We start from the raw sequence: 56,784 nt of genomic DNA on the forward strand, positions 1-56,784 counted from the left end.
CGGCCCGTTCGTCGCCATTCCGGTGTTTCCGTCGCGGTCGTTTCGGCACAGCGGCATCTATGTGCCCGTCGATTCTGAGGTTTCCGATCCGTCTTCGCTGGCCGGCGGCACGGTCGGACTGGCGGAATATCAGCTGACCGCCAACATCTGGATCCGCGGGATTCTGGCCGACCGGCACGGTTTGCCGGTCGACGCGGTGCGCTATCGGACGGGCGGGCTGCACGCGGCCGGGCGCCCGGAAAAGCTGGCGGTGTCGTTGCCGCCGTCGATCGACATCGCGCCGATCGGCGCGGGCGAAACCCTTTCCGACCTGCTCGCGGCCGGTGCGATCGATGCGCTTTACACTCCGCGTACGCCCCGGGCCTACGTCGAGGGCCGCGCCCGCCGCCTGTTCCCCGACTTCCCGGCGGTCGAGGAGCAGTACTGGCGCGACACCGGCATCTTCCCGGTCATGCACGTGGTGGTGATCCGCCGGGAAATCTACGAGCGGGACCGGTGGATCGCCCGCTCGCTGATGGACGCCTTCGTGCGGGCGCGGCAGATCGCGCTCGACGGGATGGCCGAGACGGCGGCGCTGCGCTACATGCTGCCGTGGCTGGCGGCCAATGTGGAGCATGCGCAGCGGGTGTTCGGCGACAGCTACTGGACCTACGGGCTGCCGGGCAATGCGGTCACGCTGTCGACGCTGGCGGGATATGCCCACGCCCAGGGCCTCATCGACAAGCCTCTCGCGGCCGCGGACCTCTTCGCCCCCGAGACCCTCGCCGACACCGTCATCTGACCCGCGACGTGCGCGCGCCCAGGAACAGTCTTTGGATGACCAGGGAGACGCCGAAGCACAGCAGTCCGGCGGCCGTACCGAAGTCGCCGAACGTCACGCTGCGGTCGATGCCCCGGGGCCGCCACCGCGTCGTAGAGCAGGTGGGCGCCGAGCGAAGCCGCCCACAACACGAGCGTGACGGCGTTCCCCTGACGCCAGAATCGGTCGTCCGGCCGTCGGCGACGGCATGGAACGGCTGCTGCCCTTGACGAACCGCTTGAGCGGCTCGGTGCCGCCGAGCAGAGACGCCCCTAACTCCGCGGCGCCGAGCACGATCAGAACCAGCGGCAGAGTGAAGCCCGCCAACCGCCGGGGCCGGATCTGGGCGCGGACCAGCAGGGCCAGCACGACCAGGTCGATCGCGATGCTCATGGGTCCCGACGCTAGGGGCGGCCCCCGTCCACGACATCCACCCGCGGGTGGAACGGCGGGTGGAAACCCGGTTCCGGCGCCGCCCGCACCGCGATCCGCGCGGCGCCGGAGTGTTTGATCGCATTGGTGACCGCCGCCTCGACCGCCCGGTCCAGCTCCGCCAAGTCGAGGGCATGCCCGGCGCGGCCGCCAGATTCAGCCGAGCAGGACGTCGACGTAGTCCAGGTCGACCGTGCCGGGCTGGTCCGCCTTGGTGAAGGTCAGTGTGGACGTCCCGGCCGGCAGGTTCACCGTGACGGTGGTCTGCCGGATGAGTTCGCGGAATTGGGTCGGGTCGAAGGAGATCTGTTGCCATGGGCCGTCGCCTACCCGTACCAGTTGACCGGCCTTGGTCTGCGCCCGCCGTTCCTCCTCCGTCCCGGCGGTCGAGTAGCCGACCTTCAGCCGGTATCGGCCGGCGGCCGGCACCGTGATCGGAAGGCGCAGCGTGCTGGTCGGTTTCGCGAAGTCGGCGACGTACGCGTTGCCCGACACGTACGGGGCGAAGAAGTTGCTCTCGTCCATGTTGATGCGGACGAGGTTGGCGTCCGTCCATTGGCCGCTCTCCGCCTGCACCCGCTCACGGAACGGTGTCACCTGGAGATAGTCGAGCCCGAGCGTACCTCCGTGGATCTTGACTTTGATGGTGTTGATGCCGCGCCGCAGCACCGCCGTGGTCGGTACGGTCGCGAAGCCGCCGGTGGCGGGGAAAGCGACGGCCTTGCCCGCGATGGTGCCCTCGACGCCGCCGCCGGTGTAGCGGATGGCAAGGTCGTAGGCGCCCGCCTGGGGCGCACGGACGGTGAAGGTGAATTCGTCGCCGGTGACGTACGCGTTCTCCGACGCGAGCGGGCTGGTGTGGCTTCGACCACCGGTGGCCTCGTGGCGCGGGCCGGGGAGGACCGGACCGGTCGCCGGCCGGATGACCGCGAGGTACGCGGTCGTCTCGTCTATGTCCTGCACCGGCACCGAGATGGCGCCGTCGTGGACCCGGTACGTGCCACCGAAGACCGGTACCGGGCCGGCGGAGACACCGTCCGTGCCGGTCCACTCGGTGGCGTAGACCTGAACGCTCGCACGACCGCCGAAGCCCAGGCCGCCGACCTTCAACTGCAGGTCGCCCGAGCCGCCGCCGAAGACCACCCGGGCGGTCCGGTCGTGCCGGTCGACGCTGGCGAAGCCGTCCGGCGCGGGCAGCTGATCGACGCCCGTGACGCCGGTGGTGACCGTGCCGTCCCGGCCGTTGCCGGACGCGTCCGGCACCGTGGTCCCGGGCGCCTCGTCGAAGTGGTACGACAGAACGTTGCCGACGCCCGGGGTGGTCATCAGGTCCCGCAGTTGCGCGCTGGAGAGCGCGTGGTCGTAGATGTTGAAGTCGTCGACGGTCGCGTCCAGAAGCGGGTCGGCGTACTGCGACTTGCCGATCCAGTTGTTGGTGGTGTCGCCGCCGTTCAGGTCGGACGGGCCGAGCGTCATGTTCGGGTTCGTGCCGGCCGGCTCGCCGTTCACGTAGAGCGTGCCGGTGGTGCCCGATTTGGTCACCGCGACGTGGGTCCAGCCGGTCGGCAGCGGCGCGGTCCCGTTGATCTGCTGCTCGACGCCGCCGGCGTTGATCGAGAAGCGCAGTCCGGCGCCGCCCGCCCGCGGGGTGAGGAACATGTTCACGGCGGTGCCGGTGCCGAAGTCGAAGATGCGGGCCCAGTCCGCGACGGACCGCAGGTTGACCCAGGCGGAGACGGTGAAGTCACCGACGCCTTTCAGGACTCCGGCCGGCATCGAGACGTACTGGTTGGGTGCGTCGCCGTTGAGCGGGATGGCGGTGCCCTCGCGGCCCGCGATGCGGGTCGCCTCCGCCGGGACCGGCGTGCCGACCTCGATGTAGCGCGCGGTGGGCGCGGGCGGGGTGACCGTGACCATGTCGCCGGTCATGTCGCCGTACCACTTGTAGAGCCAGTAGTTGCCGGTCGGGTCGGCCTCGTACGCCGGGCCGGAGCCGCCGCCCTCGGGCACCAGCAGGTCGCCGAGGCGGCCGGGCTTGTGCCAGAACGCGAGGTCGGCCGTGTCCACCTTGGCCCGTTCCAGCTTGGCGACGAAGCGGGTGAGCCAGCCCGGCACGCCGGCGTCGCGCGGTGAGCCGTACTCGTTGATGCTGATCGGCAGGGGGCCGACGCCGAGTTCCTTCTCCAGCGCCCGGTACTGCTGGACGTGGGTCTCCACCTGCAGGCCGGTCATCGGGCCCAGTTCGTGCCAGGAGACGATGTCCGGCACGGTGCCGGAGGCGATCGCGGCGGTCAGGAACGGGCGCAGGCCGACCTCGTAGTCCCGGTCGTAGCTGGGGCCGATGATCGGCGTGCCGGGGTCGAGCGACCGGATCAACCGGTACGTCCGGGCCCACATCTCGTTGAAGTCACCCCAGGCGGGGTTCCAGGTCCACTGCGGCTCGTTCCAGATCTCGTACCCGTAGATGTTGTCGGCGCCGGAGGCGACGCGCGCCCGGACCATCCGCTCGACCTGGCTGTACCAGTAGTCGTCGCCCTGCCAGACGTAGGGGAAGCTGGGGAAGATGTCGGGCAGGCGAATGGTGACGGTGGCGCCGTTGCGCTTGGCGACCGGCCACACCTTCAGCGTGTCGCCGACCGGGGCGGGCTCTCCGTTGGGCTGGTGTGTGGCACCGGGCGGCGGCTGGGTGAACATCTTCGGCTTGATTCCGGCGATCCAGTGGTCGGCCGGCCAACCCTCATCGGCGATGCCGTAGAGGGACCCGGAGGCGGCTTGATCGACCGGCTTGATCGGTTTCGACAGGTCGACCGCCAGCACCATCGGGGGCCGCTTGTCCGCCGCGACAGCCTGTACCGGTCCGGTGCGGGCAATCGCGGCCGCCATCGCCATGATCAGTAAGCCGGCCACGCTGGTGGCCCGTCGGATATCGCGTCGCACGCCCGTACCCCCGTCCGCAACCGGCAGCAAGGAAAACGTTTTCCTTGCACGGTAGGACGCGTATTGAGTCATGTCAATCGGGGCGGCGCGCGGATCAGCGGATTGCTGCGGTACCTGTTCGGTCCCGGCAAGCGTGAAGAACACGCGGACCCGCGAGTGGTGGCCGCTTGGGACGGCGCCGGGCGGGCGGTACGACGTGCACGGGCCGGGTTCCGGCCGCCGGCGCAGCCGGTGTGGCGCTGCTCGATCCGCGCCCATCCCACCCACCGCAGTCACACGGACGGCGCAGTGGGGACACATCGCGGGCGAGGTCGTCGCCGCCGTCGGACTGGCTTTGCCGGAATCACGGAACTACCGGAGCTGCCGCGTCCGGTATTGTGCCCACCGTTTTGCCGCCTCAAGCAGCGGCTTGGTGAACGAGTCGGGCTCGGTACCGCCGATCTCCGTCCAAACGCGTGCGTTGGCTGCGGCGAACGCGTCAATGCCGTCGGCGGTTGCCTGCTGCCAGGAAGGGACGGTCGCCGCGAGGTCCTCGGCAGCGGCGGGGTCGTCTCCGGCGGCGATGAGCCAGATGACCCAGTACGCCGCGTCCAGCCAGGGCGCACCGCGTGTCGCCCAGCCCCAGTCAACCAGCCGGGCCTGATCGTTCTCGACAATGACGTTCGCGTTGTTCAGGTCGGTGTGCAACAGCGCCTGGCCCGTGAAGTAGTGAAGTTCGCTGTCCTCGGCGTACGCCTGAAGGCGAAGTGGCGCCTCGCGCAACTCGATCGCCGGGCAGGGAGTGTCGCCGAGCTTCGTCAGCAGTTCGCCCACGAGGCCCAGATGGGTCGAGCCAGGCCGGTAGCTTGCCGGCGTGCCGCCCAGTGCTTCGAAGATCAGAACGTCCCAGCCGCTGTGTACCACGCGGCTGACGAGGGCTGGTGCGAACTCGGTGACGTAGGGGGCGATCTCGGCCTCGCGGCGCTGGGTCCACACCCAGCGGTGATCGGCCGGAAGGGCCTTGATGAAGTAGCGGCCCTGCTGCGTCCGAATGATGGCCGCGACCGAACTGTTGAGCCCGGTTCCGAGTGACGATGCTGAGGTGACCGCGCCGACCTCGCGCTCGATGGCGTCGCGGGCGCTCAGCGGGAGCGACCAGTAAGGCATCCGGGTATGCGGCACAGGCATTCCTCGAGAGAGCGAAGCTCCGGGCCGCCTCGCCATGGCACGGCGGCAGCCCGGAGGAGCGGTTGGTGTCAGTTATACGGGTTGTCGTTGCCGCAGCCGCGCTGGTTGGTGTCGGTCAGCGAGTCGACATCGGGGCGCCCTGCGACCACGACCACAACGCCCGGACGGCGATGACGACGCCGTAGCCCCACCAGCAGCAGGAGAACCCCACCGAGTAGCCCGACGAGCCTCGGTCGCGCGCCCAGCGCACCAGGCCGAGCCGGATCCGCGCGCCGCGGACGATCAGGCCGGACCACGATCAGGCCGACGACCAGCGACTCGGCCACCGACCCCACCGTGGGTCCACACGATCACCGCGATCAGGTCGGGCTCACCCGGCTTGCCGCGAACCCGGCAATCGGCAGGACCACCTCACTCGGCAGCACCCGGAACGATGCTGTCCACGGCGGTGGCCTGCGCGGCGCCGGGGCTGGCCAGCACGTTCATGACATTGGTCGCCCAGCCGGCAACAATCTCCGTCCGGGAGCAGCCGGCAGTGCCCGCGGCTGACCCTCGCCAACAAACTGGAGGGCCCACATCAGCTGTTCAGGCGGCCGATCAGGGCGGGCTGTCTCCTCCCGGTAGGGCGTGTCGGAGAGTATGAAGTGGTCGATGCCGAGGTCGGCGTACTTGCGCAGTGCCGCCGCGACCTCGTCGGGCGAGCCGACCAGCCAGGTCGTGCCCGCTCCGCCGCCGCCGTGGCGGCCGGGCGCGGTGTAGAGGCAGCTGTCGAGCACGTCGCCGCGTTCGCCCAGGTCGAGCAGGCGCTGCTGGCCGACCGCGCAGGCCGAACTCCAGGGTCGGATGAGGCTTTCGTTGGCGTGTGGCGACTATGACCGCACCCGGCCGCTGATAGACGGCACGGTGCGGCCGAACGGCCTCGAACTGACCTGCCTGCCGATGCCGGTCGAGGAGATCTTCTTCCGGATGGCCCGCTTCCGCGAATTCGACGCGGCCGAGTTGTCGCTGGGCAGTTACCTGGTTTCGGGCGCGCTGTCCGGCCCGTTCGTCGCCATTCCGGTGTTTCCGTCGCGGTCGTTTCGGCACAGCGGCATCTATGTGCCCGTCGATTCTGAGGTTTCCGATCCGTCTTCCCTGGCCGGCGGCACGGTCGGACGGGCGCGGCAGATCGCGCTCGACGGCATGGCCGAGACGGCGGCGCTGCGCTACATGCTGCCGTGGCTGGCGGCCAATGTGGAACATGCGCAGCGGGTGTTCGGCGACCGCTATTGGACGTACGGGCTGCCGGGCAACTCCGACACCTTGGAAACGGTCATTCGGTATGCCCACTCCCAGGGCCTTATCGACCGCCCTCTCGCCGCGGCCGACCTGTTCGCCCCGGAGACCCTCGCCGACACCGTCATCTGACCGTTTTGCGCGCGCTTCCCGAAACAACCTCTGGATCGCACGCGGCTTCGCACTGATGTGATCCTCGCGAGTCACCGCGGAACGGGGAGGTTCCCCGCAACGTCGATCGACGGCGGTGCGGACCGCATCTACTCAGACGATTCAGCTAGCAGCGCTGCCAGCGAAGCGCGGGGCGGCGAAGACGAGCAAGGGTCCCGTCGAACCTTCTACCCGGGTGAAGGCTCCGTCGCCGCTGACCCACCAGCATTCGCCCAGCGCACCGGTCATTTTGGGCAGCCACGTTAGTAGCACCCACCTGAGGTTGCCCTTCGGCGGCCGCCTCTCCGATTCGTCTACATAGTGGCAATTGCGGCGTTATTCTCCAGCCAGGCTTTCACCCCTTTTTCGACAGCAAGGGACCTCGCATGTCCTCACTTCGAGCAACAAAACGGGCCCGGCTGAACGGCGCCGGGCTTATCTGCGGCGCGATCGTCGCGGCCGGAATTGTCGGACCACAAGCCGCCGCATATGCCGCCGCAATGGTCGGACCGTCCGTCGTCCAGGCCGGCGGTAACGCCGTGATCAATGACCCGCAGGGCAGCTACAACGCCGCTTCCGCCGCCGTGCAGCTGTCACTCACGCAGTGCGCCGCGAAGTTCACCGCCCCGGGCGGTGCTACCGGCCCGTGGACCGCGACGGTCACCAGCCGCACCGCCACCTCGGTCGCGTTCACGGTGCCCGCCGGGCCGGTGGGCGGTACCAACGGCACGGTCAAGCCCTATTACGCCTGCGTCTACGAGGGCAGTGTCGCGGGCACGAGCAACCTGCAGGGCGCCGCGACCGTCTACGTCGGAACCGTACCTATGCTCAGCAGTAATGCCGGGCTCAGCGGAGGCGGCGCCCAGATCACCGTCACCGCGAATCAGAACCAGCCGCTGTTCGCCGGGCTCACTTCGGTGGCCGCGGTCTTCAGCACCTCGTCCTGCAACGCCACGCTCGGCGTCAACAATGCGGCCGGCCTCACGGTCACCGCCGTGAAGCAGCTGTCGAGCACGCAGGTGAGCATCACCGTCCCGCCCGGCGTCGTATCAGCCAACGGTCCCGCGCAGACCATGTACAACCTCTGCCTCTATGACGGCTCGTCCGCCAACGGCGCGTTGCTGTCGTTCAACTCGTACATGGTCAACAACGTCGGTCTCACCCCAGCGGCCGGGTCCTACCTCACCAGCAACGGCGTCACCGCCAGCGCGCCCACCGCATTCCTGTCCGGTGTGACCACACCGGCCGTGTTGCTGGTGGGCATGGGCGGCGGCTGTCCGGGGATGTACTCCACCGCGCCGATCGGTTCGGTGTCGCCGATGCCGCTGCCGCCGGCGGCCGTACGGCGGCTGACCACGAGCCGGGCGGCGGTGACCCTCCCGCCGCTCCCGATCAACCAGGGACAGCCCACGCCGTACTCGGTCTGCTTCTACGCCGGCACCTCGACGACCAGCCAACTGCTGGGCACCGCGTCCTACCTGGCCGGGATCGTCGCGAACCCGACCGGGATCCAGCCCGCGGCTGGACCGGCCGCCGGCGGCAACACGATCACCGTGACCGGTACGGACTTCCCGACCGATCCGAGCCGGATCACCGCCACGCTGGGCGGCGCTGCCCTCACCAACATCCAGCCGATCAGCGACAAGGCGTTCACGGCCACCGCCCCGCAGCACGCGGCCGGGGCCGGCCAGACGCTCGTGGTCAGTACCTCAGCCGGTACGAAGGCGCTACCAGGGGCGTACGCGTTCCTTAACCCGATAACCATCAGCCCCAACACCGCACCCAGCACCGCGCCCACGGTCGACGTGGACGTACAGGGCACCGGCTTCATGGGCATCAACTTCGGGACCAGCGGCACCGCCGGCCGGGTGTTCCTGGTCAACGGCGTCTACAACGGATCCGACGCGGGCGGCGGCAGCCGGGCGAACGGGCCGGTAGCCGAGTGCGGCAACGTGCTGCCGATCAGCGACCAGGAACTGGTCTGCACGCTGCAGCTCAACCGACGGCTCAACACGACCGGCACCGGCTACTTCGACTCCACCACCTACACGAACACGCTGACCACCGACGTCTCCTCGGTGGCCGGCAGCCGAACAATCACCTCAGCCGCTGGCAAGTTCAGCATGAACGACGTCGGACAGCCCATCGTGCAGACCTCGAACACCGACATCCCGGCCGGCAGCATCCTTACCGCGGTCCGGAGCCCCTACAAGGCGGACATCTCCGCGCCCGCGATCGCCACCTCGACCTCGGCCTTCACCGCGACCATCGGCAACAACGTCGCGGTGCACCAGTTCACCGGCTCGCTGACCACCACGACCGGCAGCACCACGGTGACCACCTCATCCGGCGCCTTCACCCGCGCCGACATCGGCCGCGTCTTCAGCAGCACCACCGCCACCGGCATCCCCAATGGCACTACGGTCCTAGCGGTCGCACCCGGCGGCGCCTCGGCCACCCTGTCCACGCCAGCCACCGCCAGCACGATCACCAACCTGACCAACGTCGTGGCCACCGACGGCTCGACCACCATCAGCACCTCCAACGTGGCATCCACCGACGTGGCCGGGATCATCGGCGCTAACAGCATCGGCATCCCGGCCGGCACCACCATCACGTCCGTGAATGCGGGCACCAGCGCCGTGCTTTCCGCGCCGTCCGCAGGTGGCGGCGTCACGGGCACACTGCCGGTGAACCACCCGGTCAGCGGATCGCTCTATGCCGCTTCGCCGGTGCCGGATGGCTCGTACAACCTGGTCGTCGTCAGCAACGGCGCCCCGGACGCGGCCGACAACGACCCGACGTACACCCAGACCGATGTCACCAGCAGCTCCGCCTTCACGGTCGCCGCCTTCTGACGATCCGCCGCAGGCAACCCGCCGGCGACACCCACGCGGCGATACAACCAAGGCCCTGCCGCCCGGTGCGGCAGGGCCTTCGGCTCGGGACCGAAGGAAGGAACGCCCGGGAACAGCGCGAACAACCACTGGAGCGCCCGCATCAGCTGATCAGGCGGCCGATCAGGGCGTCGCCGACCCGGGCTGTCTCCGTCCGGTAGGGCGTGTCGGAGAGGATGAAGTGGTCGATGCCGAGGTCGGCGTACTTGCGCAGTGCCGCCGCGACCTCGTCGGGCGAGCCGACCAGCCAGGTCGTGCCCGCGCCGCCGCCGCCGTGGCGGCCGGGCGCGGTGTAGAGGCAGCTGTCGAGCACGTCGCCGCGGTGGCCCAGGTCGAGCAGGCGCTGCTGGCCGACTGCGGGCCTTCGCCGGCGGAAAGCGTCGGGAGGGGAGGTCATCGCCGCTACCTTGGCCTCGGCGTCGCGCCAGGCTTCCTCGGAGGTGTCGCGGACCAGCGTGGTGATGCGCAGGCCGAACTCCAGGGGTGGCAGGTCGCGGTCCAGGTCAGAACTGAGGCGGCGCAGGCGGTCGATGCGGTCGGCCACCCCGTCGAGCGATTCACCCCAGAACAGCTGGACGTCGGCCTCGGTGGCCGCGACCTTCTCCGCGGCCGCCGAGGCGCCCCCGAAATAGAGTCGCGGGCCGGTGCCGTGCGGGCGGGGGACCACAGTGGAGTCGGCGACGCGGAAGTGCGAGCCCTCGAAGGTGACGTGCTCCGATGTCCACAAGCGACGGACCAGGCGCATGAACTCCTTGGTACGGGCGTACCGCTCGGTCTGATCGCCCTCGACGTCGCCGTACGCGGCCAGATCGTCCTGCCCGCTGACGATGTTGACGAGCAGCCGGCCGCCGCTGAGGTGGTCGAGGGTGGCCGCCGAGCTGGCGAAGTGGGCCGGCTGCCAGTAGCCCGGCCGGACCGCCACGAGCGGCTTGAACGTGGTCGTGCGGGCGGCCAGCGCGGTGGCGACCGTGAACGTGTCCGGCCGCCCCCAGCCGGTGCCGATCAGGGCGCCCTCCCACCCGTGCTCCTCGGCGAGCCGGGCCAGTTCCACGCTGTGGTCGAGGGTGCCGTACCCGGGGACGGCGTCGTCGCCGCGGTGGCCGGGCTCGACCGTGTTCGGGATGTACCAGAGGAACCTCATCGGCTGGCACCTTCCAGAGCCGAAGCCGGAGCCGGGGCCGGGGCCGGACGGGGCAGGCCGTAGTGCTCGCGCAGCGTGGTGCCCGTGTATTCGGTCCGGAACAGGCCGCGCTCCTGCAGGATCGGCACCACCTTGCCCGCGAACGCCTCGATGCCCGACGGGAGGACGGCGGGCATGATGTTGAACCCGTCGGCCGCCCCGTTCTCGAAGTAGTGCTGGATCGTGTCGGCGACCTGCACCGGCGTACCGGTGAAGGTGCGGTGGCCGCGGCCACCGCCGAGTTTTCCGATCAGCTCGCGGACCGTCAGGTTCTCCCTTCGGGCCCAGTCGACGATGAGCGTGCGGCGGCTCTTCGCGCCCTCGATCTGGTCCTCGTCCGGCAGGTCCGCCGGCAGGGGTTTGTCCAGATGCAGATAGGAGGGGTCGACACCCAGGGTGCTGGCGATGGTGGCCAGGGCGTATTGCGGCGCGATCAGCCGGTCGAGCTCGGCCTCGAGTTCCCGCGCCTCGGCCGGGGTGTCACCGAGGACCGGCACGATGCCGGGAAGAATCACGACGTGGTCGGGGTCGCGCCCGGCCGCCGCGGCCCGGCGTTTGAGGTCGGCGTAGAAGGCCTGGCTCTCGGAAAGGGTCGGCTGCGCGGTGAAGACGGCCTCGGCCCACTTCGCCGCGAAACCGCGGCCGTCCTCCGACGAGCCCGCCTGCACCAGCAGGGGATGGGCCTGCGGTGAGCGGGGCAGGTTGAGCGCGCCGTCGACCCGGAAGAACGGGCCGCGGTGCTGGATGCCGCGCACCCGGTCGGCGCGGGCGTGGATGCCCGACTCCTTGTCGGCGACGACCGCGTCGTCGGCCCAGCTGTCCCAGAGTTTCGTCGAGACCTCCAGAAACTCGTCGGCCCGTTCGTAGCGGGCCCGGTGCAGCGGCTGGTCGTCGAGGCCGAAGTTGCGGGCGGCGCCGGGCCCGGCGGTGGTGACGATGTTCCAGCCGGCCCGGCCGCCGCTCAGGTGGTCGAGGGAGGCGAACCGGCGGGCCAGGTTGTAGGGCTCGTTGTAGGACGTCGAGGCGGTCGCGATCAGGCCGATCCGGCTCGTGGTCGCCACCAGGGCGGCCAGCAGCAGCGTCGGTTCGAGCTTGCCCGCCGGCCGCCGCCCGGGGTCGCTCCACAGCACCGGGCTGTCGGCCAGGAAGACCGAGTCGAACTTGGCGTCCTCGGCCACCCGGGCGAGGTGCTGGTGGGCGGCGAGGGAGAGGTTGGCGTGCGGGTCCGACTCGGGCAGCCGCCACGACGCCTCGTGGTGGCCGGTGTCGTGCAGGAACAGGTTGAAGTGCAGTTGCCTCATCGGCGGTTCTCCTCGTTGACGCCCAGCTGATCCAGCAGGAAGGCCCGCAGTTCGGCGGGCGAGCGGTCCACCTGGACGTCGGCGCGCACCACGCCGCCGTCCAGCAGAATCACGCGGTCGGCGAGCTCGATCGCCTCGTCGACGTCGTGGGTCACCAGCAGTACGGCCGGCTTGTGCGCCTCGCAGAGCTTGCGCAGCAGCGCGTGCATGCGGATGCGGGTCAGGGCGTCCAGCGCGCCGAACGGCTCGTCGGCCAGCAGCAGCTGGGGTTCGCGGACGAGGGAGCGCGCGAGCGATGCGCGTTGCTGCTCGCCGCCGGACAGTTGGTAGGGCCACGCCCGCTCGCGGCCGGCCAGGCCGACCTCGTCGAGGGCCAGCCGGCCGCGTTCGACCGCGTCCTTGGCCCGCAGGCCGAAGACCACGTTGTCGAGCACCCGCTTCCACGGCAGCAGCCGGGAGTCCTGGAAGACGACCGAGACCGCCTCCGGCACGACGATCCGGCCGCTGCCGGCGACGTCGCGGTCGAGGCCGGCCAGGGCGCGCAGCAGCGTGCTCTTCCCGGTGCCCGAGCGCCCGATCAGCGCCACGAATTCGCCCGCCGCGATGTCCAGGTCGAGTCCGTTGAGGACGCCGCCGTTGCGGTTGAAGCTGCGGTGCAGATCGCGGACGCGAACCGCCGGCTCGGTGATCAGCCCTCCAGGGTGCGGCGCCATCCGAGGACCCTCCTCTCGGTGAGACGTACGGCGGTGTCGGCGAGGAACCCGAAGAGGCCGTAGATGACCAGGCCCACCACGAGGACGTCGGTCTGGCCGTACTCCTCGGCGAGCGTCATCATGTGGCCGACGCCGCTGGTCGCGTTGTACTGCTCGACGACGACCAGGCCGAGCAGTGCCGAGGTGACCGCGAACCGCATGCCGAGCAGGAACCCGGGAAGCGCGCCGGGCAGCACGACGTGGCGGATGAACTCGGGCCGCCCGATGCCGATCGTCTCGGCCAGTTCGGCGTACTTGCCGTCGATGCTGCGCAGCCCGTTGTGGGTGTTCACGTAGATCGGGATCATGCTGATCAGTGCGATCGTCACGAGCTTCATCTCCTGGCCGATGCCGAACCAGGCGATGAACAGCGGGATCAGCGCCAGCGTGGGCACCGACCGTTTGATCTGGATCGGCCCGTCGATCAGCGCCTCGCCGAGCCGGGAGAGACCGGAGACGACGGCCAGCACCGTGCCGCCGAGCACCCCGAACGCCAGGCCGACGCCGGCCCGTCCGAGCGAGGCGAGGATGTCGCCGAGCAGGTCGTGGTCGGTCCACTGGGTCTTGAACGCGATCGCCACGTCCCAGGGCGCGGTCAGGACGGTCGGGCTGATGAACCCGGCCTTCGAGCCGATGGACCAGATCGCGAGCAGGAGGGCCGGTCCGATCCAGAAGGTGAACCGGTGCCGGCGGCCGGGGCCGAGGCGCCGGCGCAGGACGCGCTCGGTCGTGCGGGGACGCGCGGTTTCCAGAGTGAGCGTCATGACGCGTCACCGGTCACCAGTTGGGAGCCCGCCGCGGCCGCCTCGACCGACTCGAAGCGGCGGTCGGCGAGCGTGCTGACGTCGAGCTTCTTGTGGTCCTGCTCGGCCGAGAGCAGATCGGCCGTCGCCTGCAGCCGCGCCTGGGCGGCGTCCCAGCTCGCCGGGATGCCGACCTTGCCCTGCACCTTGAGATAGGCCTGCGCGGCGGTCGCGCTGAGGCCCTGGTTGCCCTCGAGGTACGCCACGGCGTACTCCTGCGGGTGCTCGTTCTGCCACAAGAGCGCCTTGGTGCGGACACCGACGTACGTCTTGAGAGCCGCCGCCTTGGCGGCATCCTGGACCGATTTCGTCAGGCAGTAGAGCGTCGACGCGTCGTCGCGGATCCCGGTCGGGACGGTGCTGCTCCCGGCGTATTTCGTCTTGTAGACGCCGACCTGCTGGATGCCGAGCGGCGCCACGTCGACCGCCTTGCCGCCGAGCGCCGTCATGTACGTGTCACCCGTGCTCGTCATGTCGACCAGCTGCACGTCCTTCTGGGTCAGCCCGGCCTTCTGCAGTACGCGCAGGACCAGCGCGCCCTGGGCCTGTCCCGCGCTGTACGCGATCTTCTTGCCCCGCAGGTCGGCCAGCGACGCGACGTGCTGGCCCGGGGCGACGCCGAGCTCGTACGTCGGGTACTTGAGCGGATCGACCGTGACCGCCTGGAAAACGATCTTCGTCGGGGTGCCGGTCCAGGCCGCGAACAGCGACGGGATGTCGGCGACCGCGCTGCAGTCGAGTTTGTTGCCCCGGAACGCCTGGATGCTCTGCGGGCCGCCGCTGATGTTGGCCCACTCGACCCGGACGCCGGCGTCGGTGAGTTCCTTGTCGAGGCCGGAGGCCTGGAGGTCGGCCTGGACGGCCGGGTCGCCGATCCGGATCACGGTGCCGGTCGGGACCTGTTCCGGCAGGGCGGCGCTCAGGTCGAGGGTGGTCTTCGGGTCGGTGCTCGCACACCCGGCCAGCAGGCCTATCAGGACGGCGGCTCCGGCGGTGGATCGGCGAAATCTCATGAGCTTCCTTCGTTACAGGGTGTGGTAGATGCCGTCGTGGTAGAGCAGAGCGCCGCCGCTGTCGTTGAGCCCGGCCTCCTCGATGCGCCCGATGACCAGGTGCGAGGTGCCGGCCGGGTGACGGTGCTCGATCGCGATGCGCAGCCAGGCGGCGGCGTCGGTGAGGACGGGCTCGCCGCTCGGGAGGCGGTCCCAGTGGGTCGGGGCGGCGAAGCGGTCGATGCCGCTGGTGGCGAAGGTCCGCGCCAGTTCGGCGTGGCCGGCGCCGAGCAGGTGCACGACGGCGCTGCCGGCGTCGCGCAGGTGCGGCCAGGTGGACGCGGTCGCGGCGATGCTGAACGAGAGCAGGGGAGGCTCGGCCGAGAGCGAGGCGAGTGAGGTGACGGTGACCCCGGCGGGGCCGTGTCCGGCGTCGACGGTGACGACGGCTACTCCGGCGGCGTGCCGGCGGAAGACCTGCCGGAACAGGGCGGCATCGACTTGCCAGGCGACTGCGGTCATGGGCGGTTGCCTCCATCCGATCGGCTCGCTTCGATGTCCGGCCGACCTGAATCCATACTATGGCTATAGGATTTAGAGGCAACTATGCACCGGAGTGAATTAAGTGCGGGAGCGGTGAGGCGGGTCACCCGGCGCGGAGGTGCTCCACCGGGGTGAGGGGTGCGGCATAGACGCGGTCGAGGGCGACCGCGCCCCCCGCCGACGCGAGCACGTGGCCCGGAAAACTGGTCCGCCGGACGACGGCGGCCGCGTCCGGGCCGGCCTCGGCGCACAGGGTGGCGAGAAGCTGGGGCATCCGGTTGATGCCGGCCTCCGCGACCACCAGAACCTCGGGATCGAACAGGTCGAGCAGCAGGCCGGCCGCGCGACCGACGAGGCGGGCGCGTTCCAGCAACAGATTCATGGCCCCGGCGTCGCCCCGCGAGGCCGCGTCGACCAGGGCGTGGATGTCGGCCTGGCCGGAGCGGCGCAGCAACGCCCGGTCGGAGACGGCGGTCTGGAGGCAGCCGGTGCGGCCGCAGGCGCAGACCGCGTCGCAACCCTCGATCGGCAGGTGGGCGACGGCGCCCGCGGCCGAGCGGGGACCCCGGTGGACGACCCCGTTCGCGGCGAAGGCGACGTCGACGACGTTGCCCACGAACAGGTGCACGGCGCTGCGGCGCGCCTGGAGTGCGGCGTCGCCGAAGAGCTGCTCGGCCTTGAGCAGGGCCCGCGAGTTGCTGTCGACGCCGACCGGCAGGCCGGTGGCGTCGGCCAGCACCGCCGCGAGCGGAACCTTGTGCCAGCCCAGCAGGTGGTGTTCGACCAGGACGCCGTTGCCCGCGTCGACCCAGCCGCCGGTGGCCACGCCGAGGCCGAGGATGCGGTGGCCGCTCGCCAGCCGGGCGATCCGGTTGCTCAGCGCCGCGAGGACGCCGGCCGGGTCTCGCCGCCCGTGCGGTTCCTGTCGCTGCTCGATGACCCGGCCGCGCAGGTCGAGCCGGGCGACCGTGGTGTGCGGGACCGCGATGTGCACCCCGATGACCCCGGCCGCGTCCGGCTCGATGTCGACCGGCACGTGCGGCCGCCCGGCCCCCGGCGGTCCGGCCGCCTCCGGCACCTCCCGGACCAGCCCCTCGTGCACCAGTGACGTCACGAGCCCGCTGACCGAGGCCGCCGACAGGCGGGTGGCCCGCGCGACCGAGCTGCGCGCCACCGGTCCGTGGTCGAGGATCGCCCGCAGCACCGCCCCGGCCGAGTCCCGGGACTTCCCGGCCGTCGCCGGCGTCAGGTCGCGGCGCCGGGTCATTCCGCGACCCTAACGCCGTCCGGGCCGTGGGCCGGCGATCGGTAACGAGTCGTTTCACGGTCGGTAAAGGTCGGAGTGACCGGGATCATTGGCCGCCGGAGCATGATCGGTCATATAAATTTGAAGTATGAGGTCCGAGGCACGGCTCGCCAATGAAGCCTGGGAGGCCATGCTCCGCGCGCAGGCGACGCTGGCGCGGGAGTTCGAGTTCGCCGGCGACTGGGGCGACCTGCCGCCCCGTGAGTACGGCGTGCTCTACGCGCTGTCGACCGCGCCCGAGGGTCTGCGGATCACCGCGCTCATCGACGACGTCCTGCTCACCCAGGCCGGGGTCTCCCGCCTCGTCGCCCGGCTCGAGAAGCGGGGCCTGGTCGCGCGGCGCGACGACCCGGACGACGCCCGCGCCTGCCGGATCGTGCTGACCGATCAGGGCCGGGAGACCCAGAGGCGGCTCGGCCGCTCGCACGCCCGGCACGTCACCGAGGCGATGACCCGGGCGCTGAGCCGCGAACAGCTGGAGACGCTGCGGGAGCTCTCGACGGCCCTGCTGCGGGAGGCCGGCCCGGCATGATCGTCGTCATCGGCGGCGGCCAGGCCGGACTCTCGGCCGGCTATCACCTGAAGCGGCGCGGGCTCGACTTCGTCATCCTCGACGCCGGCGCGACGCCGGGCGGTGCCTGGAGCCACCGGTGGGAGTCGCTGCGGATGGCGACCGTCAACGGCATCTTCGACCTGCCCGGCCTCCCCAAGCCGCCCCTCGACCCGGCGGAACCGAGCCGCACCGCCATTCCCCGCTACTTCGCCGATTTCGAGGCCGCCAACCGGCTGCCGATCCGGCGGCCGGTCACGGTCTCGGCGGTCCGAAACGCCGGGCGCCGGCTGGTCGTCGAATCCAGCGCCGGGGAATGGATCGCCGACGCGATCATCAATGCCACCGGTACGTGGACCAACCCGGTACGACCGCACTACCCGGGCCAGGAGACCTTCCGCGGCCTCCAGCTGCACACCCGCGACTACGTCTCCCTCGACCAGTTCGCGGGCCGGCGGGTCGCGGTCGTCGGCGGCGGCATCTCGGCCGTCCAGCAGCTGGAGGAGATCTCCCGGGTCGCCCGCACCTACTGGTACACCCGGCGGGAACCGCACTTCCGCGCCGGCGACTTCGAGCCCGAGGTGGCCGGCCGCGAGATCATCGCGAAGGTGGTCGCCGACGTCGAGGCCGGCAACCCGACCGGAAGCGTCGTCTCGTACACCGATCTGGCCTGGACGCCGTACGCCGTCGCGGCCCGCGAGCGCGGCGCCCTGCACCGGCGGCCCATGTTCACGGCCATCGAGCCCCTCGGCGTACGCGAGAGAAGCGGGGAACTCACCGAGGTCGACGCCATCCTCTGGGCGACCGGATTCAAGGCCGCCCTCTCGCACCTGGACCCGCTGGGGTTGCGCAACGAACGCGGCGGCATCCAGCTGACCGGCACCCAGGTCATCAGCGACCCGCGCGTGCACCTGATCGGCTTCGGGCCGTCGCAGTCGACGGTCGGCGCCAACCGGGCCGGCCGCGAGGCGGTCGGCGCCCTGGTCAGATATCTCGGCCGGCGGACGGTGACGGCATGACGGTCCCGAAGGCCGGGTAGGGCACGCCGAGCATCTCGGCCACCTCGATGGTTCGCCGGGGCGCCGGGCACTGGCGGCCCATCGTCTCCTCGGTGAGGCGGCCGTCGCGGGTCTGGAAGAGGAAGCGGGCGGCCGGGTGCCCGGCCCACCGGCCGGCGTCGAGCTCGGCGGCCAGTCGATAAGCCGCCGGGACCAGCGGCAGGGCCCGCAGCTCGGCCGCCCACCGCTCGACCGCCCTCAACCACGCCTCCGAGGCCGGGTCGCGGGAGAACCGGGCCACCGCGGCGGCCAGCTCGGACCACGGGTAGTCGAGCCACGGCTTGCTCTTGAGCACCGGCAGCTGCCACTCGCGCTTGGCCGCCGCCCAGTAGTCGGCGTGGGCGGCCACCGAGTGCAGGGTGAAGTCGGGCACCGACAGGGCGCTCAGGGCGCCGCCGTGGCAGGCACCGGTGTCGAGGCTGAAGACCCGGCCGTCGAGGACCACCGGCGGCGGCCCGACCACGTGATGGCCGACCGCGACCGGCTTGGCGTCGGTGTAATGCTCTTGCCAGTGCGCTTGCGGGAAGAGCGCGGCCAGCTCCTTCTCGCCACTGGTCGAGCCGCACAGGATCTCTTCCTTCTGGGCGGCCAGCGGGATTCCGGAGAGCATGGCCGCGTGCACGACCCGGACGTGTTCGTTCTCGAAGTGGTAGGGGAGGGTGCGCATCCAGTCGACGACCTCGCCGTAGCGCGGGCCGAGCTGGAGACGGGTGATCTCCTGCGCGTACGAGAAGATGCCCCGGACGTGCTTGCGCTCGTGATTGCCCATGAGCACCACGGTGTTCGGTCTTTCCCGCAGGAACCGGACCACCTCGCCGGGGGCCGGCCCTCGATCGACGACGTCGCCGGCCGCGACGAGCAGGTCGGACGGGCGCAGGTCGAGCGAGGCGAGCAGTTCCGTCAGCTCGTCGAAACACCCGTGTATGTCGCCGACGACGACGGTCCGACCCATGCCGCCGAGACTAGGAACGCTCGGGGCCGCCCGCCATCGCTTTTTCCGCCAGCTCGGCCAGGAACCGGGGGATGCGGCCGCCGCCGTAGTCGAAGAACCGGGCCCACGCCGGCTCGATCGTGATGCGGACCATCTGCGGGTACATCTGCCGGACCAGGCCCTCGAACTCGGCCGCCGCCGCGGCGTCCATCACCTTGGTCGTCCCCTGGAGGTATTCCTCCGGGATGCCGTCGACGGTCTCCAGCGTGGCCCGGCCGCGGATCAGGACCGACTGGGCCTCGGCCGGTGTCGCGCCGCCGTCGACCGTGATCGCGACGTCGGGCCGGGCGGCGAGCGCCCGCACCTTGGGCGCGGTGGTGGCGGTGCACACGACGATCGCGGAGCCGTTCCAGAGGAAGCCGATCGGGATCACCCGGGGCAGGCCGTCGGCGCCGTTGTAGGCCAGCCGGCACAGGGTGGCCGTCTCCAGCAGGTGCCGGGCCTTGGGCTGGGCCAGCTCGGCGGTGACATCGTGGTCGGTCATGTCTGCTCCTTCGTCGGTTGCCCCGGGGACGGCGCCGGGCCGCGTCCCCTCGACAACCTCTCGGCGTGACCTGGGTCACAGAGGTGGAGCGACGAAGCCGCCGAACTCGCGTTCCAGCAGCTCGGCGAAGCGGATCGGCGTGTAGTCCTCGAACAGCGGGCCGATCAGCTGGACCCCGACCGGCAGCCCGGCCGCGGTTCGGGTGACCGGCACGGCGGTCGCCGGCAGGCCCGCCGCGGTCGCGTTGCCGGCCCACGCGAGCTGGTCGTTGTAGTCGTGCGGCTCGCCGTCGATCGAGAGCTCGCGGGCCCATTGGTGCGCGCTCTGGTCGTGCGGGAACGCCGGGGTCGAGAAGACCGGGGCCAGGACGACGTCGAACTCGGCGAACAACTCGCGCCATGCGGCGCGATGGCGGGCCCGTACGCCGTCGGCCGTGAGCCAGTCGCGATAGCTCAGCACCACACCGCGGGCACGCTCGGCGACCAGTGACCGGTCGTCGTCGTCGAACCGGGCCGCGGCCGCGACGGCCGACCGGTAGACCTCGGGCGGATAGCCCGCCGCGACCGAGGCCTGCAGCAGGCGCATGTAGGTGCGGGCGACCTCGGCCTGGTCGGGCAACAGAGGGCTGTCCCGCCGCACGGTCACCCCGGCCGTCTCCAGGCGGCCCGCGAGCTCGTCGATCGCGGCGCGCACCTCCGACGAGACCGGCACCAGCGGGTGGGAGTCGAGCACCAGCACCCGGAAGTCGGCCAGCCGGTCGTGGCGGGGCGGCCGCAGCGCGGCCCGGTAGGCGATGCCCAGGGTGGTCTCGTCCGGGTCGCACAGCAGGCCGACCAGCAGCGCGAGGTCGGCCGCCGAACGGGCCATCGGGCCGATGACGCCCAGGTCGCGCTCGTAGGCCAGGGGCGGCATCCCCGGGAACGTGTGGCCACGGATCGGAAGGAGGCCGGCTGAGGCCTTGTGCGCGTAGATCCCGGTGAAATGGGCCGGGACGCGCAGCGAGCCGCCGATGTCCGAGCCGATCGACAGGGCCCCGAACCCGGCCGCGAGGGCGGCCGCCGAACCACCGGACGACCCGCCGGGGGTGCGCGCGGGGTCCCACGGGTTGTTCGTGGTGCCGTAGAGCGGGTTGTAGCTCTGGAAGTCACCGAGGCCGACCGGCACGTTCGTCTTGCCCAGGATCACCGCCCCGGCCTCCCGGAGCCGGGCGACCGCGACGGCGTCGCCGGCCGCGACGAAGTCCTTGAACGCCCGCACGCCCCAGGTCGTGGGCAGCCCGGCGACGTCGAACGACTCCTTCACCGTCATCGGTACGCCGAGCAGCGGCCGCCTCTCGCCGCGGGCCCGGGCCGCGTCGGCGGCCCGGGCGGCGTCCTCGGCCCGCTGGAAGTCACGCACGCAGAGAGCGTTGAGGTCGCCGTCGAGGTCTTCGATGCGGGCGATCGCGGCCGAGGTGAGCTCGGCGGCGGACACCTCGCCCGCGTCCATCGCCTCGGTCAGGCGGGCGGCGGTCGCGTACGTGAAGTCGGTCATGCTCTATACCTGCCAGTAATGGTTCGCCGCCGCAACCGTCTGGAAGTTGGTCGCCACCACCTGCGAACTCGCGATCAGGGCGGCCGGGTCCTCGGAATACACCGGGCGGAGCCGGGCCCGCACCTCGTCGGACGGCTGGGTCATCTTGACCGCCACCCGGGACAGCTTCACGGCGAGCTCGAAGCCCTCCTCCGGGGTCGCGGTGATCAGGGACGGCAGCCAGGTCGCAGCCATGGTCGGCTCCTTATGTCGTAAACGATTAGATCGTGTACGACCTTATCGCGCGAGCTAAGGTTGGCGCGATGGAAACGACGAGTGACCAGGACCACGCCCTGCTCGGCGACCAGCTGTGCTTCGCCCTCTACGCGGCGTCCAAGGCGGCCGGCAACGCCTACCGCGTGCTGCTCGCCCCGCTCGGTCTCACCTACCCGCAATACCTGGTGATGCTCGCGATCTGGGCCGCCGACGGGAGCACGGTGGCCGAGGTCGGCGCCGAGGTCGGTCTCGAGACCTCGACGCTGTCGCCGCTGCTCAAACGACTCGAGCAGGCGGGCTTCCTGACCCGGAGCCGGGACGCCCGCGACGAGCGGGTCGTGCGCCTGCACCTCACGGCGACCGGCGCCGGCCTGGAGGACGCCGTGCGCGACGTCCGGGCCCGGGTCGAAGCCGCCACCGGGCTCAGCGGCGCCGAGATGACCGATCTCCGCCGGCGGCTGCTGCGGCTCCAGGCCGGTCTGGCGGCTTTCGCGACCGCGCAGAGCGCCTGATCACGCCAGGCTGCCCCAGGTGGCCGACTCGCCGGCGGCCGAACGGGTCTGCGGGACGTGCCACGGGTTGTCGTCGCGCAAGGGCGGCGGGAGCAGCGCGGCCGGGCAGTCCTGGTAGGTGACCGGGCGCAGGAAACGGCCGATCGCGGCGGTGCCGACCGAGGTCGTGGTCGGGTTCGTCGTCGCGGGCCAGGGACCGCCGTGCTGCATCGCCGGGGTGACCGCGACGCCGGTCGGCCAGCCGTTGAAGAGCAGGCGGCCGGCCCGGTCACCCAGCACGCCGAGGACCTCCCGCAGCCACGGCGAGTCCTCGCCCGAACCGATGTGGACACCGGCGGTCAGGGAGCCCTCGACCAGCTCGGCGATGGCCGGCGCCAGCGGCATCGCGGGGTCGTAGCGCACGATGACCGACAGCGGCCCGAAGGCCTCGTCGGCCAGGGTGTCGCGGTGGCCCAGCAACGTCGCGAGGTCGGTCTCGACCAGGGTCGGCTCGGCCGCGTCGCCCGATATCGAGCCCTCGCAGAGGACGGCCACCCCCGCGGTGCCGAGCACCTGTTCGCGCCGCCGCGTGAATCCCTCGGTGATGCCGGGGTGCAGCAGGCGTTGCGGGCCCACGCCGCCGAACCCGTCGGTGGCGAAATCGGCGCCGGCCGGTACGAACAACAGGCCGGGCTTGGTGCAGAGCTGGCCGGCCGACCCGGTGACACTGGCCGCGAAGCCGGCGGCGATCTGCGGGGACCGCTCGGCGAGGGCGGCCGCGGTCACGACGACCGGATTGGTGCTGCCCAGCTCGCCGTAGAACGGAATCGGCTTCGGCCGGGCCGCCGCGATGTCGAACAGCGCCCGCCCGGCCCGCAGCGAGCCGGTGAAGCTGGCCGCGGCGATCCGCTCGTCCTTCAGCGCGGCGACCCCCTCGTCCTGGCCGTGGATCAGGCCGAGCGCGTCGGCCGGCATCCCCGCTTCGGCAAGGGCCCCACGCACGATCGACGCGGTGAGGTCGGACAGGCGCGGGTGGCCGGGGTGCGCCTTGACCAGAACCGGGCAGCCCGCGGCCAGTGCCGACGCGGTGTCGCCGCCCGCCACCGAGAACGCGAACGGGAAGTTGCTCGCCGCGAAGTTCAGCACCGGGCCGAGCGGCACCAGGTAGCGGCGCAGGTCCGGCCTCGGCCCGAGGACGAAGTCCGGATCGGCGGCGTCCAGGCGTACGTCAAGGAAGGCGCCCGCCGCCGCGACATCGGCGAAAAGCTTGAGTTGCACCGTGGTCCGCTTCAATTCGCCGCGCAGGCGGCCCTCGGGCAGCCCGGTCTCGGCCATGGCCGGCGGAATCAGGTCATCGGCCGCCGCGGTCAGCGCGTCGGCGACGGCGACCAGTGCCCGCGCACGCCGGCGTGGCTCGGTGGAACCGAATTCGGGTGCCGCGGCGGCTACCGCGGCAATGCTGTCGGTCATCGGGATCCTCAGAATTCGAAACCGGTCGGATAGGGGTCGGTCGGGTCGAGCAGGTACTGGCCGATGCCGGTCACCCAGGCCCGGCCGGTGATCGTCGGTAGCACCGCGGGGATGCCCGCGACGGTGGTCTCCCCGATCAGGCGGCCGGTGAAACGGCTGCCGATGAACGAGTCGTTGACGAACTCGTCGCCGATCGCCAGCTCGCCGCGGGCCCACAGCTCGGCCATGCGGGCCGAGGTGCCGGTGCCGCAGGGCGATCGGTCGAACCAGCCCGGATAGATGGCCATCGCGTGCCGGGAGTGCCGGGCCGTCGAGCCGGGCGCGATGAACTCGACGTGGTGGCAGTGGTCGACGCCGTCGATCTCGGGGTGCTTCGGCGGATCCTGCTGGTTGATGACGTCCATGATGGACAGTCCCGCGTCGAGGATGTCGCGCTGGCGGGCCCGGTCGAACGGCAGCCCGACCGCGTCGAGGTCGACCATCGCGTAAAAGTTGCCCCCGAACGCGAGGCTGTACGGCACCGAGCCGTACTTCTCGACCTCGATCCGGCCGTCGAGCCGGTCGCAGTAGGCGGGCACGTTCTCCAGCGTCACCGAATCGGCGTGCCCGTCGCTGACCTCGACCTTGGCCACCACCAGCCCGGCCGGGGTGTCGAGCCGGATCGTCGTCACCGGCTCGGTCACCGCGACCATGCCGGTCTCGACCAGCACGGTCGCCACGCCGATCGTGCCGTGCCCGCACATCGGCAGACAGCCCGACACCTCGATGTAGACGACGCCGAAATCGGCGTCCGGCCGGGTCGGCGGCTGCAGGATGGCGCCGCTCATCGCGGCGTGGCCGCGCGGCTCGTTCATCAGAAGCCGGCGTACGGAATCCAGGTGCTCGATGAAATGGAGGCGCTTCTCGTTCATCGTGGCCCCGGGAATCGTCCCCATGCCGCCGGTCACCACGCGGGTGGGCATCCCCTCGGTGTGCGAGTCGACGGCCGTGAACATCCTCTTCGCGCGCATCTCAGCTCCCCGCGTTCTCAACGCCCGCTCGGTTTCCCGCCGGACCTGACGCTCCTGCTCGGCGGTCAACGGCCCCCGGGGCGGCCGGCACCGGCCGCCGAAGCGCCCGACCATGTCCATGCTCAGCTTGATCGCCTGCACGAACTCGGTGCGCGAATCCCACCGGAAGACCGGCACGAACCTCCGATAGAGCTCGCGAGCCTTGTCGAACTCGCCCGCCACCATCAGGTCGTAGAGGCGGACCGACTCGGCCGGGAAGGCGTTGGGAAAACCGGCGAACCAGCCGACGGCGCCGTCGGCCATCAGCTCGAAGAGTACGTCGTCGGCGCCGGCCACCACGTCGATGTCGGCGCGCTCGCGGATCTCGAACAGCCGCCGGACGTCCCCGCTGAACTCCTTGATCGCCTTGACCTGGTCGATCTTCGCGATCTCCGCGACCAGCTCCGGCACGAGGTCGACCTTCGTGTCGTACGGGTTGTTGTAGATCATCATCGGCAGGCCGGCCTCGGCGATCCTCGTGTAGTGCTCGACGACCTGGCCGTGGCTGGCCCGGTACATTGTCGGCGGCAGGGCGAGCACCCCGTCGGCGCCGTCCTCGGCCGCCAGCTCGGCCCAGTGCTTCGCCTGGTGCCAGCCCGGGCCGTGCACACCCGCGATGACCACGCCGCGCCCGGCGACCGCCTCGACGGCGACCTGCACGACGCGGCGGCGCTCCTCGTCGGTCAGCGACGAGTATTCGCCGAGCGAACCGTTCGGGCCGACACCACGGCAGCCGTTGCGGATCAGCCAGTCGCAGTGCTCGGCGTACTTGTCGTAGTCGACGGCCAGGCCGGCCGGGGCCGTCGGGTCCTCGCGGTAGGGGAGAGCGGCGGCGACGATCACGCCGCGCAGATCGTTGGTCATTTCTCGTCCTTCACGTCGGTGGCGGCTAGTTCGCCGAGGCGGATGAGGGCGGCGATCGGCCGGCTGCTGGTCCGGCCCGGGTCGAGGAGGCGCTGACTCGCCAGCAGCTCTTCGACCGTGCGCCCGCAGACCCGGCCCTGGCAGGGGCCGAGACCGGCGCGGGTGCTGAGCTTCAGGGACCGCAGGCCGCGGGATCCGGTCGCGGCGGCGGTCTCCCGGAGGTCACCGGCGGTGACGTCTTCGCAGCGGCAGACCACCGTGTCGTCGCTGAGCCACGCCGGCCAGCCGGGCCCGATGCCGTGGGCGGCCTCGAGCCGGACCTGGAAGCGCTCGTGTATCTTCCGTTGCCGCCGGTCGGCAGCCTTCGGCGTCCACCCGGCCGCCGCCGTCCCGGCGATCGTGCCCTCGGCCAGGGCCAGGTCGGAGCCGCCGATGCCGGTGACCTCACCGGCCGCGAAGACGCCCCGGACGCTGGTTCGACCATTCCGATCGACGATCACGCTGCCGTCGGCATCGGTCTGACAACCCGACGCTATGGCCAGTTCGGCCCGGGGCACGAAGCCGTGGCTGACACAGACGGCGTCCACCTCGACGCGGCGCTCGGTGCCGGGCTTACGGGACCAGTCGGGGTTGAGCCGCGCGGTCGTCACGGCCTCGACACGGTCCCTTCCGTGGACGGCGACGACGGCGGTGCCGGTGCGATAGGGGACCCGGTTCCGGGCGAGATCGCCGAGATAGCCGGCGAGCTCGGAGCCCTTGCGCCGGGCGGCAAACAGCTCCTGCGGCCGGGCACCCCACCCCTTGGCGATACGGGACCAGCGGTTGGCTTCGAGGACGCCCTTCACGCGGGCGCCGGTCCGCAGCAGGCTCGTGGCGACCGGAAGCAGGAAGGGGCCCGCACCGGCGACAAGGACATGACGGCCGGCCGCGATCCGCTCGGACTTGGCCAGCGCCTGGGCGGCCCCGGCGGTGAAGACACCGGGCAGATCCCACCCCGGAAAGGGCAGGGTCCGCTCGGCGGCCCCGGTCGCCAGAATCAGGGCCCCGGGCTCGAACGCCCGGCGACGCCGGTCTATCCCGTCGGCCGGTCCCTCCAGCACGTGTACGCGCGGGGCGCCGTCATCCCGGCGCTCCACCATCCAGACCTGGCCGCTGGTGACAACCTCGCAGCCGGGGTCGCGGGCGAGCTCTTCGCGGAGCATGGTGAACCGCTCCCACCCGTGGTGCAGAACGCTTTCCCGGGCGGCCGGGCGTTCCACGGGAAGATGCCGCCAGAACTGCCCGCCCACATCGGCCGCCGCGTCCAACAGCACCACCGACGCCCCGGCCCGGCGCGCGGCGCGCGCGGCCGCCAGCCCGGCCGGCCCGGCCCCGACGACGAGCACGTCCGGCGTCGCCGCGCTCATCGCCCGCCACCCGCGGAGTCGGCCGAACCCTTCGCGTCCGCTGAGCCCTTCGCGCCCGCTGAGGCCACCTCATCCACCGCGTCTGGGGCACCCACCGGGTCTGAGGCTTCCACCGCGACTGAGCCTTCCACCGCGCCTCGGGCGCCCACCGCGCCTGGGGCTCCCGCTGCGCCGGCGGCACCCACCGCGCTGGCGCCACCCACCGCCTCTCGGGCTTCGACCGCGCCTGGGGTGCCCACCGGGTCTGGGGTGCCGACCGCGCCTGGGGTGCCCACCGGGTCTGGGGTGCCGACCGCGCCTGGGGTGCCCACCGGGTCTGGGGTGCCGACCGCGCCTGAGGTGCCCACCGGGTCTGGGGCGCCCGCTGCGCCGGCGGCACCCACAGTGCTCGCGCCGCCCGCGCCTGGGGCTTCCGCCGCGACTGGGGCTTCCACCGCGCCTGGAGCTTCGACCGCGCCTGCGGCACTCACCGGGTCTGCGGCACCCACCGCACCCGCCGGGTCCGCCGCACCCGCCGGGTCCGCTGCACCGACCGGGTCTGCGGCACCCGCCGCACCCGCCGGGTCCGCCGCGCCCGCCGGGTCCACCGCGCCCGCCGGGTCCGCTGCACTGACCGGGTCCACCGCGCCCGCCGGGTCCACCGCACCGACCGGGTCCGCGGCACCTACCGCGCCCACCGGGTTTGCGGCACCGGCCGGGTTTGCGGCACCGGCCGGGTTTGCGGCACCGGCCGGGTTTGCGGCACCAGCCGGGTTTGCGGCACCAGCCGCGTCTGCGGCACCAGCCGCGTCTGCGGCACCGACCGCGTCTGCGGCGCCCACCGCGTCTGCGGCGCCCACCGCGCCCGGCGCGCCGGCGGCCTTGGGCCTGTCTGCAGTGGCTGGACCGGGCGCGGCCGGGTTGTCGGTGTCTGCCGGCGCGGGCGCGGTGGCTGGGGTGTCAGGGTCGGCGGTGGTGATGATGTCGCCGTCGGCGGCTCGGCGCTGGCAGGCTCGGACGTCGGGGAGGCCGTTGACCGTCAGGAGGCAGTCGTGGCAGATGCCGATGCCGCAGAAGAGGCCGCGGGGGCGGCCCCGCCGGGAGGTGCGCCAACTTGAGCGGCCCGCGGCCAGCAGGAGGCCCCCGATGGTCTGGCCGGCCAGGCCGGGGACCGCGACGCCGTCGACCTGGACGGTCAGCGGGGTGGTCGGGCCGGGGCGGACCGGGTCGTCGGAGGGGGAGATGCGGGCTGCCACGTCAGTAGTATGTCACACATTACCGTCGAGAAAAGGGGCCAGCGTCGGCCGGTCGACGGCGAAGGCGGCGGCCTCCACGCGCGGGGGGCGGCCCAGCATCAGGTCGCCCAGCAGCTCGGCGGTCGCGGCCGACAGGACGATGCCGGCGCCCTCGTGGCCGGTGGCGTGCCAGAGGCCGGGCAGGCGCGGGTCGGGGCCGACGACCGGCAGGTGGTCGGGGACGAAGGGGCGGAAGCCGCCGTAGGCCCGCATCACCGCGGCCGACGCCAGGAACGGGAACAGCGTGATCGCCTTGGCCGCGATCGCCGCCAGCACCGGCTCCTCGATGCGGTCGTCGAAGCCGCGCTGCTCGCGGGACGAGCCGATCAGCACGGTTCCGGAGGCGGTCGACTCGATCACGCTCGACGTCTGGAGCGCGCCGTCGTCGGACTCGACCGCGCCGACGTAGTCGGCGTCGTAGACCTTGTGGTGGATGCGCTGCCGCATGCGGGTGGTGACCAGCAGCGTGCCCCGGCGCGGGCGCACCGGCAGCACGACCCCGAGGCGCCGGGCGACCTCGGCCGACCACGGGCCGGCGGCCACCACGACGTGGTCGGCGGGCAGGTCGCCGGCCGAGGTGCGGACGCCGGCCAGCCGCGGGCCGTCCATCACCGGGCCGAGCACCTCGGCGCCCGGCCGCACCACGGCTCCCCGGCGGCGGGCCGAGGCGAGCAGCGCCTCGGTCGCGATGGCCGGCTGCACCTGGGCGTCCTGCGGGTAGTGGACCGCGGCCGTGAAGTCGCGGGTCAGATCGGGCTCCAGCGCGGCCACCGAGGCGGCGTCGAGGGGGTCGGCGACTATTCCGGCCGTACGCTGGGAGGCCGCGAAATCGCGCAGCGCGAGCGCACCGGAAGCCGTCGTGGCAACCACCAGGCCGCCTTTTGGGTCGTGTTCGATGCTCGGGAAGGCCGGCCCGAGCTCCGCCGGGAGCGCCGCCGCCAGCCCGGACCACAGCGTCAGCGAGCGCAGCGCCAGGGCCAGCTCGGCGCCCGGACCCTTGTCGGACACCAGAAGGTTGCCCTCGCCGGCCGACGACGTGCCGCCGGCCGCGGCCGCACGGTCGACGACCGTCACCGCGACGCCCGCGGTGGCCAGCTCGCGGGCCACCGCCGCGCCGACGACGCCCGCGCCGACGACCACCACGCCGGTCATTCGGACCTGCCGCTCCACCAGCCGGTCACGTGGCCGATGTGGTGGCGCATCAGCTCCTCGGCGGCGGCCGGCTTGTCGTCGGACAGCAGGTCGAGCAGCGTCTGGTGCTCGGCCGAGGAACGGGCCAGCTCGGGCGTGCCGAGCAGGCCGGCCAGGCCGACCAGCCGGGTCTGCTGCCGCAGGTCGCCGACCAGCGTGACCAGGCGGTCGTTGCCGGTCAGGCTGAGCAGGTGGAGGTGGAACGTGGTGTCGGCGTCGAGATAGGCCCGCAGGTCGGCGGCCGCCGCGGCGGTCACGATCGCTTCGGCCTCGGCCCGCAGCGCGGCCAGCCGGTCGCCCGGGATGCGGCCGGCCAGCTCGCGCATCGGTGGCGCCTCGAGCCACTGGCGGATCTGCACGATCTGCTCGAGGTCGTGCCGGCTGACCTCGGTGACCCGGAAGCCTTTGTTGCGGGCGATCTCGACGAAGCCGCGCTTCTCCAGATTGAGAAGCGCCTCGCGGACGGGGGTGGCCGACACGTCGAACCGGGCGGCCAGCGTCGGCGCGGTCAGCATGGTGCCGGGCGGGAACTCGCCGCTGACGATGGCCGACGACACCGCGTCCTCCACCAGGTGCCGGAAGTTGCCGGCGGTGCGCAACGGGCCGATCGCCATGTTTGCCTCCCTCAGTGGTATGTGACATCGTACAGGCCGTGCTGGACGCTGATCACGTCGCCGGGTTCGGATTTCCGCGAGCGATCGCCGCGCTGCGGGCGGCGCTGGCCGCGGGCCTCGACCCGGAGTCCGAGCCGCCGCGGGGCTCGGTGCGGCTGGGGGGCGGCGAGGTGCTCATCATGCCGTCGAGCGCCGGGCCGGTCGCCGGCATCAAGCTGGTCAGCGTCGTGCCCGGCAACCCCGGTCGCGGCCTCCCGCGCATCCACGGCGTCTACGTGCTCTTCGACGCCGAGACGCTGGTGCCGCGCGCTCTGCTCGACGGTGCCGCGCTGACGTCGCTCCGCACGCCCGCGGTCTCCGCCCTCGGCGTCGACCTGGTGGCGCCGCCCGACGCCCGGCGGCTGGTCGTTTTCGGAACCGGACCCCAGGCCCTCGGCCACGTGCGGGCGCTGCGGGCCGTCCGGCCCCTGGATTCCGTACGGGTGATCGGGCGCGACCCTTCGCGCCGGGCCGATTTCGTCCGTTCCCTGGGTCCGGGCGCCGAAGCGGCCGGGCCGTCGGCGGTCGCCGAGGCCGACATCGTGGCCTGCTGCACGACCGCCCGCACGCCGCTCTTTCCCGGGGAACTGCTGCCGCCGCACGCCGTCGTGGTCGCCGTCGGATCCCACGAGCCGGACGCCCGCGAGGTCGACGCCGAGACCGTGCGCCGCGCCGGGGTGCTGGTCGAGTCGCGGGCGGTGGCGACGCGCGAGGCCGGTGACGTCGTGCACGCGCTCGCCGAGGGCGTGATCGGCGAGGATGAGCTCGTGACATTCTCCGATCTGGTCCGGGGCACCACCCCCGCCCGGCCCAGGCTGATCAAAACCGTGGGGATGGGCTGGGAGGATCTCGTGATCGCCGCCGCCGTGGTGGACGCCGCATGATCGCGCTGTCGGCACTCGTGCTGCCGGACCGCCACCCGATCTCGGCCTTTCTCGCCGAGGTGCGGGAGGCCGAGGCGGCCGGGGTGCAGTCGGTCTGGACCTATGACCATCTGACCTGGCCGCTGCTGAAGGACAACCCGTGGTACGGATTCGTGCCGCTGCTCGCCGCCGCCGCGATGGTCACCTCGCGGGTGCGGCTGGGTGTGCAGGTGGCTACCCCCAACTACCGCCATCCGGTGCCGTTCGCCAAGGAGCTGATGACGCTCGACCAGATCAGTGACGGCCGGATCGAGCTGGGCGTGGGAGCGGGCACCGAGGGACTGGACGCGGCCGTGCTCGGCGATGAGCCGCTGCCGCTGAAGAAGCGGATGGACCGGTTCGCGGAGTGGCTCGAATTCCTGGACGAGTTGCTGCGCGAACCGGTCGTGACCCGTCGTGGCTCGTTCTATTCGGCGGTCGACGCTCATCAGTTGCCGGGGTGTGTGCAGACGCCGCGGTTGCCGTTCACAGTGGCGGGGACCGGGCCGCGGTCGCTCGCTCTGGCGGCGCGGCTGGGACAGGGCTGGGTGACGTACGGGCCTTATGGTCCGACCGTGGAGCCTTCGCAATGGTTTGCCGCGCTGGAGAAGCAGTCGAAGCTCGTGGAGAAGCGCGCCGGGTTCCGCCGGGCGGTGCAGATCGGCGTCGAGGTGCAGTGGCCGTTCGAGAGCCGCGAACGCTATGTGGACACGGTCGGGCGGTTGGCGGAGCTGGGCTTCACCGAGGTGAGCGTGCACTGGCCGCGGCCCGATGAGCGGGGGGTCGCGCGCGAGGCGCTCGGCTACGTGCTGGAGGCGCACGGGCTCGGTTAGCGTTCCAGAGCTTGGTACTGGCGGTTGGCCAGGGGTGCGAAGAGCAGGGCCAGGAGGGCGGGCCACAGCAGCGCCAGCAGGACGCTGTGGGTGGCCGGCCAGGAGTGGTCGGTCCAGGCCGGGCTGCCGAGCAGGTGGCGGGTCGCGGTGGCGGTGGCGGAGAGCGGGTTCCACTCCGCCGCCGCACCCAGCCACGCGGGCATGGTGCTCGGGGAGACGTACGCGCTGGACAGGAAGCCGGCCGGCCAGACCAGGATTTGCACGGCCACCGCCGACTCGGGCGTGCGCAGCAGCAGTCCGAGATAGATGCCGGTCCAGCCGAACGCCAGGCGCAGCCACAGCAGCAGTCCGAGGGCGGCCGCCATCGCCAGGGGACCGTTCGCCGGGCGCCAGCCCACGGCCAGCCCGGCGGCGATCATGACGGCCAGCCCGGCCAGCGCGTTCAGCAGGTCGGCCCAGCAGCGTGAGGTCAGCACGGCCAGCCCGCTGACCGGCATCGCCCGGATGCGGTCGGTGATGCCGCGGGCGGCGTCGGCGGTGACCGCCGTGACCATCGACTCGAGGCCGAACAGCATCGTCGTGGCGAGCATGCCCGGGAGGAGGAAGTCGAGGTAGCGCCCGTCCGGCACGGCCATCGCGCCGCCGAACAGGTAGCCGAACATCAGCACGATCAACACCGGGAACAGCAGCGTGACCGCGATCGAGACCGGACGCTGCCGCCAGTGCAGCAGGATCCGGCGGGTCAGGACGACCGTGGTCATCGGGCCGCCTCCCCGGTCAGCGCCAGGAAAACCTCGTCCAGGCTCGGCTTGCGGACGACCGTCTCGACCCGGTCCGGCCCGACCCGGGCCTTGAGCTCGTCCGGGGTGCCCTCGGCGACCACCCGGCCGCCGTCGATCAGCACGATCCGGTCGGCCAGGCGGTCGGCCTCCTCGAGATACTGGGTGGTCAGAAGCACGGTCGTGCCGGCCGCGGCGAGGGCACGGACCCGGTCCCAGACGTCGAGGCGCGCGGCCGGATCGAGCCCGGTGGTCGGTTCGTCGAGGAAGAGCACGGCCGGCTCGTGCAGCAGCCCCGCCGCCAGGTCGAGCCGCCGGCGCATCCCGCCCGAGTAGCCGGCGACCGGCCGGTCGGCCGCCGCGGCGAGCCCGAACTGATCCAGCAGGTCGGCGGCCCGCCGCCGGGCCGCCGGGGCCGCCAGATGGCCGAGTCGGCCGAACAGTTCCAGGTTCTGCCGGCCGGTCAGGATCTCGTCGACCGACACCTTCTGCCCGACCAGCCCGATGCGGCGGCGCACCTCCCGCTGGTCGCGGGCGACGTCGGCTCCGGCCACGCTCGCCTCGCCGGCGTCGGCCCGGATCAGGGTGGCCAGGATGCGTACGGCCGTGGTCTTGCCGGCCCCGTTGGGGCCGAGCAGGCCGCACACCGTCCCCGGCGCTACGTCGAGATCGAACCCGTCGAGCGCCGCCCGGCCGCCGTAGTGCTTGCGCAGGCCTCGCGCCCGGATTCCCGTTGCTTCTCCGTATGCCATACGGAGAGGCTAGCACGCTTTCCGTACGGTCTACGGAGTAGCGTCGTTATGCTGGAGGCCGTGACCTCCGAGAGCAGCGGCAATGTCGATCCCGCCCGCACCATCGCGCTGCTCTGGGGAACCCGTCAGCTGCCCCGGCGCGGGCCGCGCCACGCGCTCACCACCGAGCAGATCGTCGCCGCGGCGGTCCGGATCGCCGACGCCGACCGGGATCTGGGCCCGCTGTCGATGCGGCGGGTCGCCGAGGAGCTGGGCGTCGGCACGATGTCGCTCTACACGTACGTCGCCTCCCGCGCCGAGCTGCTCGAGGCCATGCTCGAGTCGGTGCACGGCGAGGTGGTCACCGAGCTGGCCGTCGAGCCGGCCGCCGAGCCGGTCGCCTGGCCGGAGGCGCTGCGCGCGGTCGCCGCCGCCAACCGGGCGATGTACCTGCGCCATCCGTGGATGCTGCAGGCGTTCACCGGACGGCCCGGGCTCGGCCCGAACACGCTGGCCAAATACGACCGGGAGCTGCGCGCGCTCGACGGCATCGGGCTGACCGACCTGCAGATGGACGCCGCGCTCACGCTGGTGCTGACCCACGTCGAAGGGGTGGTCCGGCGCAAGGTCGAGGCGGAACGGTCCGCGCAGCGCAGCGGCATGACCGATGCCCAGTGGTGGGAGGCCGCCGCGCCGGCGCTCTCCAAGGTGTTCGACCCGGCCCGCTTTCCGGTCGCCGGCCGCGTCGGGCAGGCGGCCGGCGAGGCGCATCAGGCGGCGTTCGATGTGGAGCACGAATACTCGTTCGGCCTCGACCGGGTGATCGAAGGCCTGGCCGCTCTGATCAGGGGCTAGCCACCACTGACGGGAAGCTACGGCACTCGACGGCTCTGAGCTCGACGGCTTTAATCATTGGGCATGGGGGAACTGTGGTTGTCGCGCCGCCGGCTGTTGTTCACCGCCGGGGCCGGCGCGCTCGGGGTGGCCGTGCTCGGCTCCTGCTCGTCCTCGCCGCCGCCACCGGCGCCGATCGAGGCCTCGGAGACGCCGGTGCCGGCGGCCAGTGGGGCGGTGGCCGGCGACTGGCGGCGGGTCGACCGGACGATCGTGGCCGCGTACATCCTGGTCCGGGGGAAAGAGGCGGCGATCGTCGACCTCGGCACGATCGGGTCGGAGGCGGCGATCGAGCAGGGGCTCGAGGCGGCCGGCGCGAGCTGGAAGTCGGTGAAGCACATCGTGCTGACCCACATGCACGCCGACCACGTCGGCGGGCTGCCCGAGATCGCGCCGCTGGTCAAGGCCAAGCTCTACTGCGGCGTGGGCGACCTGTACTCGATCGCCTCGCCGAAGGAGCTGACGCCGGTCGCCGACGGCGACGAGGTGTTCGGCCTGCGGATCATCGAGACCCCGGGCCACACCAACGGCCACATCTCGGTCTTCGAGCCGTCGACCGGCATCCTGGCCGCCGGGGACGCCCTGCGGACGAGCAACGGCCTCGAAGGCTCCGACCCGCCCAACACGGAGAGCGAGACCCGGGCGAACGCCAGCGTCCGCAAGCTGGCCACCCTGGACGTCAAGGCGATCCTGCCCGGGCACGGCGAGCCACTGACCGCTGGCGCCTCCAAGGCTCTGAAGGCGCTGGCGGCCGGCCTGCCCGTTGCCTGAGAGGCACTTCCTCACGAGGCGATCGACCAGAGCTGGCACGTGTTGTTGAGCCACATCCAGAGGTCGACCCGGGTGCCGTCGGCGGTCCCGCAGTTCACGTCGTCGAGGACCATGCCGCTGTTCTCGACCACCAGCTCGTAGCGGCCGTTGCCGGCCGGGACGACCGCCCACTGCTGGCAGGTGTTGCCGAGCCCTTGCCACAGGTCGACGGCCGTCCCGAGCGCCCACCCGCAGTTGACCGCGTCGAGGGTCTTGCCGGCGTTGACGTTGGTCAGCGTCCACTTGTTGGCGCCGGCGTTGGCGAACTTCCACTGCTGGCACGTGTTGCCGAGCGGCTGCCACACGTCGAGCAGGGTGCCGTTGGCGGTGCCGCAGTTGATGGCGTCGAGCACCTTGCCGCTGGCCAGGTTGGTCAGCCGGTAGGTGCCGCCGTTGGCCGGGAAGCTGACGGAGTTCGAGTAGCGGACCGCGACGATGTTGGACTGGACCGAGTTCTCGGTCGCGTCGGACGGATAGCCGCTGGTCAGCACGCCCTCGAAGAAGGAGCCGACCGAGCCGTTGCTGTTGTCGCCGCCGATGCCGAGGATGATCGCGCCCTGTTTGGTCATCGGCTTGTACCCCGCCTGGGCCGGCAGGGATCCGTTGTAGCGGGTGGCGAGACCGCCCGACTGCGCGTTGCCGTCCTTGATCGCGTACGTCGTGGTGCCGTTGTTCTTCAGTACGGCCGCCACGAAGGCGCTGTTGCGGCCGGTGTTCGCGGTGTTCGACCCGTTGCCGCCGGCGAACAGGCCGTTCTCCAGGTCGGCCTGCACGCGGGGGCCGCCCGCGCACGGCGAGAACCAGCACTCCGTACCGAAGTTGATGGCGTCCATGTCGCCGTTGCCGGTGTCGTTGTTGCTGGTCTCGGCGTTGCCGTAGTCGAAGCAGCAGCGGTCGTTGACGTGCGTGCCCTCGGTGACCATGTACATGCCCTCGGGCGCGCTGCCGGTGGCCACGCCGCTGGTGCTGTTGTCGCGGTAGCCGTTGCCGGCCGAGATGTAGACGCCGTACACCTTGTGGCCGCCGGCCGTCACCGGCAGCGCGGCGGCGTTCGCGCCCTGGTCGCCGGTGGGGTTGGCGCCGCCGCCGGGGGCGATGGTCAGGTCGTTGTGGTGCGACGTCTGGTCGTAGATCCGCACGATCGTGCAGTAGGTGCCCGAGCAGAACGAGTCCTGCGCGGCCGCGTTGGCGTAGCCGCCGGCGCTGAGCACCCCGATGTTGCTGGTGGCGCCGTCGGACCAGCGCCGCACCTGATAGAGCGACCCGTTGTACGACCCGAACAGCGCCCGGGTGGTGCTGTGCGCGGCGGCGCAGGGGGTGCCGCCGCTCGCGTAGAGGTCGCACGGGCCGGTGCCGGCCGCGCGGGCCGGGGCCGCTATGCCGACGACGAGGGCGGTGACGGCCACCGCGAGGAGGGAGCGGAATCTCATGTGCTGTCCTTTCGCCTGCCTGCGGGAAAGCGGGAGCCGCCGGATGTGAACGTTCACAAACCATCGACGATCCTCGTTGGGAAGTCAATACCGCTACGCTGAGCTGCGTGGATCATGACGAGCGCATCGCACTGTTCATCGACTACGAGAACCTGGCGATCAGCGCGCGCGAGCATCTCGGCGGCGCCTCCTTCGAGCTGAGGCCGATATCCGACGCGCTCGCCGAGCGGGGCCGAGTCGTGGTCCGCCGGGCGTACGCCGACTGGTCGTACTTCGACGAGGACCGCCGCATGCTCACCCGGGCGCACGTCGAACTCATCGACATGCCGCAGCGGCTCGGCGCGTCACGCAAGAACGCCGCCGACATCAAGATGGTCGTCGACGCGCTCGAGACCGCGTTCGAGCGCTCGTACATCTCGACCTTCGTGCTGTGCACGGGCGACAGCGACTTCACCCCGCTGGTCCACAAGCTTCGCGAACTGAACAAGCGGGTCATCGGGGTCGGCGTGGAGAAGTCGACGTCCGCGCTGCTGCCGCCGGCCTGCGACGAATTCCTCTACTACGACCGGCTGGAAGGCGTCGACGTGCCGCCGGCTCGGCCCCGGCGCGAACGCCCGGCCCAGGTGCCGCCGCCGGAGCCGGAGGTCGAGGAGGAGCCGCCCGTCCGCGACGTCGACACCCTCTCCGCCTTGGTCGCCCAGACCGTGGCCGGCCTGCAGACGAGTTCCAGCGGCCCGGTCACCGCGTCGACCCTGAAGCGGACCCTGCTGCGCAAGGACCCGACCTTCAACGAGGCCGACTACGGCTTCCGGGCGTTCGGCGAACTGCTGCGCTTCCTCGCCGGCCGCAACGTCGTCGAGCTGACCGCCGGCTCGGCCAAGGGCGACCCCGACGTCACCCTGCCCGAGCACGGCGACCGGGAACGGGCGTTCGCCCTCCTCCGCAGCGTCGTCTTCGACCTGGCCGGCCGGGACGGCGCGGTGGCGCTCAGCGGCCTGAAGAACAAGGTCCGCAAGGTGGTGCCCGACTTCAGCGAGAAGAAGCTCGGCTACCGCAGCTTCCTCCAGTTCTGCAAGGCCGCGGCGACCAGCGGCGCGGTCGGCCTCAAGTGGAGCCCCGACAACGACGATTACCTGCTGACCGCCGAGTCCCGCGGCTGACATCACCCGCCCGTACGGTCGGCCTCGGATGGCGATCGAGGCTCGAGGCGTCGGCCGGTGAGGGCGGAGAGGAGCAGTAGTGCCCGCCCTCGCTCGAGGGCCGTCACCGCCGCCTCCGGGTCCGGCGAGGCCGTACGCAGGTACGCCTTCGCGGCACGGACGGGCAGGTCGGCCGTGTCGCGCAGCCAGGACTCCTTGTGGCTGCGCAGAACCTGTGTCTCGTACAACCGACGGGCGAGGCCGACGCCGGCGCCGTACGCCTCGGCCGCCAGATCTCGGTCGTCGTCACGCTCCGCCCAACGACCCAGGGCGTATGCGGCGTGAAGCGCCGCGGCGGTGTCCCGCTCGGCGCCCTCGCGGTAGGCCTCGCGCAGCATCCGGCGTCCCTCGGGCATACCCGCCTCGCCGAGGGCCAGCCCGAGCTGCAGAAGGCGGTCGGTCATAGCCGGCGAGCCCGGCGGTGTCAGCGAGAGTGCCTGCCGAAGGTGTTCGACGGCGGTCGCGGCGTCGTGCCGGGCGGCCAGCGCGGTGCCGAGATTGCTGTGCAGCGTGGCCTGGGCGAGCGGTTCCGCTCCCGAGCTGAGGGCGGCCTCGAGCACGCCTACGGCCTCGTCGAGCAGCCCGGCATCACCAGTGCGTTCGGCCCGCGTACGCAGGGCGTTGCCGAGGTTCGACGCCACCGTCGCGCGGTCGGGTCCGGCCGGCGGCGCGATGGTCCACGCCTCGCGCAGGCGGTGCAGAGCGGCATCGACGTCGGCATCCGAGCCGGTGTGGCGCGCGCGGGCCCCGAGCGCGGCGGCCTCGTTGCTGAGACAGCGCAGCCGAGCGGTCGAACCTTCGGGGCTGAGTTGCGCCGCGCGGTGGAAGAGCGCGGCGGCATGGTCGAGGGCCTGGAGGTCGCCGCCGCGCTCGTACCGGGTCCAGTAGCCGCCGGCCAAGTTGGAGAGCGCGGCGACTGCGGCCGGCCCGTGGCCGATCGCCATGTCGAGCATGAGCTGCGCTTCGTCGAGATCCGTCTCGGCGCCCCCGAGCTGGTAACGGCTCACCAGCGCACCGCCCAGGGAAGTCTCGCGATCGCGCCGGCGTGGTGAGGCCTGGGGTGTCAGCGTCAGCGCCTCACGGTAGAGGTCGACGGCCCGGCCGGCCTCCTGAAGATTACTCGTGTGTGCCGAGCGGGCACGGAGTGCGTGTGCGAGCGTGACCAGGTGGGACGGGTGGTCGGCCGCGTCGGTCGGCGAGCGGCGCACCGCCACCTCGCCGTGATCCACGGCGCGGTCCAGCATGGAGGCGTCGTTGCTCAGCTCGTACCGGCTGAACCAGGCTGACGCGAGCCGGCTCTGTACGGCCGGACGGCCCGGCCCGGCGGCCTCGGTGAGGAGCGCGATCGCGCGGGCGAGATCAGCGTCGTCCGGGCGCAGCTCGACGCGCAGCAGGAGCGCGCCGGCGAGGTTCGCCAGGATCTGCGGCCGGCCCGGCCCGGCGCCCGCGAGCGCCTCCTCGTACGTCGCGATCGCCGTCTCCAGGTCTTGCTCCTCGTGGATCTCCTGGAACCGCGCGAGTCGTGCTGCCGCTGTGAGTTCGAGGATGGCGGGAAGCTGGTCTCGCAGGCGGCGACTGATCGCGCCGGCCTGGTCGAGCGCCGTTAGGGCCCGGTCCAGGTCGGTCGGGTCGCCGGTCTGGCCGTGCCGGGCGTGCAGCAGCTGAGCCAAGCCGGTGAGCAGGGCGGGAACCGCGGTGGAGTCGGGCGCGACCCGTCCGAGCAGGCCGGTGGTCAGGGCGATGCCGCGGTCGATCCCGTCGCCGGCCTCCAGGCAGAGAGCGCGACCGAGCTGTACGACCAGGTCGGCCCAGCGGAACGGCCGGGTCACCGGCAGAGCCAGCGCCGCCTCGGCGGCGGCGACGGCACTCGTCAGGTCGTCGGGGCGGCTTCCCACGCGGTAGCGCTCGAGCAAGATGCGGGCGATGGCGTGCCCGGCCTCCGCTCGCCGCTGGGAGCCGAACGATAAGCCGGCCAGACGCTGTCGGGCGAGTACCGCGGTGTCGAGCGCGTTGAGGTCATTGTCGGACTCGTACCGACGCTCGGACCCGGCCGCCTCGGCTTCGTACCGGCGTGCCTCGGCGATGAGGGCGGTCCACCACCCGTACGCGGCGGGGACGCCCTTGGCGCGGCAGCGACCCAGCAGAGCGAGGTGATCGTCGAGAACGCCGATCAGTGCCGGGTCCCGCTGCACGGCCAGTTGTTCGCGCAGGACCTGCTCGCCGTCACTGGTGCACAGCTCGGGGTGGGCGAGCAGGAAGTTCTGCGATTCCGCCCACGTCGGGGTGTTGAACCAGAGCGCCAGCAGCTCGGCGATGGACATCATCACACCTCCGCGGGTAACTCGATGACGAGGCCGAGTGCGAACGCGGCCGCGTTGGCGGCAGCGGTGCGCTGCCAACCGGCCCGGTCGGCCGCCGTCTTGCCTTCGTCTGCCCGGTCGCTCACCCCTCGGATGACCAACGCGGGCAGGTCGCCGCGGAGGTGGGCGGCGCGGGCCAGTCCGGCGCTCTCCATCTCGACGACCGCGGCGTCGTCGTAATGCCGGCGCAGCAGCGCGGCGTGCGCCGAGTCGCGGTCCGCCAGCACCACCTCGCCGGCCGCGATGGGCTTGAAATGGACGACCGGCGGCCGGGCCGGATCGGGCAGCAGCCGATGCCAGCCGCCGTTACGGCTGACGTGGCGCGCTCGCTGCTCCAACCGGTGCGGTGCGTCCCACGCCCGGGGCCGGGCGGCGAAGCCGTCCGAGGTTGCCTTGCCACTGTGATACGAGTACACGCGGGTGCCGACGACCACGTCCCCCAACTGGATGTCGCCCTGCAGCGCGCCTGCTATGCCCGAGAACAGCACGACGTCCGGCTGCAGGAGTGCCGCGGCGCGCTCGGTGACGACCGCCGTCGTCTGGTTGCCCTCGCCCACCACCGCCACAGCGACTCGGCGCGAGCAGCCCGCCAGCATACCGACCTCGAACAGGGTGCCCGCCTCGTGGACCACCGTCCGCACGTCGAGCAGGTGCGCGACCACCGCTTGGTACTCGACCTCCAAGGCCGTCAGGATCACGACTACGGGACCCGTGGCAGGGAAGGGCGTCGAAGATTCGGGAACGTCGTCGTCGAGCGGTGGCACGGCGGCCGTGTCGTCCGCCGACAGCCGGCGCCCGGCCAGCCGGTCCTGCAACCGCGCGTGCCGGAACTGGTAGACGCTGCCCACCTGGCGCAGCACGCCGCGAACGGCGGCGTCATCGAGGAACGCCATGAGCCGGAACGGAAGCCGGCCGGCCAGTGCGTACGCCAGGCGCGCGAAGGTGAACCGCCACCACGCGGTGAGCCCGGCGCTGGCGACGAAGGCCGCGACCCCCACGGCCGCCGCCAGCTCGGGGCCGGTCAGCAGGCCGGCCACTGTGCCGAGCAGGGCGCCGCGCAGCACGGCACGGGTCAGAGCCGCGGTGCGGTCGGAGCGCAGCAATGATATCGGGCTGGCGACGACGCCGAGGTCAGCCGGGACATCGAGCCAAGCGTCCAGGGCGCGTACCACCCCGACGGCGGCGGCGCCCACGAGCGCCGCCGTCCAGCCCGCCCGCACGCCGACGAGCACGACGACGGCCACGAGGCCGGCCAGCCAGCCCGCCGCGCCGATCCGGAGCCGCGGGCGTGCCGTCATCGCGCCCGGGCGCCATCGGCGCAGCCCGGCCGACAGGCTCAGCCGGACGGTCGAAGGCGTCGCGGGCTGGCGGACGCCGATGAGAGCCCCGACAGCGGCCGCGGCCAGGGTGAAGGCCACGTCGAGCAAGGCGCGGGGCACTGCCGCGGCGCTGAGCACCGCGGCTGCCACAGCGCCCACCGCCGCGCCGGCGGCCGCGTTGATCCCTCGCGACCCGGACCGGAACAGCCGCCACCAGGCCACGTCATAGGTGCCGCCCCGGTCGAGCATCCCCGCGAGAGTGGCGAACCAGCGTGCGACCCGGTCACCCGCTTCCCGGTACGCGGTCGGAAGCGCGCGGTCGAGCAGGTGCGCCTCGATGTCTTCGGCCCGGGCGAAGCGCTGCTCGTCGAGCAGCTCCGCCGGGTCGGCACCCGTGTCGCTGTACGCTTCCCGGGCCAAACTGGTCATCAACGGCGTCCGTAGCACTCGCAGCAGCTGCCTGTCGGCCTGCCGGCGTAGTGTCGCGAGCGGCTCGTCCCAGGTCGTGCTCAGGTCGGGACGTGGCTTCGCCGTCCGAGGCAGGTACGCCGTCAGCGCCGGCAGGCCGAGTGGCTGCAGCTGGACCACGGCCGCCGCGGTGACCGTGTCGGCGTCTCCAACCGCGGCCACGTACTCGGAGGTGCGGCAGGTCAGCACCAGGGAGTCGCCCCGGTGCAGCGCGGCGTTGATCGCAACGATCGCCGTCGAGCGGGCCGCTGCCGGCAGCTCGTCGAGCCCGTCGATGATCGGCAGCAACGAACCCTCGTCGAGCAGGGCGGTCGCGATCGTGCTGCCGTCCGTCGTGGCCGAGCCGAGTGCGGGGAAGTCGGCGGCCAGCGCGCCCGCGAGCCAACGACGCAGGTCCTGCCGGTGCGGCTGCCATGACCCGATGGACACGAGCACCGGAACCGGCTCACCGGCGCGTGGCTCGGCGGTGAGATCGAGCAGCAGCCGGATCGCCGCCGTGGTCTTCCCCGCCCCGGGCTCACCGAGAATGACCAGACGCATCGACGGCAGTCCACGCAACAGCGCGGCCAGGTCGTCGATCGTGCCGGAGCCGGGAGTCGCCGCGTCGCGTTCCGCGGCGCCGAAAACGTTGATCGCGTGGTCCTGCACGGCGAGCCCGGCCGGTACGCGCCGCCAGCGCACCGGGATCGGCGTCGGGTCGGCCAGCCGGCGGCGGGTCTCCTCGATACGCCACTGCCGGCGGACGGCGCGGAGCAGATCGCCCCGATAGGCGGCCAGGTCGCTCGCTCGGTGCCATCGCACCTGTCCATCATCGGCGGTCGCCCGTTCGGTTGACCAGCCGAAGTAGATCGACCTCGGTAACATTGCCAGGGTGTCGGCCCCTGACGAGGACGCCGTCCAGCTGGCGCGGGCCCAGCTGGAGGCCGTGGTAGAGGACATCCGCGCGGTGGACGGCAACGCCGAGCTCGTGGCCGAGCCGGGCTTCGCCGACGTGGTCGCGGCCGCCCGGCACCGCCCGATCGTGTATCTCGCCGCCGCGGAGTCCGGCGGCCTGGCCCTGGTCGTCCGGGACGGCGCTGTCAGCGAGCTGGACCTGCCCGGCCTGCGGGCGGGCGCCCTACGGGAAAAGGTCGACGAGTTGGGGCGGTGGCGGGCCGCGTTCGACCGGGCGGACGCCGAATCGGCCGACGCGGCCTGGCGCCGCTGGTCCGCCGAGCTCGACCAGGTGACCGGCTGGCTGTGGGACGTCGCCATGGGGCCGCTGATCGATGACGTGAGGCCGGCCGGAGAGTCGTTCGCGTTGGTGCCGTGCGGCTTGCTCGGTGTGCTGCCGCTGCACGCCGCATGGACCCCGGACGAGGGACTCCCGGCCGGCCGCCGGTATGCTGCGGACCTGGCAGTGTGGACGTATACCGCAAATGCTCGCGCCTTGAGCGCCTGCTTCGCGGCGGCGACCGACGTTGACATGGTCGGCTCGGTCGTGGTGGCCGACCCGGAGGCCACCGGGCCGATGCGGTTGCCGGCGATGCGCACGCTCGGCGATGTGGTCAAGGCGACTTTTCCCGCGGGCCCGGCACCGTTGTTCGGCGCCGACGCCACCCCGGAGGCATTCCGGTGTCTGCCACCGGCCGAGCTGGTCTTCCTCGGCTGCCACGGCAAGGCCGACCCAGCGGCGCCGCTGCGCAGTCGAATCGAGCTCACCGGCGGCATGGTCACCCTCGACGAGGTGCTGCGGCTGCGGCTGCCGGCTCGCCTCGCCATCGCCGCGGCCTGCGACACCGCGGCCGTTGGCCTGGACCTGCCCGACGAGGTGGTCTCGCTGGCCACCGGCCTCGTGCAGGCTGGCGCCGCCGCCGTGATCGCCTCGATGTGGGAGTGCGACGAGCTGGCCACCGCCGTGGTGCTCGTCGAGTTCTTCCGTCTCAGCGCCGAGCGGCCGCCCGCGGTGGCCCTGCGCGATGCCCAGCGTCTAGTGCGCGACTCCACGTTGCGCGAGCTGCGGCAGCGGTGGGAGAAGGCCCTGGACGAGGGCGCGGCGTGGCTGCCCGAGCGGGCCGGCGACGCGTTGCTGAACCGTCTGTTGGAGGTGCACGACGAGCGGCCGTGGTCGGGTGTAGAGGTCTGGGCAGCGTTGTCCTATACGGGAGCCTGATGTGGACGAGAGGGACCTGCGAATGCTGGCCGAGCTGCTGCTGGCCGAGCTTCCGCAGGTGGTGGCCGATCCTTGGCATGCCGCCGAGATCGGCGCCGCGCTGACCGAGTCGCTGGCCGAGCCGGCGGACTCCTCCCGGGCCCAGCGCCGGTTGCGGCGGGCTTTGACTCTCTACCCCGAGCTGGACCACTGGCGCGCCCAACGGGCCGCGTTGGGCCACAGCGGCATCCGCGAGCGGCTCATGGCAGCGACGCGTGACCGAGGCATCCCGGCCCGTTTCCTGAGCGCCGAGAGCAATGCCGGTGTGGCGCCGGGCGGCCGCGTGCAGGTCCGGGTCGCGATAACGGAGCAGGCGCGTGACCGGTCGGCGCGGTGCCAGCCGTTCGCGGTGCCGCCGGAGGGCGTGACGGTCACGCTGCTCCTCACGGCCGCGCCGGGACTGGAGGTCTACGGCCCGGACTTCCATGAGGTTTCGGTGCCTGAGCACGGTGACTCGCCCTGGTACCTGTTCGAACTCGTGCACGTTCCCGGCGGCGGGGCGACGGACGGGCCGGTGACCGCCACGATCTACGCGTTCGTCGAGGGACGGCCGGTTGCCGACCTGACCGTCGCCGCGGAGGTCGGTGCCGCCCGCGGTGCTCTCCGTGCCGAGAGCGCGGGAGTCCCGTCGCTGGACGAGGCGCCGGGGCAGTTGACGCTGCGGATCGCCGCGCACGAGGCCGGCTACCGCTGCAGCCTCGTGCACGCCGGTGACCGAGCCGATGGCGTGGTCGCCCACGTGCCGACCGACACGGTCGAGGCGGTGCGACGCTTCCTGGTGGGCCTCGCGTCCGGCGTCCGGCACACCGACCCGGCGATGGCGCGCCACGAGTTGTGCGACCTCGGCCTCGAGCTCTGGGACAAGGCGTTGCCCGCTCCGGTGCGGCGCCGCTTCGAGGACCTGCTCGCGGGCGCGCGAACGCTGACGATCCTGTCCGACGACCGCCACCGCCTGCCCTGGGAGCTGCTGCTGCCGGCGCCCGGTCGCATCGGCAAGGCATTCCTGGCCGAGAAGATCGCCGTGCTGCGACGGATCACCGGCCAGCAGTATCCGGGCCGAATCGACCTGCGCGATGCCGCGTACGTCCACCCGGCCGACAGCCCGCCCGGCACCTACGAGGAGATCGATCAGGTGCACATGGTGCTCGGCGGCGGCGTCCGCCACCGCCGGCCCTCGATGGCCAACGTCCGCCAGGTCGTGCAGGCCGTCGACGCCGGCGACTTCGACCTGCTGCACCTGGCCTGCCACAACCGGCTGATCCGGCATGGGTGGGACGAGGTGGCCATGAACGACGGTGGGTTCTCCAGGATTCACCTCAATCAGGCCATCCACGGACGGACCCTGGCGCCGCGGCACCCACTGATCTTCTTCAACGCCTGCGACACCGACGGCGGTGCGACCGAGACCAGGATGGACGGCTGGGCCGGCGGCTTCCTACGCGCGGGCGCCGGCGCGTTCGTTGGCTCCACCTGGGCGGTGCGCTCGGCCACGGCGACACGCTTCGCCGAGCACCTGTACGCCTTTCTGCCGTCGTACGACGTCGGCACGGCCACGCTTCGGGCCCGGCTTGCGACCGGCGACGAGGCGGGCGACCCGACGCCCCTGGCGTACGCCGTCTACGCCACCCCGGGCACCGTCGTGCGCTGGGGTCTCCCGTGACCGCGCCGCCCGTCTTCGTCGTCCACGGCATCGCCAACCGCGACGAGGGCGAGTTCGAGAACCGCGTACGCCACCTCGCCGATCGGACGGGCCGCGGCGACATCCACGCCGTCTACTGGGGCGATCTCGGCGCCGACGACACCTACGTACCTCTGGTCGTACCCCATGTGCCCCCGCGACGGCCCGTCCGCGGCGGCGCCGAGCCGGACGAGACCGACCCGGCCGCGATCGCGCTCGGCGGCGCGGCGGACCTGCCCGACGCGCCCGCCCTTGAGCTGTTCCTCGTGGGTGTTCGCAGGCCCGGTAAGGGGCTTCGGTACGACGAGGCCGACGTGGCGGCGGCGATTCGCCAGGCCTGGCTGGACGACCCGCCCGAATGGTTGTGGGGCCTCACGGACGCCGGCCTGCTCGCCGAACTCGGTGCGGTCACCGCGAGCACGACCCTCGAGCTGCTCGGCGCCGACGACGGTTACCCGATGCGCTCCTCGGAGCATGTCCGGCGGGTCGCGGGCGCCGTGCTGCGCCAGACCGATCGGGTAGCCGCCGCGACCCTGGGTGCCGCCGCCGCCCGCTTTCTGTCGTGGGCCCGCCGGCATGCTGCCCGAGCGGTCGCGCTGAACGTCGGCGACCTGCTGTCCTACCAGCGCCATCGCGGCGAGGTGCTCGACCGCCTGCGCCGGCGGATCGCCGAGGTCGCCGGTCCCGGCGCGGGCCTCGACCCGGTCCGCCCGGTCCACCTGGTCGGGCACAGCCTCGGCGCGGTGATCGCCCTGGATGCCGCGACTGCGGCCGAGGCCCCGGTCCACGCCGCGTCGATGGTCACGTTCGGCTCTCATTGGTCGCTGCTGCATTTGTGGCGGCCGGACGCGGGAGTGCCGGCGTACACGGGAGAGCCCGTGCCTTTGCCGGGCACGATCCGGCGTTGGACGAACCTCTGGGAGCGCTTCGACCTTCTGGCCTTCCTCGCCGCGCCGTTGTTCACGCTGGCCGACGGCAGCCGGCCGCGGGACGTGGAGCTGCGCCAAGGCGATCCGGCGACGCTCTTCAGTCACTCCGTCTACTGGGAGTCGCCCGCTCTGCTGACCGCGTTGGCCGAGGCCTGGGACGGTGACGATGACGGATGAGGCTGAGGCCGCCTTCGAACGGGGGGAGACCTGGCACGACCTGTTCGAGGAGTCGGGCGATCCGGCGAGCCTCGGCGAGGCGGTACGCCATTACGCCCGAGCGGTCGACCTGGCGGATCCGCCCGACCCAGCCTATTTGAACGGGCTCGGATTCGCCCTACGCCTGTCCTATCTGCAGAGCGATGACAGCGCGGAGCTCGACCGATCCATCGAGCTGCTGGCGGCGGCGGCCCGCACCGGCTCGGATGCCGAGGTGCCGATCTGCCTCGACAACCTGGCACGCTCGCTGCGCCTGGCCCTGTTCCTGCTCGATCGCGGCTTCTCGTCGGACCGGTTCGTCGACGGAGCACGCCTCGCCGTCGAGCTCACCGAGCCCGGCACCGACGATGCCGCCGAGCGGCTGGTCTGGCTCGGTGCAGGACTCGACCATCGCTGGGAGCACGACGGCGACACCACGAACCTGGACGAGGCGGACGCCGCGTTCGTGGCCGTCGAGCGCCACGACGCGGCGACGTATGCGAACCAGCTCGGGGTGCATCACTACTTCCGCCATCGGGCGTACGGGCGTCCCGAGGACATTGAGCTTGCGGTCGAACACGGGCGGCGCGCGGTCGCGCTGGACGACGACGACCCGGTCCGGGCGGCGAACCTTGGCCGGGCCCTGGTGCGGCTGCACCACCTGCGCCCCGACCGCCGCCTGCTCGACGAGGCGATCGAACTGCTCAGGGCGCCGCTGGATCTGGGCAATGCCCATCTGGACCGCTTCGACGCGTACGGCGACGTCGCCGACCTGGACGCCGCCGTCGCACTGCTCACCGAGGCGGCCGGTGAGCTGCCGGCGGACTTGCCGAACGGGCAGGCGGCCCGCAACGACCTGGCCACCGCCCTGGAAGCCCGCTTCCTCCGTGGGCGGGACCCCGCCGACCTCAGCCAGGCACGCGCCGCGTTGACCGAGGCGATCGAGGCTCGTGCGTCCGCCATGCGTTATCTCTACGTAGATAACCTCGCGAACCTCGAGGTGGACGAGTTCACGATGACCGGTGACCCCGCATGGCTCGACCGGGCGTCGGCACACTACGGGGAGGCACTCGACGGCCTGGCCGACCCGCTGGAGCGCCGCCGCGTGCTGACCAACAGCGCCGGCGTGTACTGGTACCGATGGACGGCTACGGGTCGGCGCACGGATCTATCGAGAGCGACGTCCGTGTTCGAGGCGGTCGTGGCCCAGACACCGGCCGGTGAGACGGGTTACGTGATGCGCCTGAACAACCTCGCGGTCGCGCTGGTCGCCGATCCTGACTACCCCACGCCGGACCGCATCCGCGCGCTCTTCGCCGAGGCAACGACCCCGCACGGCGGGGATCCACTGTGGGCTGTGCGCGCGGCGCGCGAATGGGGCCGGTGGGCCGCCTCCCGCGACGACTGGGCCGAGGCGGCGATGGCGTACGGGCGGGCCCAGGACGCCATGGGGGAACTTGTCGGACTACAGCGGACGCGACGGCACCGGGAACATTGGCTGCGCGAGGTCGGTGGACTGCCGGTGGAGGCCGCACACGCGTCGTGGAAGGTGGGAGACGCGCAGACAGCCGTCGGGCGGCTGGACCGCGGCCGCGGCTTGCTGCTGTCGCAGGCACTGACTGGTCAAGGCGGTGGTGGCGACGTCCGACCCCGATGAGACTCTCGGACTCTTCCAGCTGATCATCGAGTTCGTGCAGCTCGGCACGCCAGGTGAGATCGAGGCAATGCTGGTGCGTCGCCCGGAACTGCTCGGCGAGCGAGCCGGGGAGGCGTTCGTACTGCTCCGGCGGCACTGGGCTGAGACGGGAAAGGAGCGACTGGTGCAGAGCACGGCCGCGCACTGGCGGCTGTTGCGACGACGCCGGGCCGCTGTGCTGATCGAGCGCGGGAATGCCCTGCTGCGCAGCCACGAGGCCGGCGCTATTGACTGCTACCGTCAGGCGGCCGACGCGGCGGACACGGAGCCCGAGGGATGGCGCGCGAGAGTCAACCTCGCCCAAGCGCTCGCCGAGCGTGGCGTCCCGGCCGACGCGGCCGAGGCCGAGGACCTGCTCCAGTCGGCCGTCGGCGCACCGAACCGCGAGGTCCGGGAGCTTGCCTGGACACAGCTGGGACACCTGCGCCTTGACACGTACCGGAAGTCGTACGAGCCCGGTCTTCTCGACGCGGCGGAACGGGCGTACACCGAAGCGCTCGCCTCCCACGACTCGCTGTTAAGGCGCGCCAACCTCGGCGCCGTCCGGCTCGAAAGGTTCCGGGCCACAGGAGACGGTTCCGCACTCGACGAGGTGATCGCCTCGCTGGAACCAAGGCAGCGGTTCCCCTCGACGGTGCTGGGCGAGGCTCTACGGCTGCGGTTTGAGGCATTCGGCGGTGACGACCTCGACCGGGCGATCGACTGCTTCGCGGTGGCCTTGCAAGAGAGCCCGCCCGGCTCGCTCGACGAGGCGAGCGCTGTCGGCAACCTGGCGGGAGCCCTGACGCGCCGGTACGACCTGACCGGCATGCCCGCTGACCGGGAGCAGGCCGGCGAACTGGCCGCCCGGCTGGATGCGTACGACGGTGAGCTGCCTGACGACATCGCGGCACAACGGGCGTCTGTCGATGCGGCGCGGTCGCTCGCGCCGCGACTGCCCCGAGCCGGCCGGGCCGCCGTGCTCAACAACCTCGGCACCGCGTTGTCGCGGCGGTACGACGCCTACGGTGACGTTGCCGACCTCGAGGAGCTGGTGCGTGCGTACGAGGAGGCTGTTGACGCCACACCGCCGGCCTCGCCGCAGCTTGCAGTGCGGCTGGGCAACCTGGGCGATGCGCTGCGGGAGCGGGCACATCGGCTCGGCGACGAGGACGACTTGCGGGACGCCGTCGGCCACCTGCGTAGAGCGCACGAGGCGACGAACCCGTATGCGCCCTCGCGCGCGGACCGAGCTGCCGCGCTGGCCACGGCGCTTCTTGCGCTGTACAAGGTTGGGGGCGCGCGGGAGGACCTGGAGGCGGCCTCCCGGTTCGCCGAGGAGGCGGTGCTCCGTACCGGGACTACCGCACCGGTCCGGCCGGGACGCCTCACCCTCTTCGCCAGCTGCTTGCACGCGCTCTCACCGAACGACGCCACCGTGGCCGGCACCGTCCTGCATCTGATGCGGACGGCGCTCGACGCCACGCCGCCCGACGCCCCGGTCAGGGTCCGCCACCGGCACAATGTCGCCCAGGCTCTCGCCGAACGCGCCCGGCTCACCGGTGTCCCGGCGGAACGGGCTGCGGCCCTCGAGGAGTTCGCGTCCACGTGGCGTGAAGCGGTCACGGCCGACCCGGCCACCGCAGTATCGGCCGGCCGCAACTGGGGCGACGCCGCCGCCGGTTGGTCCGACTGGGCCGCGGCCGCCGAGGGCTACCTCCGCGGCCTCGCTACCGCGACCGGCCTGGTCGTGGCCCAGAAGAGCCGCTCCCACCGCGAAGGCTGGCTGCGTGACGCCCAGCACCTGCCGCCGGGCGCCACCCTCGCGCTCTCGCACCTCGGCCTCGTCGCAGAAGCGACGGCCCTCCTCGAGCGAAGCCGCGCCCTTCACAGCGACTGGTTCCGATCGAGATAGAAAGTCGGTCGATCATCACGATGAATGGTCGCGCTTCCTTCGACCAACGTTCTCCAATATCACACCTGAGGCAGGACGTGACCGGCCTGGATGACGGTTCGCCGATCCGGGGCGGCCCACAGCACCGACGGGTCGTCGAGCGGGTTGCCGTCGACGATCAGGAGGTCGGCCGCGCAACCGGGTGCGACGCGGCCCAGGTCGTCGCGGCCCAAAAGTGCGGCGTTGACCGACGTGGCCGACTGCAACGCCAGCAGGGGACCGTCGACCTCGACCTGGAGGCGCAACCCGTTCAGCTGCTCGTCCTCGAGCACGCCCATGAGGTCGGTGCCGAAGCCGACGCGTACGCCCGCCGCCCGCGCGAGGGAAACGGCCTCGCGCCCGGCCGCCAGGACCTCGCGGTTCTTCTCGCGGGAGACCGGAGGCATCCCGAGGGCCTCGCCGCGGCGGTCCATCGCGTCGTAGGCCGCCAGGGTAGGCACCAGGAAGGCGCCGGCGGAAGCCATCAGCGCGGCGGTCGGGGCGTCCAGGAGATTGCCGTGTTCGATGCTGCGGACGCCGTTCTCGACCGCGTGCCGAATGGACGACGGGGAGTAGGCGTGGGCGGCCACATAACTGCCGCGCCGCGCCGCTTCCGAAGTGACCGCGCGGATCTCCTCCGCCGAGTACTGCGGGATCCGGATCGGGTCGGTCAGGGAGACCACACCGCCCGAGGCCATGATTTTGATGGCGTGGGCGCCGCGCCGGAAACGGTCGCGGACCGCGCGCCGTAACGGATCCACGCCGTCGACCACCTCGACCGTGTGTGCGCCGCAGCCGCACAGATCGGAGTCGGCCGCCCGCACGTCGCCGTGTCCGCCGGTCTGCGAGAGGGCCGGGCCGGTCCACAGGTAGCGGGGCGACGGGAGCAGGCCCTCGGCGATGGCACGCGCCAATCCGGCGTCACCCCCGGAGGGGTCGCGCACGGTGGTGAATCCTCGGGACAGGGCGGCGGCGAGCCGCCGCGCGGCCGAGAGGGCGACATAGCTGAGCGGACGCGACTCCAGCGCCAGCATGTCCAGGTCGATTCCGTACGCGTGGCAGTGCGCATCGATCAGACCGGGCAGTACCGTCCGCCCGCGTGCGTCGAGCACCTGGGCATCCCGGGCCGGTGACGTGACGATCTGGCCGTCGGCGATGTGGACCGGTCCGTCGGTCAGGCCGTTGCCGTCGAAGACCGCCGCGTTGACGATCGAGAGGTTCATGGGCGCGACGCCTCGAAGGTCGCCGGGTCGACCACGACGCCGTAGTCGCGCAGCGCGGCCGGGACGGAGACGAAGCCGTTGCGCACGTCGGCGGCCACCGCGGCCGGGTCGCGGGAGAACGGGTCGCCGTAGCCGCCGCCACCACCGGTGTTGTTGACGAGCACCTCGCCGGTGTCGAGCAGGTTGTACGAACCGCCGGTCACCCGTTCCTGAGCAGTGCCCGGGTTCAGCACGATGTGGTTGTTGTCGCCTTCGCGCCCGCCGGCGATCGGCCACGGCTTGGTCTTCGTCTTGTAGACGATGCAGATGCCGGTGGACGGCGCCGTGAAGCGGTAGGCCCGGCCCACGCCGACCCCGCCGCGGTGCCGGCCCGCGCCACCGGTGTCCGGCCGGTAGCCGTACGACTCGATGAACATCGGCGACTTCGTCTCGAGCACCTCGACCGGGTTGTTGCGGCAGCCCGGCTCGGAGATGTGCATGATGCCGTCCGCGCCGTCGCCCCCCGCGTGCCCGCCGAAGCCGACCGCCTCGTTGGTCGCCTCGAGCCACGCCTCGCCGTTACGCGGGTTGATGCCGAGCCCCATCATCGAGCAGACGTCGCCGCCCGAGGAGGCCGGCACCAGTTCGGGCATGCCCTGGGCGAGCGCCTTGAGCACGACCTCGCCGCCGAGCAGGCCGGTCCACAGGGTGAAGGTCGGCATCGGCGGGACGGCGTGCATGACCGAACCCGGTTCGGTGACCACGCGCAGCGGCCGGAAGTTGCCGGCCACGACCGGTGTGTCGGGGGTGGTCATCGCCTTGAAGATGAGGCTGCAGAACGCCTCGGTCTGGCCGACCGGCAGGTTGATCGGGCCGCGGACGTCCTTCTCGCTGCCGGTCCAGTCGATCACCATCTCGTCGTCGGTGACGGTGACCGTGCAGTTCATCTTGATCAGGCGGTCGAGGTCGACGCCGTCGGTGTCGACGAAGTCGTGGGCGGTCCACGTGCCCTTCGGGAGCTTCGCCAGCGCGAGGCGCGCGAGGCGCTCGCCGTGGTCGTTGATCGCGGCCATCGCCTCGGTCAGCGCGTCGGCGCCGTATTTCGCCGCGATCTCCTGCGTGCGCCGCACCCCGGTGAAGCAGGCCGAGCACTGGGCCTGCAGGTCGCCGATCGTGCGCTCGGGCATCCGGCTGTTGAACCGGACCACGTTGAAGATGTCGTCGTTGACCCGGCCCTCGCGGTAGAGGCGGGCCGCGGTGAAGAAGATGCCCTCCTGGTACATGTCGGTCGAGTCGAGGACGTAGCCGGCGTCCTTCTGCTTCAGGTCGAGCACGTGGATGCGGCAGGAGGCGTAGCCGATCAGGCGGCCCTCGACGTGGATCGGGGCGAACACCAGAGGGTCCAGCGTGTGGGCGGACGACCAGTACGGGTAGTTCAGCACGAAGACGTCGCCGGGCCGCATCTGGTCGGCGCCCAGGAACTCGACCGCCCGCTTGATGCCGTGGTCGTTGCCCCGGGTGAAGACCGCGATGCCGGGCGCGTCGGCGACCACGTCGCCGTTCGCGTCGTGGATGCCGATCCCGTAGTCGTGAATCTCGTAGACCACCGTGTTGTAGGCGGTGCGGCACAGGTTGCGGGCCATCTCCTCGGCCCCGGCGAGCAGGCCGTGCCGGATGACCTCGATGGTGATCGAGTCGATGTTCACTGGGCCCCCTGAAGCTTGATGATCATCTCGCCGTGAGAGCCGACCGTCAGCTGGTCGCCGGCGTGGATCACGGTGGTCGCGGTGTGCTCGGCGATGACGGCCGGTCCGGTGATCTCGTCGCCGGCCAACAGCGACTCGCGCGTGTAGAGCGCGTACGGGACGGCCGGCTGGTCGGCCGAGACGTAGACGTCACGGGTGCCCTCCGACGGCACGGCGCCGGAGGAGCGGGTGGACAGAACGGGCAGGGACGGCTTGGAGACCTGACCGGTGGCCCGCAGCCGCAGCGTGGTCACCTCGATCGGGTCGTCCATGGTGTGTCCGTACTGCCGCTCGTGCAGCTCGGTGAACTCCCGCTCGACCGTGGAGGCGAGGTCACCGGAGGAGGGGACCGCAACCGTGACGGTGTGCTCCTGGCCGGCGTAGCGCACGTCGACGCTGCGGGTGAGGGTCTGCTCGGGGAAGCCTTCGGCTTCCAGCGCGGCCGAGGCCTCGTCCGCCATCTCGGCGAACCCGGCGGCCACCGGCGGCGAGTCGAGCTCGGCGAGGGGAATCACCGCCGTACGCGCGAAGTCGTGCTGAACGTCGGCGAAGAGCATGCCGAAGGCCGAGAACGCACCCTGTCCGGGCGGCACGATGACGGTCGGGATCGACAGCTCGTGGGCGACGTCGACCGCGACCAGCCCGCCCCCGCCGCCGAAGGCGAGCAGCGCGAAGTCCTTGGGGTCGCGCCCGACCTCGACCGTGATCGCCCGGACCGCCCCCATGATCTTGGTGGTGGAGATCCGGATGATGCCGCGGGCCAGTGCCAGCGGGGTCATGTCGAGCTTCGCCCCGAGCGGCTCCAGCGCCGCCACCGCCAGCTCGTCGTTCAGCGTCAGCCGGCCGCCGAGGGCGGCCGTCGTGCCCATGTAACCGACGGCCAGGGCCGCGTCGGTGAAGGTCGGCTCGGTGCCGCCCTTCCCGTACGAGGCGGGGCCCGGGTCGGCGCCCGCGCTCTGCGGCCCGACCTGCAACGCCCCGGCGCCGTCGAGCCACGCGATCGACCCGCCGCCCGCGCCGATGGTGTGGATGTAGAGCGACGGCGTGTTGATCGGCAGCTGCTCGAACTCGGCGCCCTGGTGCAGCACCGGCTCACCGTCGATGACCAGCGACGCGTCGAGGCTGGTGCCGCCCATGTCGATGGTGATGAGGTTGGGTTCCCCGATCAGCGCGCCGAACGCGGTCGCCCCGATGACCCCGCCGGCCGGGCCGGAGAGGATCAGGCTGACCGGTTGCTCGCGGGCCGCGCTGGCGGTCATCGCCCCGCCGCCCGAACGGGTCATCAGGAACCGCCCGGCGAACCCGCCGCCGGCCAGCTCGCCCTCCAGCCGTTGCAGGTAGCGGCGGACGATCGGCTTCACGTACGCGTCCAGCACGGCCGTGCTGGTGCGCTCGTACTCCCGGTATTCGCGCGAGAGCTCGTGCGACACGGTCACCACCACGTCCGGGGCGACCTCGGCCAGGATCTCCCGCATGCGCAGCTCGTGGGCCGGGTTGGCGTACGAGTGCAGGAACGCGACCGCGACCGAGTCATAGCCCCGGTCGGCGATCGTGGCCGCCACCGCGCGGGCGGCTTCCTCGTCGAGCGGCCGGTGCACCGAACCGTCGAACAGGCTGCGTTCCGGGACCTCGAACGTGTCGTACCGCTCGAGGAGCGCCTTCGGCGGCCGGTAGGTGATGTCGTAGTTGGTCCGCCGGTCGGTCCGGCCGAGCAGATAGACGTCGCGGAAGCCGGCCGTGCCGATGACCGCGGTCCGGGCGCCGGTGCGGGTCAGCAACGCGTTGAGCCCGAGCGTCGTGCCGTGGGTGAACATCGTGATCGCCGACATCGGCGCCTCGGTGACGCCGAACGCGTCCAGGACGCCGGCGGTCGGCTGGGCCGGGGTCGTCGGCACCTTGCCGAACCGGATCTCGCCGGTGTCCGGCGACAACTCCACCACGTCGGTGAAGGTGCCGCCGACGTCGATCGCCACGCGGCTGCTGGTGGTCATCTCGTTTCTCGCCTTTCGCCAGGTTCCGCCCACCGGCGCACGCGGCATCGCCGGCGCGTGAGGCGCCGTGCGGGGCGTGCGGGTGGGGCGGCCGGCCGCAGTGTCCGGGTGCGGTCCGGCCCGATGAACGTCGCCGGTTGGCGCGGCGAGGCCCCGAACGTGACACAGCTGTTTCGAGGTGTCAACGGGGCGGCGGGCGGCCCGGGAGCGGTCCCGATCCGGCCTGCACAGCGGGACCGCGCGCGGCTGTGCTCGGCGCACATCGGTACGCGAGTGGCCACCGTCAGCATTTGCGCACTCCACCACCCGCTACCTACCGGGAGGTTCCCATGGTTCGCAGTGTCCTCACTCTCCGCGCGACAGCCGGACAGGCCGGCGCGCTCGAGGCGCTCTACGCGGATCACGGGGTCCTCGCCCGGGCCCGGGCGTTCCCCGGGTGCCGAGGCGCCCAATTGTTGCGATCCATCGACGGCGGCACCGCGACCCACCTGGTCATCGCCGACTGGGACACGGCCGCGGACTACCGGCGATGGGTCGACGACCCCTGGCGCGACGCCTTGTCCGGGCGTCTGGCCGCACTTCTCGACAAGACGGACGGCGGGCCGCTCGTTGGCGGAGTTTTCGAGCTCGTCGATCCGCAGGCATCGGACGTTTCTTGACCCGAATTCGAGGAGCACCAGTGAAACGAGTTGCTCGACTGATAGCGGTCGGCCTGACCGCGGCGGTGGCGGTCTCCGCCTGTAGCAAGCCCTCCAGCAGCACGGCCGGCGGCGCGGCCACCGCCGCCCCGGCGGACAAGAAACTCAGCATCGGCTTCTTCGGCTTCGCCAAGGCGAACTCGTTCGCCCAGGCGACCTGGGCCGGCGTCCAGCAGTACGCGAACGCGCACAACGCCGAGGCGACCTTCCTCGACTCGAACTTCGACGGCCCGACCCAGGTCAACCAGCTGCAGGACGCGGTGACCTCGAAGCGGTACGACGTGGTGATCGTGCAGGCGAACGACGGCACCGCGATGGTCAACCCGGTCAAGCAGGCGGTCGCGGCCGGCATCACGGTGGTCATCGAGTTCACCCCGGTCGGCGGCAAGTACGACAGCGCGACCCCGCAGATCCCGGGCACGGTCACGGTCATCGACCCGCCGACGGTCAACGGGGTGGGCCTGGCCAAGCTCGGCAACGACGCCTGCAAGACGGTCACCAGCGGGGCCTGCAAGGTGGCGTACTTCCAGGGGTTCGCCAACTATCCGCTCGACACCGCCCGCACCCAGGCGGCGGTCGACGCGCTCAAGTCGGGCGGCGCCTCGACCGTCATCTCCAACTTCGTCGGCGGCTACACCCCGGACAGCGGGCGCACCGCGATGCAGAACCTGCTCCAGGCCCACCCGGACGTCAACGTGGTGATCGGCTCGTCGCAGGCGCTCGAGGGCGCGACCCCGCTCGGCAAGGGCAAGAAGATCGCCTTCGTCGGCAACGGCGGCTCGACCCAGGCGTTCGGCTTCGTCAACGACGGCACCTGGTACGGCGTCTACGACGTACCGGAGAAGTCGGAGGGCGCGAAGGCGGCCGAGCTCGGCCTCAACAAGGCCCGCGGGCAGAGTGTGCCCGAGTCGACGGTGACCTGCGAGACGTTGACGACGTTCAACTGCCTCGGCACCAAGGACACGCTGAAGGGCTTGACCGCGGACTACTCGGACTGATCATGACTGCTCCAGCCATTG

General features: G+C 71.9%; 49 protein-coding genes and 1 pseudogene (1 of these 50 only partly in view). 19 read left to right on the forward strand and 31 right to left on the reverse strand.

The window, feature by feature from the left end; genetic code table 11:
- A partial coding sequence (locus AB0M88_RS22215; protein ID WP_364105059.1) for a hypothetical protein occupies positions 1–781 on the forward strand: 781 nt, incomplete at its 5' end.
- A gap of 93 nt (positions 782–874) precedes the next feature.
- Here the strand turns inward: AB0M88_RS22215 and AB0M88_RS22220 are convergent.
- The 6 genes from AB0M88_RS22220 to AB0M88_RS22245 form a co-directional block, all read right to left on the reverse strand.
- Positions 875–1,192, reverse strand: coding sequence for a hypothetical protein (locus AB0M88_RS22220; protein WP_364105061.1), 318 nt, complete (start codon positions 1,190–1,192; stop codon positions 875–877).
- 11 nt (positions 1,193–1,203) lie between these two features.
- Positions 1,204–1,356, reverse strand: a complete 153-nt coding sequence (locus AB0M88_RS22225; RefSeq protein WP_364105063.1) for a hypothetical protein — start codon at positions 1,354–1,356, stop codon at positions 1,204–1,206.
- Positions 1,357–1,387: 31 nt separating this feature from the next.
- Positions 1,388–4,168 (reverse strand): LamG-like jellyroll fold domain-containing protein, encoded by a 2,781-nt coding sequence (locus AB0M88_RS22230; RefSeq protein WP_364105065.1) that lies wholly within the window; start codon positions 4,166–4,168, stop codon positions 1,388–1,390.
- Positions 4,169–4,519: 351 nt separating this feature from the next.
- Positions 4,520–5,314, reverse strand: a complete 795-nt coding sequence (locus AB0M88_RS22235) for a hypothetical protein (protein ID WP_364105067.1) — start codon at positions 5,312–5,314, stop codon at positions 4,520–4,522.
- A gap of 89 nt (positions 5,315–5,403) precedes the next feature.
- Entirely contained in the window at positions 5,404–5,661 is a 258-nt protein-coding gene (locus AB0M88_RS22240) for a hypothetical protein (protein ID WP_364105069.1), read from the reverse strand.
- 156 nt (positions 5,662–5,817) lie between these two features.
- The gene (locus AB0M88_RS22245) at positions 5,818–6,111 is read right to left on the reverse strand and encodes a hypothetical protein (RefSeq protein ID WP_364105071.1); all 294 of its coding nucleotides are present in this window, start codon (positions 6,109–6,111) and stop codon (positions 5,818–5,820) included.
- A 163-nt stretch (positions 6,112–6,274) separates the two neighbouring features.
- On the opposite strand from AB0M88_RS22245, the gene AB0M88_RS22250 reads away from it, so the two are divergent.
- Positions 6,275–6,742: a hypothetical protein gene (locus tag AB0M88_RS22250; protein WP_364105073.1), complete on the forward strand. Its 468-nt coding sequence runs from the start codon at positions 6,275–6,277 to the stop codon at positions 6,740–6,742.
- Positions 6,743–7,260: 518 nt separating this feature from the next.
- Positions 7,261–9,618, forward strand: coding sequence for an IPT/TIG domain-containing protein (locus tag AB0M88_RS22255; RefSeq protein ID WP_364105075.1), 2,358 nt, complete (start codon positions 7,261–7,263; stop codon positions 9,616–9,618).
- Positions 9,619–9,760: 142 nt separating this feature from the next.
- Here the strand turns inward: AB0M88_RS22255 and AB0M88_RS22260 are convergent, their stop codons facing one another.
- From AB0M88_RS22260 to AB0M88_RS22290, 7 genes are all read right to left on the reverse strand, one after another.
- On the reverse strand, positions 9,761–10,798 hold the full coding sequence (locus AB0M88_RS22260) for an LLM class flavin-dependent oxidoreductase (RefSeq protein ID WP_364105077.1): 1,038 nt from the start codon (positions 10,796–10,798) through the stop codon (positions 9,761–9,763).
- Positions 10,795–12,138, reverse strand: a complete 1,344-nt coding sequence (locus tag AB0M88_RS22265; RefSeq protein WP_364105079.1) for an LLM class flavin-dependent oxidoreductase — start codon at positions 12,136–12,138, stop codon at positions 10,795–10,797. The genes AB0M88_RS22260 and AB0M88_RS22265 overlap by 4 nt, the downstream gene beginning before the upstream one ends.
- Complete coding sequence (locus AB0M88_RS22270) at positions 12,135–12,851, reverse strand: ATP-binding cassette domain-containing protein (protein ID WP_364105081.1); 717 nt, start codon at positions 12,849–12,851, stop codon at positions 12,135–12,137. The genes AB0M88_RS22265 and AB0M88_RS22270 overlap by 4 nt, the downstream gene beginning before the upstream one ends.
- A complete protein-coding gene (locus AB0M88_RS22275; protein WP_364105083.1) occupies positions 12,827–13,654 on the reverse strand; it encodes an ABC transporter permease in 828 nt (275 codons plus the stop codon). The genes AB0M88_RS22270 and AB0M88_RS22275 overlap by 25 nt, the downstream gene beginning before the upstream one ends.
- Complete coding sequence (locus AB0M88_RS22280) at positions 13,651–14,706, reverse strand: ABC transporter substrate-binding protein (RefSeq protein WP_364105085.1); 1,056 nt, start codon at positions 14,704–14,706, stop codon at positions 13,651–13,653. The genes AB0M88_RS22275 and AB0M88_RS22280 overlap by 4 nt, the downstream gene beginning before the upstream one ends.
- A gap of 12 nt (positions 14,707–14,718) precedes the next feature.
- Entirely contained in the window at positions 14,719–15,207 is a 489-nt protein-coding gene (locus AB0M88_RS22285) for a flavin reductase family protein (RefSeq protein WP_364105087.1), read from the reverse strand.
- 124 nt (positions 15,208–15,331) lie between these two features.
- Positions 15,332–16,495, reverse strand: coding sequence for an ROK family protein (locus AB0M88_RS22290; protein WP_364105089.1), 1,164 nt, complete (start codon positions 16,493–16,495; stop codon positions 15,332–15,334).
- 127 nt (positions 16,496–16,622) lie between these two features.
- On the opposite strand from AB0M88_RS22290, the gene AB0M88_RS22295 reads away from it, so the two are divergent.
- Together AB0M88_RS22295 and AB0M88_RS22300 are read left to right on the forward strand one after the other, a co-directional pair.
- A complete protein-coding gene (locus tag AB0M88_RS22295) occupies positions 16,623–17,066 on the forward strand; it encodes a MarR family transcriptional regulator (protein WP_364105091.1) in 444 nt (147 codons plus the stop codon).
- Positions 17,063–18,103: an FAD-dependent oxidoreductase gene (locus AB0M88_RS22300; RefSeq protein WP_364105093.1), complete on the forward strand. Its 1,041-nt coding sequence runs from the start codon at positions 17,063–17,065 to the stop codon at positions 18,101–18,103. Before AB0M88_RS22295 ends, AB0M88_RS22300 begins: the two co-directional genes overlap by 4 nt.
- On the opposite strand, the gene AB0M88_RS22305 is transcribed toward AB0M88_RS22300, so the two are convergent.
- From AB0M88_RS22305 to AB0M88_RS22320, 4 genes are all read right to left on the reverse strand, one after another.
- Positions 18,069–19,094, reverse strand: coding sequence for a metallophosphoesterase family protein (locus tag AB0M88_RS22305; RefSeq protein WP_364105095.1), 1,026 nt, complete (start codon positions 19,092–19,094; stop codon positions 18,069–18,071). The genes AB0M88_RS22300 and AB0M88_RS22305 overlap by 35 nt on opposite strands.
- Before the next feature lie 10 nt (positions 19,095–19,104).
- Positions 19,105–19,617 (reverse strand): pyridoxamine 5'-phosphate oxidase family protein, encoded by a 513-nt coding sequence (locus tag AB0M88_RS22310; protein WP_364105097.1) that lies wholly within the window; start codon positions 19,615–19,617, stop codon positions 19,105–19,107.
- Positions 19,618–19,692: 75 nt separating this feature from the next.
- Entirely contained in the window at positions 19,693–21,150 is a 1,458-nt protein-coding gene (locus tag AB0M88_RS22315; RefSeq protein WP_364105099.1) for an amidase, read from the reverse strand.
- Positions 21,151–21,153: 3 nt separating this feature from the next.
- Positions 21,154–21,384, reverse strand: coding sequence for a hexameric tyrosine-coordinated heme protein (locus AB0M88_RS22320; protein ID WP_364105101.1), 231 nt, complete (start codon positions 21,382–21,384; stop codon positions 21,154–21,156).
- A 68-nt stretch (positions 21,385–21,452) separates the two neighbouring features.
- On the opposite strand from AB0M88_RS22320, the gene AB0M88_RS22325 reads away from it, so the two are divergent.
- Complete coding sequence (locus tag AB0M88_RS22325; RefSeq protein WP_364105103.1) at positions 21,453–21,917, forward strand: MarR family transcriptional regulator; 465 nt, start codon at positions 21,453–21,455, stop codon at positions 21,915–21,917.
- Here the strand turns inward: AB0M88_RS22325 and AB0M88_RS22330 are convergent, their stop codons facing one another.
- The 6 genes from AB0M88_RS22330 to AB0M88_RS22355 are packed head-to-tail and all read right to left on the reverse strand — an operon-like array spanning position 21,918 to position 29,764.
- Positions 21,918–23,366 carry an aldehyde dehydrogenase (NADP(+)) gene (locus AB0M88_RS22330; protein ID WP_364105105.1) on the reverse strand — a complete coding sequence of 483 codons (1,449 nt, stop codon included), beginning with the start codon at positions 23,364–23,366 and terminating at the stop codon, positions 21,918–21,920.
- 8 nt (positions 23,367–23,374) lie between these two features.
- Positions 23,375–25,279 carry a dihydrodipicolinate synthase family protein gene (locus tag AB0M88_RS22335; protein WP_364105107.1) on the reverse strand — a complete coding sequence of 635 codons (1,905 nt, stop codon included), beginning with the start codon at positions 25,277–25,279 and terminating at the stop codon, positions 23,375–23,377.
- On the reverse strand, positions 25,276–26,685 hold the full coding sequence (locus AB0M88_RS22340) for an FAD-dependent oxidoreductase (RefSeq protein WP_364105109.1): 1,410 nt from the start codon (positions 26,683–26,685) through the stop codon (positions 25,276–25,278). The genes AB0M88_RS22335 and AB0M88_RS22340 overlap by 4 nt, the downstream gene beginning before the upstream one ends.
- Complete coding sequence (locus AB0M88_RS22345; protein WP_364105111.1) at positions 26,682–27,920, reverse strand: (2Fe-2S)-binding protein; 1,239 nt, start codon at positions 27,918–27,920, stop codon at positions 26,682–26,684. Before AB0M88_RS22345 ends, AB0M88_RS22340 begins: the two co-directional genes overlap by 4 nt.
- 12 nt (positions 27,921–27,932) lie before the next feature.
- Positions 27,933–29,111, reverse strand: a complete 1,179-nt coding sequence (locus tag AB0M88_RS22350) for an FAD-dependent oxidoreductase (RefSeq protein WP_364105113.1) — start codon at positions 29,109–29,111, stop codon at positions 27,933–27,935.
- Complete coding sequence (locus AB0M88_RS22355; RefSeq protein WP_364105115.1) at positions 29,108–29,764, reverse strand: GntR family transcriptional regulator; 657 nt, start codon at positions 29,762–29,764, stop codon at positions 29,108–29,110. Before AB0M88_RS22355 ends, AB0M88_RS22350 begins: the two co-directional genes overlap by 4 nt.
- Before the next feature lie 38 nt (positions 29,765–29,802).
- Here AB0M88_RS22355 and AB0M88_RS22360 point away from each other — a divergent pair, with 38 nt between their 5' ends.
- Both AB0M88_RS22360 and AB0M88_RS22365 read left to right on the forward strand, forming a co-directional pair.
- A complete protein-coding gene (locus tag AB0M88_RS22360; RefSeq protein WP_364105117.1) occupies positions 29,803–30,687 on the forward strand; it encodes an ornithine cyclodeaminase family protein in 885 nt (294 codons plus the stop codon).
- A complete protein-coding gene (locus tag AB0M88_RS22365; RefSeq protein WP_364105119.1) occupies positions 30,684–31,538 on the forward strand; it encodes an LLM class flavin-dependent oxidoreductase in 855 nt (284 codons plus the stop codon). Before AB0M88_RS22360 ends, AB0M88_RS22365 begins: the two co-directional genes overlap by 4 nt.
- On the opposite strand, the gene AB0M88_RS22370 is transcribed toward AB0M88_RS22365, so the two are convergent.
- Positions 31,535–32,299 (reverse strand): ABC transporter permease, encoded by a 765-nt coding sequence (locus tag AB0M88_RS22370; RefSeq protein WP_364105121.1) that lies wholly within the window; start codon positions 32,297–32,299, stop codon positions 31,535–31,537. The genes AB0M88_RS22365 and AB0M88_RS22370 overlap by 4 nt on opposite strands.
- A gap of 44 nt (positions 32,300–32,343) precedes the next feature.
- Positions 32,344–33,069, reverse strand: a pseudogene (locus tag AB0M88_RS22375) (ATP-binding cassette domain-containing protein); the annotation flags it as partial.
- A 60-nt stretch (positions 33,070–33,129) separates the two neighbouring features.
- On the opposite strand from AB0M88_RS22375, the gene AB0M88_RS22380 reads away from it, so the two are divergent.
- Together AB0M88_RS22380 and AB0M88_RS22385 are read left to right on the forward strand one after the other, a co-directional pair.
- Complete coding sequence (locus tag AB0M88_RS22380) at positions 33,130–33,903, forward strand: TetR/AcrR family transcriptional regulator (protein WP_364105123.1); 774 nt, start codon at positions 33,130–33,132, stop codon at positions 33,901–33,903.
- Positions 33,904–33,966: 63 nt separating this feature from the next.
- Positions 33,967–34,713, forward strand: a complete 747-nt coding sequence (locus AB0M88_RS22385; RefSeq protein WP_364105125.1) for an MBL fold metallo-hydrolase — start codon at positions 33,967–33,969, stop codon at positions 34,711–34,713.
- An 11-nt stretch (positions 34,714–34,724) separates the two neighbouring features.
- Here AB0M88_RS22385 and AB0M88_RS22390 read toward each other — a convergent pair whose 3' ends face one another.
- Entirely contained in the window at positions 34,725–36,182 is a 1,458-nt protein-coding gene (locus AB0M88_RS22390; RefSeq protein ID WP_364105127.1) for an arabinofuranosidase catalytic domain-containing protein, read from the reverse strand.
- Between the two features lie 107 nt (positions 36,183–36,289).
- Between AB0M88_RS22390 and AB0M88_RS22395 the strand changes: the two genes are divergently transcribed.
- On the forward strand, positions 36,290–37,342 hold the full coding sequence (locus tag AB0M88_RS22395) for a PIN domain-containing protein (RefSeq protein WP_364105129.1): 1,053 nt from the start codon (positions 36,290–36,292) through the stop codon (positions 37,340–37,342).
- A gap of 2 nt (positions 37,343–37,344) precedes the next feature.
- Here the strand turns inward: AB0M88_RS22395 and AB0M88_RS22400 are convergent, their stop codons facing one another.
- Positions 37,345–39,702: a hypothetical protein gene (locus tag AB0M88_RS22400; protein WP_364105131.1), complete on the reverse strand. Its 2,358-nt coding sequence runs from the start codon at positions 39,700–39,702 to the stop codon at positions 37,345–37,347.
- Between the two features lie 2 nt (positions 39,703–39,704).
- Positions 39,705–42,329 (reverse strand): NACHT domain-containing protein, encoded by a 2,625-nt coding sequence (locus tag AB0M88_RS22405; RefSeq protein ID WP_364105133.1) that lies wholly within the window; start codon positions 42,327–42,329, stop codon positions 39,705–39,707.
- A 70-nt stretch (positions 42,330–42,399) separates the two neighbouring features.
- Between AB0M88_RS22405 and AB0M88_RS22410 the strand changes: the two genes are divergently transcribed.
- From AB0M88_RS22410 to AB0M88_RS22430, 5 genes are read left to right on the forward strand one after another with little or no spacing between them, the layout of a single operon-like run.
- Positions 42,400–43,680, forward strand: coding sequence for a CHAT domain-containing protein (locus AB0M88_RS22410; RefSeq protein WP_364105135.1), 1,281 nt, complete (start codon positions 42,400–42,402; stop codon positions 43,678–43,680).
- 1 nt (position 43,681) lies between these two features.
- Complete coding sequence (locus tag AB0M88_RS22415) at positions 43,682–45,379, forward strand: CHAT domain-containing protein (protein WP_364105137.1); 1,698 nt, start codon at positions 43,682–43,684, stop codon at positions 45,377–45,379.
- The gene (locus AB0M88_RS22420; RefSeq protein ID WP_364105139.1) at positions 45,376–46,503 is read left to right on the forward strand and encodes a hypothetical protein; all 1,128 of its coding nucleotides are present in this window, start codon (positions 45,376–45,378) and stop codon (positions 46,501–46,503) included. Before AB0M88_RS22415 ends, AB0M88_RS22420 begins: the two co-directional genes overlap by 4 nt.
- On the forward strand, positions 46,493–48,178 hold the full coding sequence (locus AB0M88_RS22425; RefSeq protein ID WP_364105141.1) for a hypothetical protein: 1,686 nt from the start codon (positions 46,493–46,495) through the stop codon (positions 48,176–48,178). Before AB0M88_RS22420 ends, AB0M88_RS22425 begins: the two co-directional genes overlap by 11 nt.
- Positions 48,153–50,111: a hypothetical protein gene (locus AB0M88_RS22430; protein WP_364105143.1), complete on the forward strand. Its 1,959-nt coding sequence runs from the start codon at positions 48,153–48,155 to the stop codon at positions 50,109–50,111. The genes AB0M88_RS22425 and AB0M88_RS22430 overlap by 26 nt, the downstream gene beginning before the upstream one ends.
- A gap of 59 nt (positions 50,112–50,170) precedes the next feature.
- On the opposite strand, the gene AB0M88_RS22435 is transcribed toward AB0M88_RS22430, so the two are convergent.
- Genes AB0M88_RS22435 through AB0M88_RS22445 form a run of 3 tightly spaced genes read right to left on the reverse strand, consistent with a single transcriptional unit; the run spans position 50,171 to position 55,067 of the window.
- Positions 50,171–51,352: an amidohydrolase family protein gene (locus AB0M88_RS22435; RefSeq protein ID WP_364105145.1), complete on the reverse strand. Its 1,182-nt coding sequence runs from the start codon at positions 51,350–51,352 to the stop codon at positions 50,171–50,173.
- A complete protein-coding gene (locus AB0M88_RS22440) occupies positions 51,349–53,037 on the reverse strand; it encodes a hydantoinase B/oxoprolinase family protein (protein WP_364105147.1) in 1,689 nt (562 codons plus the stop codon). Before AB0M88_RS22440 ends, AB0M88_RS22435 begins: the two co-directional genes overlap by 4 nt.
- Entirely contained in the window at positions 53,034–55,067 is a 2,034-nt protein-coding gene (locus AB0M88_RS22445) for a hydantoinase/oxoprolinase family protein (RefSeq protein WP_364105149.1), read from the reverse strand. The genes AB0M88_RS22440 and AB0M88_RS22445 overlap by 4 nt, the downstream gene beginning before the upstream one ends.
- Before the next feature lie 329 nt (positions 55,068–55,396).
- Between AB0M88_RS22445 and AB0M88_RS22450 the strand changes: the two genes are divergently transcribed.
- The 3 genes in view from AB0M88_RS22450 to AB0M88_RS22460 are tightly spaced (at most 20 nt apart) and all read left to right on the forward strand, a layout consistent with a single transcriptional unit that may run on beyond the window.
- Positions 55,397–55,726, forward strand: coding sequence for an antibiotic biosynthesis monooxygenase family protein (locus tag AB0M88_RS22450; RefSeq protein WP_364105151.1), 330 nt, complete (start codon positions 55,397–55,399; stop codon positions 55,724–55,726).
- Between the two features lie 20 nt (positions 55,727–55,746).
- Complete coding sequence (locus AB0M88_RS22455; RefSeq protein ID WP_364105153.1) at positions 55,747–56,763, forward strand: sugar ABC transporter substrate-binding protein; 1,017 nt, start codon at positions 55,747–55,749, stop codon at positions 56,761–56,763.
- A gap of 2 nt (positions 56,764–56,765) precedes the next feature.
- A protein-coding gene (locus AB0M88_RS22460) for a sugar ABC transporter ATP-binding protein (protein ID WP_364105155.1) crosses the window boundary here: on the forward strand, positions 56,766–56,784 show its 5' end (the start). 1,481 nt of this gene lie beyond the right edge of the window; only the first 19 of its 1,500 coding nucleotides appear in the window; it begins with the start codon at positions 56,766–56,768; its stop codon lies off the right edge, out of view.

It is taken from the genome of Actinoplanes sp. NPDC051411 (genome assembly GCF_040682075.1).
Classification (GTDB): Bacteria; Actinomycetota; Actinomycetes; order Mycobacteriales; family Micromonosporaceae; genus Actinoplanes.

Excerpts from the sequence above, each read along its gene's own strand:
- AB0M88_RS22220 (WP_364105061.1), bottom strand. The coding sequence starts at position 1,192 with ATGAGCATCGCGATCGACCTGGTCGTGCTGGCCCTGCTGGTCCGCGCC.
- AB0M88_RS22235 (WP_364105067.1), bottom strand. The coding sequence starts at position 5,314 with ATGCCTTACTGGTCGCTCCCGCTGAGCGCCCGCGACGCCATCGAGCGC.
- AB0M88_RS22250 (WP_364105073.1), top strand. The coding sequence starts at position 6,275 with ATGCCGGTCGAGGAGATCTTCTTCCGGATGGCCCGCTTCCGCGAATTC.
- AB0M88_RS22255 (WP_364105075.1), top strand. The coding sequence starts at position 7,261 with ATGGTCGGACCGTCCGTCGTCCAGGCCGGCGGTAACGCCGTGATCAAT.
- AB0M88_RS22260 (WP_364105077.1), bottom strand. The coding sequence starts at position 10,798 with ATGAGGTTCCTCTGGTACATCCCGAACACGGTCGAGCCCGGCCACCGC.
- AB0M88_RS22265 (WP_364105079.1), bottom strand. The coding sequence starts at position 12,138 with ATGAGGCAACTGCACTTCAACCTGTTCCTGCACGACACCGGCCACCAC.
- AB0M88_RS22270 (WP_364105081.1), bottom strand. The coding sequence starts at position 12,851 with ATGGCGCCGCACCCTGGAGGGCTGATCACCGAGCCGGCGGTTCGCGTC.
- AB0M88_RS22275 (WP_364105083.1), bottom strand. The coding sequence starts at position 13,654 with ATGACGCTCACTCTGGAAACCGCGCGTCCCCGCACGACCGAGCGCGTC.
- AB0M88_RS22280 (WP_364105085.1), bottom strand. The coding sequence starts at position 14,706 with ATGAGATTTCGCCGATCCACCGCCGGAGCCGCCGTCCTGATAGGCCTG.
- AB0M88_RS22285 (WP_364105087.1), bottom strand. The coding sequence starts at position 15,207 with ATGACCGCAGTCGCCTGGCAAGTCGATGCCGCCCTGTTCCGGCAGGTC.
- AB0M88_RS22290 (WP_364105089.1), bottom strand. The coding sequence starts at position 16,495 with ATGACCCGGCGCCGCGACCTGACGCCGGCGACGGCCGGGAAGTCCCGG.
- AB0M88_RS22295 (WP_364105091.1), top strand. The coding sequence starts at position 16,623 with ATGAGGTCCGAGGCACGGCTCGCCAATGAAGCCTGGGAGGCCATGCTC.
- AB0M88_RS22300 (WP_364105093.1), top strand. The coding sequence starts at position 17,063 with ATGATCGTCGTCATCGGCGGCGGCCAGGCCGGACTCTCGGCCGGCTAT.
- AB0M88_RS22305 (WP_364105095.1), bottom strand. The coding sequence starts at position 19,094 with ATGGGTCGGACCGTCGTCGTCGGCGACATACACGGGTGTTTCGACGAG.
- AB0M88_RS22310 (WP_364105097.1), bottom strand. The coding sequence starts at position 19,617 with ATGACCGACCACGATGTCACCGCCGAGCTGGCCCAGCCCAAGGCCCGG.
- AB0M88_RS22315 (WP_364105099.1), bottom strand. The coding sequence starts at position 21,150 with ATGACCGACTTCACGTACGCGACCGCCGCCCGCCTGACCGAGGCGATG.
- AB0M88_RS22320 (WP_364105101.1), bottom strand. The coding sequence starts at position 21,384 with ATGGCTGCGACCTGGCTGCCGTCCCTGATCACCGCGACCCCGGAGGAG.
- AB0M88_RS22325 (WP_364105103.1), top strand. The coding sequence starts at position 21,453 with ATGGAAACGACGAGTGACCAGGACCACGCCCTGCTCGGCGACCAGCTG.
- AB0M88_RS22330 (WP_364105105.1), bottom strand. The coding sequence starts at position 23,366 with ATGACCGACAGCATTGCCGCGGTAGCCGCCGCGGCACCCGAATTCGGT.
- AB0M88_RS22335 (WP_364105107.1), bottom strand. The coding sequence starts at position 25,279 with ATGACCAACGATCTGCGCGGCGTGATCGTCGCCGCCGCTCTCCCCTAC.
- AB0M88_RS22340 (WP_364105109.1), bottom strand. The coding sequence starts at position 26,685 with ATGAGCGCGGCGACGCCGGACGTGCTCGTCGTCGGGGCCGGGCCGGCC.
- AB0M88_RS22350 (WP_364105113.1), bottom strand. The coding sequence starts at position 29,111 with ATGACCGGCGTGGTGGTCGTCGGCGCGGGCGTCGTCGGCGCGGCGGTG.
- AB0M88_RS22355 (WP_364105115.1), bottom strand. The coding sequence starts at position 29,764 with ATGGCGATCGGCCCGTTGCGCACCGCCGGCAACTTCCGGCACCTGGTG.
- AB0M88_RS22365 (WP_364105119.1), top strand. The coding sequence starts at position 30,684 with ATGATCGCGCTGTCGGCACTCGTGCTGCCGGACCGCCACCCGATCTCG.
- AB0M88_RS22370 (WP_364105121.1), bottom strand. The coding sequence starts at position 32,299 with ATGACCACGGTCGTCCTGACCCGCCGGATCCTGCTGCACTGGCGGCAG.
- AB0M88_RS22385 (WP_364105125.1), top strand. The coding sequence starts at position 33,967 with ATGGGGGAACTGTGGTTGTCGCGCCGCCGGCTGTTGTTCACCGCCGGG.
- AB0M88_RS22390 (WP_364105127.1), bottom strand. The coding sequence starts at position 36,182 with ATGAGATTCCGCTCCCTCCTCGCGGTGGCCGTCACCGCCCTCGTCGTC.
- AB0M88_RS22400 (WP_364105131.1), bottom strand. The coding sequence starts at position 39,702 with ATGTCCATCGCCGAGCTGCTGGCGCTCTGGTTCAACACCCCGACGTGG.
- AB0M88_RS22425 (WP_364105141.1), top strand. The coding sequence starts at position 46,493 with ATGACGGATGAGGCTGAGGCCGCCTTCGAACGGGGGGAGACCTGGCAC.
- AB0M88_RS22435 (WP_364105145.1), bottom strand. The coding sequence starts at position 51,352 with ATGAACCTCTCGATCGTCAACGCGGCGGTCTTCGACGGCAACGGCCTG.
- AB0M88_RS22445 (WP_364105149.1), bottom strand. The coding sequence starts at position 55,067 with ATGACCACCAGCAGCCGCGTGGCGATCGACGTCGGCGGCACCTTCACC.
- AB0M88_RS22450 (WP_364105151.1), top strand. The coding sequence starts at position 55,397 with ATGGTTCGCAGTGTCCTCACTCTCCGCGCGACAGCCGGACAGGCCGGC.